Source organism: Spiroplasma poulsonii (assembly GCF_009866525.1).
Lineage (GTDB): Bacteria > Bacillota_I > Bacilli_A > Mycoplasmatales > Mycoplasmataceae > Spiroplasma > Spiroplasma poulsonii.
Genome location: NZ_CM020866.1, coordinates 1,083,504 through 1,141,174, shown reverse-complemented (window position 1 = coordinate 1,141,174; position 57,671 = coordinate 1,083,504). Strand labels below are relative to the sequence as shown.

Below are 57,671 nucleotides of genomic sequence, written 5' to 3'. Positions count from 1 at the left end.
AAGATATTCTAGAACATGCAGATACTCATTTGGAAACAACAATTAGAAATTATTTAAAACATACTAATATCAATAGTAATCTATTAAACGAAATGGCAGATCAAGGTTATACACCGTTAGAAAATGTAGATATTGCTACAACTTCTAATGAAAAAATCATAGATTTGGTCACTGCTAATTTAAAAGAATTAATTTATAATAACTTAAAACAAAATCATATTTACAATTCTGAAGAACTTACGCGCTAAGTTCTTTTTATTGTGTGCTTTTTTATGACTTTCGGATAGGATACTTATGCGAAAGGAGAGAAAAATATGATTATTTTAAATTTATTGTCAGGAACCGGGTTTAATGGTCAAGGAATTATAGATTCAGTTACTCCATGAGTAAACATTGGAGTTTGATTATTATTCGGCGGTGGTGGTTTGATAATGGCTGTTAAAACAGGAATAATTATAGTTAAAATGGGTATGGCTTCTGATAATCCAGAATTAAGATCAGAATTAAGATCTTCATTGCTTTGACCTTTAATTTCAACAATTATATTATTTGCAATTCCTACAATTGTAAATGCAGTATTTGCAGCTATGGGATTGAACTTGTCACTTTCTCCATCAGCGACTGGTTAGTTTTAGTAAATTATATAGAAAGGAGAGTATAAATGCAATTATTATCAATATGAGATGGAATCAGCAAAGCATTATTAGATTTAATGTGACGGATATTTTTACAAGGTCCACTTCAGATTATTAATATTTTTAATAAAATATTAAATTATTTATCAGGTGGTATTTTATCAGATATTTTATTTGGTTCATCACAAAATTTTGATTTTGCAAATCTACCAATTGCATTCTTTATTAGACTTCTTGCGATACCCTTTTTTATTAAAATATTATTATAAAATATAATTTATGAGGACATAAAAATATGAACAATAATAAATTTAATACTCTTAATGATAGAGAATGGTTAAGATTAACAGGAATAAAAAAATCCACTTTTAATAAAATGTTAGATATTTTAAAAGTTGCTGAAATAGAAAAATTTAAAAAAGGTGGTAAAACTAATAAATTATCATTAGAAAATAGATTATTGATGATTTTATTATATTGACGAGAATATCAGACTTATTTTCATCTTGGTAAAAGTTTTGATATTAGTGAGGCTAATTGTTATCGTAATATTAAGTGAATTGAAGATATTTTAATTAAAAACTCTGATTTTCAACAACTTGCTGGTAAAAAAGCACTAATAAATGATTATTTTAATGATAAAACTATTATTATTGATGCTACCGAAACTCCAATCCAACGCTCAAAAAAAGACAAAAACAATCTTATTCTGGTAAAAAGAAAAAACACACGATCAAAACACAAGTAATTATCGAACAAGAAACCAAAAAAATTATTGCAACAAGTTTTTCGCTCGGAAAAAAACATGATTATGCTTTATTTAAAGAATCAAAAATCCCAATTTTAAAAAATACCAAATTAATAGTTGATAGTGGTTATCAAGGAATACAAAAAAATCACAATAATGTTCTAATACCTACAAAGAAAACAAAGAAAAACCCTTTAAACAAAGAACAAAAGCAATATAATAGACTAGTTTCAAAAATGAGAATTATTATTGAAAATATTTTTGCTATTCTTAAAAAATTTAAAATTATTACAGAAAAATATCGTAATCGAAGAAAAAGATTTGGTTTAAGATTTAATTTAATTGCCTCAATTTATAATTTACAATTATTATATTTAACATAAAATATTTATTTAAAATTAAATAATTTAAATAATAAATTAATTTTTCGTTGTGGAAAAATATTAAATTTTTAAATAAAAAACATAATTAATTAAAATTATATTTTTCTATTAGTATCTTTTTTACAAATATTTGCAATTTTTTAACAAGTAATGCAAGAAGTCTATTATGTTGTTATTTATCATCGTCGGGGAAACCGCTTTTTTGTTGCTGATCCTAGTGCTGAGAAAGGACAATGAGTTTTAATTAATGATTTTATGATGAAATTTCAAGCAGTAATTATTTTCACTAAGAAAAGAAAAAAGTTTACTTATAAAACAAAAACCTTTTATTTAATTTTTCTTTTTTTAAAAGAACAAACGGGATTTTTATGCTGAACTGTGTTTCTTAGTGTTGTTGTAAATTTTTTAATATTATTTGGTAAAAGTTTTATTAAAGTTTATTTTGATCGGTTAACAACAACTTTTCATCAAGAAGTAGTGATTTTCTTTGTAATTTTTTTAATTATTTATTGTTTTCGAGTTCTTTTTAGCTATTTTTTTCAAAAAATTCTTGCACAGTTTCAACAAAAAATAACAAAACGAATGTTAACAATATTTGTTAATAACTTAAGAAAGCTTTCTGTTATTGAATTTGAACGGTTTAGCACTAGTGAATGGCTAAAACGATAAGCAGATGTTATTATTTTAGCAACTTTTTTAAGAACAACTTTTCCACAACTGCTTTTTAGTTTTCTAATGTTAATTATTGGGGTTATTTTTTTTACTTAATTTAAATGCTTTAATTTTAGCAATTGTTTTATTAGAAAATGTTATTATTTTTTTTCTATCATTTTTATTTTTACAAATTAATAAGTTTTGATACCACCGATGGTATCAACAGGGATTAAATTTTGAAAATGTTACTTTAGAGTTATATAAAAGTTTTAAATTTCAGAAGAGTCGTCATTTGGAAGGATATTTTAATTATCAATGAACAAAAAAACTTACAACTTTTTTAATAGAAACTTATGGTCTTGAAAAAAATAATATTATTCAAAGGTTGATTTTAGCCTTTATTTCACAGCTTGCTACCTTTTTAATTTTCTATTTAGCAGTTAGTTTTATTACAAAACAAAGTTTAACAATTGGTAATTTAATGTTTTATAGTGCCTTAACTAGTTTTATTAATGATTTTACAACGCAATTGTCTGGGTTAATTGTTGAAAAAGGAAAATTAGAAAAGGCTTTTCAACAAACAGTATGTTTATTATTTCCAGAACAAGAACAAAAACAAAAGCAGTTAGCTTTACCAGCAATCAAATCTTTTACCATTACAGACTTAAATTATCTTCTTAATGATACTTTTATTTTAAAAAAATAACATTAACTTTACAAAATCATTGTTTTATTAAAGGACGTAGTGGCTCTGGGAAGACAACTTTGTTAGAAATCTTAGCAAAATTACGACCAGTTTCAGGTGGGGAAGTAATGCTTAATGGTCAGTTTGATTTAACGATGCTTAGTGAAGAAGCAATCCGAACAAAAATATTATTGTTTCATCAAAATGATTTTTTATTTACTGGTAGTGTTTATGATAACATTATTAATTTTCAGCAGAATTGTAACTATCAAGTTTTAGCATTGTTACAATCGTGTGATGTTTATCTTATTGATGAAGTTTTGAGCAATGTTGATTATGAAAGTAAAATGATTTTATTAAAATTATTATTTACTTTAAAATCTGAACAAATGATTATTTACGCTGGTCATGATCATCTTGTTGAACAATTTTTTGTAAATGTGATTGATTTAACTAAACTTAATTTAATAGGGGCTGATAATGAATAAAAAAGTTATTATTTTAATAGACTTCTTGCATTACTTGTTAAAAAATTGCAAATATTTGTAAAAAAGATACTAATAGAAAAATATAATTTTAATTAATTATGTTTTTTATTTAAAAATTTAATATTTTTCCACAACGAAAAATTAATTTATTATTTAAATTATTTAATTTTAAATAAATATTTTATGTTAAATATAATAATTGTAAATTATAAATTGAGGCAATTAAATTAAATCTTAAACCAAATCTTTTTCTTCGATTACGATATTTTTCTGTAATAATTTTAAATTTTTTAAGAATAGCAAAAATATTTTCAATAATAATTCTCATTTTTGAAACTAGTCTATTATATTGCTTTTGTTCTTTGTTTAAAGGGTTTTTCTTTGTTTTCTTTGTAGGTATTAGAACATTATTGTGATTTTTTTGTATTCCTTGATAACCACTATCAACTATTAATTTGGTATTTTTTAAAATTGGGATTTTTGATTCTTTAAATAAAGCATAATCATGTTTTTTTCCGAGCGAAAAACTTGTTGCAATAATTTTTTTGGTTTCTTGTTCGATAATTACTTGTGTTTTGATCGTGTGTTTTTTCTTTTTACCAGAATAAGATTGTTTTTGTCTTTTTTTGGGCGTTGGATTGGAGTTTCGGTAGCATCAATAATAATAGTTTTATCATTAAAATAATCATTTATTAGTGCTTTTTTACCAGCAAGTTGTTGAAAATCAGAGTTTTTAATTAAAATATCTTCAATTCACTTAATATTACGATAACAATTAGCCTCACTAATATCAAAACTTTTACCAAGATGAAAATAAGTCTGATATTCTCGTCAATATAATAAAGTCATCAATAATCTATTTTCTAATGATAATTTATTAGTTTTACCACCTTTTTTAAATTTTTCTATTTCAGCAACTTTTAAAATATCTAACATTTTATTAAAAGTGGATTTTTTTATTCCTGTTAATCTTAACCATTCTCTATCATTAAGAGTATTAAATTTATTATTGTTCATATTTTTATGTCCTCATAAATTATATTTTATAATAATATTTTAATAAAAAATGGTATCGCAAGAAGTCTATTAGATTATTTACTGAAGATAATCATTTAATTTGTTATAATAAAACAAGAAAGTGTTAGGGGTCAAGATATGGTAATGAAAGATGATTTTGCAATTTATAATGAAACAAAATTTGATATTAAACCATATCAAACTGATTTTATGGCAATTTTTCAGAAAATTAAAACAATATCAAATATTACTGATCCATTGGAATTATCATTGATTATTGTTGATGCAAAAGAACAATTAGCGTTAAATCAAAAATATCGCCAAAAAGATTATGTTGCAGATGTTATTACATTTGCTTTAGAGGAAGAAAATAGTGTTGATTTGTTGCAATTAACAGGATTACGTAGTTTGGGAGATGTTTTTATTTGTTATGAAAAAGCGTTAGAACAAGCACAAACATATAATCATTCAGCGCGCCGTGAATTTGCCTTTTTATTTACTCACGGAATGCTCCATATTTTAGGCTATGATCATCAAACACCAGCTGAAGAAGAAACAATGTTTAATTTACAACGAAAAGTTCTAAATGATTTACAAATTCACCGAATTCCAATAGAATAAGAAGAGAAACAGAAAGGGATAGACACAATGGCAAAAGGATCACCAGCAAAGAAAAAGATATTTTTTAAACTACGTAACAAGTTTTCAAATGCTTTTCGTGGAATTTATACCGCAATTAAAGAAGAGTCAAGTTTAATCATTCATATTATTGTATCATTGGTTGTGATTGGTTTAGGAATTTGATTACAAAAAATGGTTCCGCATGAATTTGGTTATGTCAAATGAGCAATCTTATTATTAACAATTGGGATTGTAATTGGGTTTGAATTAATTAATACAATGGTTGAAAACTTTGTTGATTTATTATCATTTGAATATAATATTAAAGCTAAAAAAATTAAAGATATTTGTGCAGCAGCAACCTTAATTAATTCAATTTTAGCAATTGCAATTGGACTATTAATTATGTTACCACCACTGGTTGATGTTATTAAATTATATTTAAAAATTAGTTAAAAGGAGTTAGAAAAATGGCAAATTATTTTGAAAAATTAAAATCATTAAGTACAAAAGCGTATGCTCCATATTCCAACTTTCATGTTAGTACAATTTGTGTTTTAAAAGATGGAACAGAAGTAAATGGTGTGAATATTGAAAATGCTGCTTATTCGGTGGTACTGTGTGCAGAACGAACATGTTTAGCACAAGTTTATACTTTAGGTTATCGAAAAGCAGACATTAAGAAACTCTTTTTATATACTGATAGTAACCAAAAAGGTTCACCATGTGGAATGTGTCGACAATTTTTATTAGAATTAATTGACCATGATGTTCCGCTAGAAATTTATAATAAAAAGGGAGAATCATATGTTGTAACAATTGGTGATTTATTACCATATGGCTTTACAAAAGAGGATTTGAAATAAGATTATGGCGAAAAAACATGATGAAGAATTAGATTTATATGATTTAGCCCATGGTCGTGAATTAATTACGGACCATAGTTATCGCATCGTTGATGATGAACATTTAAAAGATTATATGAGTAATAATGCCCTTTATATTAAATTATTTTATGCTTTTCATGATAAACGAATTTTATTAACACATCAAACTTGATGAAAGAAAACTAATGATTTAGAAGCATATTGTAAAAAATATATTACTGATTTAACAAAACGATTACGAATTGAGGAAATGGCATTAACCCCAGCTGAATTAGAACAAAAATGAGATTTACAAGAATATGACATTCATGGTTATGAAGATGTTCTTTTAAAGGCGATTAGCATTCGGTCATGAGTAAAAAATGATAATAATAAAAAATGAGTAGTGGTCGTACATGGCCTTAATTCACATAAATTTCGGGCAATCTTTTTTGGTTTAATCTATTTACGCCTAGGTTATAATATTCTTGTTTTTGATCAACGAAATCATAGTGAATCAACAACAAAAATAACAACAATGGGATATTATGAAAAACATGATTTAGCAGCCGTTGTTAATTTCTTGCAAACAACGATTGACCCAAAATTAAAAGAACTTAACTTTCATGGCTGGTCAATGGGAACTTTTGTAATTATGGAATATTTAAAATTAGCATTTGTTAAAAACAAGTTAATTAAAAGTGCAATTTTAGATTCAACAATTAGTAATTTAAATGCTTTATATCGTTATTATACGTTAAAGATTAATGTTAATTACTATGATCATTATTATGCTATTCGGCGTTATGCGATTGATACGCGGGGTTATGATCCTGAACAAATTAATCCTGGCGAAAATTTAGAACAGTTAGCAAAATTACCAGTTTTATATCTATTAAATAAAAAAGACCATGCAACCCCTTATGTAATGGGGCTCGAAGCTTATCAAAACAAACGAAGCTATGAACGCAAAAAAATTAGTAGTCGGGTTGTTTTCAATTGTGATCATGTGCGGGGCATTTATTATAATCCGCCACACTATTTAGCAACCATAACAGCATTTATTACTAATGCAAAACGAAAATAGTGATAAATAACTAAAATGTTATTTATCACTATTTTGTTTCTTGTCTATGTTTTTTCTTTGGCATTTTTGTTTAATATTTTGATAAATTCTTTCATATCATAAGGTTTGGCTTTGATATTTATTAAATACGCGGTACATCCCATTGTTGAAACTTTGCAAGGCAACATGGAAAGCGGTAAATACCACTGTGAAAAGAAAAATAATAAAAAAGGTAGCTTGCACTTTGGTTAATCCAGTAATAATTTGATTATCAATATCTAAAAAAGGATAGGGATAAGCTCAAATCGTATCCCCATCACGATTTCAAGCAGCAGCACGAATTAAAACATACATTAGACTTCTTGCATTACTTGTTAAAAAATTGCAAATATTTGTAAAAAAGATACTAATAGAAAAATATAATTTTAATTAATTATGTTTTTTATTTAAAAATTTAATATTTTTCCACAACGAAAAATTAATTTATTATTTAAATTATTTAATTTTAAATAAATATTTTATGTTAAATATAATAATTGTAAATTATAAATTGAGGCAATTAAATTAAATCTTAAACCAAATCTTTTTCTTCGATTACGATATTTTTCTGTAATAATTTTAAATTTTTTAAGAATAGCAAAAATATTTTCAATAATAATTCTCATTTTTGAAACTAGTCTATTATATTGATTTTGTTCTTTGTTTAAAGGGTTTTTCTTTGTTTTCTTTGTAGGTATTAGAACATTATTGTGATTTTTTTGTATTCCTTGATAACCACTATCAACTATTAATTTGGTATTTTTTAAAATTGGGATTTTTGATTCTTTAAATAAAGCATAATCATGTTTTTTTCCGAGCGAAAAACTTGTTGCAATAATTTTTTTGGTTTCTTGTTCGATAATTACTTGTGTTTTGATCGTGTGTTTTTTCTTTTTACCAGAATAAGATTGTTTTTGTCTTTTTTTGGGCGTTGGATTGGAGTTTCGGTAGCATCAATAATAATAGTTTTATCATTAAAATAATCATTTATTAGTGCTTTTTTACCAGCAAGTTGTTGAAAATCAGAGTTTTTAATTAAAATATCTTCAATTCACTTAATATTACGATAACAATTAGCCTCACTAATATCAAAACTTTTACCAAGATGAAAATAAGTCTGATATTCTCGTCAATATAATAAAGTCATCAATAATCTATTTTCTAATGATAATTTATTAGTTTTACCACCTTTTTTAAATTTTTCTATTTCAGCAACTTTTAAAATATCTAACATTTTATTAAAAGTGGATTTTTTTATTCCTGTTAATCTTAACCATTCTCTATCATTAAGAGTATTAAATTTATTATTGTTCATATTTTTATGTCCTCATAAATTATATTTTATAATAATATTTTAATAAAAAAGGGTATCGCAAGAAGTCTATTAAATAAAAAATAGGGTAACTTAAACTAATTCATCAATCTTTTGTTAAAAATTCTTTTTTTCAACTAAGACGATGATCACCAAATGATAATAGGGTATAAACAAAAAATAAAATGGGCATAATAAAATGGGTTACAACGGTACAACTAATTTGTGCCTTAGTGTAGTCAGCAATAGTTACTTCACCATTCTTATAACCAATAACAATTCCAATTCAAAAAATAAAGAACATTAATAAGTTTCAATTTAAAATGCTTAACTTAAAGTTTGTTGAAAAGAACCAACTTTTTTGTTCACGATGATGGTTAAAAATAGCTAACAATAATCAAGCAATCGTAATAATATTAACCTGGACTGAATAAAAAATTAATAATATATCATAATTTTGTAAACTAGATCGATAAGCATTTTTATTGACATATCAAAATTCTTTGAAAATATCAGCATAAAAACCATAAGCTAAAAATGCAAAAGCTAAACTGGCAATTATTACTTTATAATATCAAAGATAATCCTTATATCAAATTCGATAAGATCAACGCTTCATAATTCCTCCTTGATAATCTTTTAAATATTATCATAAGAATATTTTGTTAAAAAGATAATTTTTATAATTTTATAACTTTTGTTAGAGCAAAATAAAAAAAATTTCCAAATTATCGTGATGTTATTTTATTTTTTTAGTGTTATAATAAAAAAGTTAGTTGCAATAACTCACTAATTTAAAAATATATATGTGAGAGCATACTCAAGATCGCGAAACCACAACTATGCTCTCATAAATAATTATAGCATTTTGCTATAAATTTATGAGAGTTTTAGTTTTAAAATTCTCATTTTTTTGTGAAAATTTTAAAATTATCCCTATTTTTATTGTTTTGAACTCCCTATACCTTGAGGACGCATCGCATATATATTTTATTTATAGCTGTAAAAAATGGAAAAAATAATTTTTAAAAAATGTAATTTTATTAAAAATTAAAGACTTAGAAATTATTAAAAAATAAAAAGAACACAATATTAAAATTTTAGTTTTTTACAAGTAGGTTTAAACATTATGTCTGGTCCGAAAAATGACTACGAGTTTCGTTAGATGCTGCTTTAAAAAAAACATTAGGCAAAATTTAAAAATATATTAATTAAATACAGAATAGCTTAAAAGTATTCGCTTTATTAAAATGCTTTGTTATAATGTTAATAAAGTTAGAAATAAGGTGATATATATGGCAAATAAAATTAAAATTGAAAAAATGCAATCGTTGATTACCCGTGATTTAACATTTATTATGCAACGAGAAATTCGTGATGAAATTTTAAATACTTTATCAGTTAATGCTGTTAAATTATCAAATGATTTAGGTCATGCTAAAGTTTATTATTCTTCATTATTATCAAAACCAGAATTAGAACTTACTAATGTTGTGCAAGAATATAAAAATGAGATTCGTAGTAAATTAGCACATAAATTAGAAATTTATCGTTGTCCAGATTTAGAATTTATTTATGATTATTCATTAGATAATGCAAATAATATTGAAACAATTTTGCAAAAACTAAAATAAAAATATCCTCGTAATTATTGAATTAGTTTTTTTTTAAAAGTAGAAAATTAAAATAAATAATTATGAGGATTTTTATATTATAAATTATTATTTTGATAATAAAGATATAAGATATTTTCTAATAGAGCAGCAATTGTCATTGGTCCAACACCGCCAGGAACAGGGGTTATCATTTTAACTTTTGGTAGAACATTTTCAAAATCAACATCACCACATAGTTTATTATCATGATCTCGATTAATTCCAACATCAATAATGATAGCGTTTTCTTTGATCATTTCAGAAGTTATTATTTTTGGTTGTCCAACCGCTGAAATTAAAATATCTGCTTGTTTTGTAAAAAAACTTAAATTTTTTGTTTTTGAATGACAAACCGTAACGGTGGCTGAAGCGTTAATTAATAAGTTAGCAAGAGGTTTACCAACAATATTACTACGACCAATTATAACAACATGTTGTCCTGCTAACTCAATTTGATAATGCCTTAATAGTAACATAATTCCTTTTGGTGTTCCGGGTAATAAATCATAATGGCCAAGAATTAGATTGCCCAATATTTCAGGGGTAAAACCATCAACATCTTTTTTTGTTATAATACGATGAATAATTTTTTCGCTATTAATATGAATGGGTAACGGTAGTTGAACAAGAATAGCATCAATGGTTGAATCATGGTTTAATTGATTAATAAGATTAAGAAGTTCTGCTTCAGTCATTGTTACAGGATATGTTAGGACATTACAAATAATTCCCACGTTTTCACAAGCAATCTTTTTATTTTTAATATAAGTACTGCTTGCTTTATTATCCCCAATTTGAATAATTGTTAAACTAGGAGCACGGTGATGCTTTTTTTGAATTTTAATAACTTCTGCTGCGACTTTTGTCTTAATTAATTCACTAACCATTTTTCCATCAATTATTTTGGTTTTATCCATTAATGTTTCACTCTTTTCTATGTTAAAATGTTTTTATATAAGTATTGTATCTGAAAGGACCATAAAATTAAATGCAAAATACCATCATTTTTAAAAGTGCAAAAGGAACTAATAATTCAATTTATACTGATGCTCTTATAATTAGAAAAGTTGTCTTTGTTGATGAACAACATGTCCCTTTAGCAGAAGAAGTTGATCAGTATGATCAAACTGCTAATCATCTTGTTGGATATTATGATAACAAACCAGTATGTTGTGCTCGTATTTTGCAACAAGATGAAAATTGGTTTTTAGGACGGATTGCTGTTCTTAAAAGTTATCGTCATCACCAAGTGGGAACGGTATTATTACAAACTTTATTAAATTATGTTCAAACTAACCATTAACCTACTGCTGTTCATTTATTTGCTCAAAGTCAAGTTGTTGGTTTTTATGAAAAATTAGGTTTTATTAAAAATGGAGAAAGTTTTATTGATGCAGATATTGTCCATTTTCCGATGATTTATTATTATAATAGTTAAAAGGAGTTGATAAGAATGGAAAAAATCACAACAATTGGTACCAAAATTGGTTTAACAACAGATGATTTAATTAAATATGGTGATTATATTGCAAAAGTAAAAGCATTTAATTTTAGTCATTTACCAAAAAAAGCAAAGTTTATTTTAGTAACAGCAATTAATCCAACTAAAGCAGGAGAAGGAAAGACAACCTGTTCAATTGGTATTGCTGATATGTTAAATCATTTAGGTTATCAAACAACCTTAGCATTACGAGAACCATCATTGGGGCCAGTTTTTGGCTTAAAAGGATCAGCGACAGGTGGGGGCGAATGTGTCATGCAACCAGAAAATGAAATCAATTTACATTATACTGGTGATTTTCATGCAATTACAACGGCAAATAATATGGTTAGTGCCATTATTGATAATATTCTTTATTGAGGTAATGCCTTACAAATCGATCCGGCAAAAGTCGTTTGACAACGTTGTTTAGATGTTAATGATCGTGCTTTACGAAATGTTGAAATTAAAATCAATGATAAAATTCATCGAAATGAGCATTTTCAAATTACAGCGGCCAGTGAAATTATGGCTATTTTAGGACTAAGTAAAGATTTTAATGATTTACGGCGCCGTTTAGATCAAGCAATTGTGGCCTATAATTTTAAAAACGAACCAGTTTATTTACAACAACTACAAATTACAGGTTCATTATTGGCTTTGTTAAAAGATGCTGTATTACCAAATTTAGTTCAAACAAAATATGGAACCCCATTGTTCGTACATTGTGGTCCTTTTGCAAATATTTCACACGGTGCCAATTCGTTAATTGCCACTGATTTAGCGTTAAAATTAAGTGATTATGTTGTTAGTGAAGTTGGTTTTGGTAGTGATTTAGGGTTCGAAAAGTTTAATGATATCATTAACTTAAAAAAAGAATACACTCCTGACTGTACAGTGTTAGTAGCAACCATTCGGACTTTGAAATTACATGGTGGTGCTGATGAAACAAAATTAGCAACAGTTGATCTTGTTAGTTTAAAAAAGGGGTTAGTTCATTTAGAACATCATATTAAAATTATCCAAAATTATCGGTTAAACTTTGTTGTTTGTTTAAATCAATTCGCAACGGATGGTAGTGAAGAAATTACGTTAGTAACAAATTGATTAACAGAACAAAAAATCCCATTTGGAATTAATAACACTTATCATCTTGGAATTAAAGATAATCCATTATTAGCTAAAACAATTATTGAACAAACAACACGGCCACAACAATATCAATTATTGTTTAATCCAGGTACAACTTCATTAACAGATAAAATTAAAATTATTTGTGAAAAAATCTATCAAACAACAAAAGTTACTTTTAGTGCTGTCGCTCAAGAAAAAATTGCATTTTATCAGCAAGATGATAAATATAAAACTTGACCTGTTTGTATGGCAAAAAATCATCAAACAATTTTTGGTAATAAAGATCCTAATGATGATCACATTACCATTCGTGATCTTAAAATTAATTCAGGAGCAGAATATTTTATTGCATATTTAGCGGATATTATTACAATGCCTGGTTTAAATAAAAAACCTAATGCACTTGAGATTGATGTTGTTAATGATCAGATTATAAATATTAAATAATTTTGTTATAATTATATTGGACTAAAAATAGGGGCGAATTTAATGCAGAAAAAAGCAAAATTTTTAGAATTAAATAGTATTGTTAGCAAACAACTTAATTTAGCAAGTAATGTTCGTAAAATAATGCATGAAATCTTCACTACTTATAAAAAAAGTTTTCAAAAAATTGGTTATCAAACAATTGCCATTGGTGAATATGGCTTTAAAACTTTAACCAAATACGATAAACTTGAATTGGAATTGGCAGTTGTTAAATATGCTCCTAAAAGTAGTAATGGGTTACGAGAACGAATGTTTCAAGCTGTTCTTGGTGAAATGCGTAAAAATGTTAAAAAAGGAACAGTTATTAAAGATACTCAGAATGAAGGATATCTAGAATATCAAATAAATGATGAAATAAATCTGATTGTTCGTATTATTCCCTTTTGTTATAAAAAGAACGCCGAAGGAAAATTAACATATATTTTTTGACGAAATGGAATTGAAAAAAATGATAATGTAATTCAAGTAGTACAAGGTTTTAACAAAGCTAATAAAATTTCAAATAATTTATTACGAACACTAATGAAAATGGTTAAATATGCCCTTAAAACCGATTTTACTTATTATTATATTTTGTATACATTAACATTGCGGTGATTTTATGAGTATTTTGTCAAAAAATATGATCATTACTTGCAAAAAATTGATGCAAGTAAACGGATTGAAAAAGAGGACTTAATAAAATATCGGAATATTAATTTTCAAAAAATTTGATTTTTAAATAATATTGATGGTGAGGAATTAATTTTTTATATTTTAGAACGTTATTGAAAAACAGAAACTTATTATTTCCGTGAATTTGAATTTATTGAAGAAGAAATTTTTGAGTCAATTTCGCGGTATAGTTGATATACTAATAATTGTTTTTTGACACCATATGATTATTATGTTGATTTTAAAATTTATAACATTAAAGAATTTAATGATTTAAATTATGTTCAAGCAGAATTAAAGCACGCTGATTTTTCCCGAATTCAATATGATTATTGTCGCAATCATGATTTGGGAATTTATGTAACACCAGTTAAAATTAGTGGTGTGGTTGGATTCGTTGCTTATGCAATTAATTTTAAGAAAAAAGCGACAACATTGTTCAAAAAATTAGATCCAGCCAAACGAAAAGATGCGATGAGCGTTAATCAACGCGAAATTATGGAAGAGTTAAATTTAATTGCTCATAAGTGATTAACAACATATCGTAAAAAACTAACCTATATTAAAGTTTATTTTGATAAAAAATATCCAATTATTTCTTCATCAAACTATTATATGCGGTTACAAGCAATTATGACTTCGGTTGATAGTTTAAAAAATGATGATTATATTGCTGGAAATGATAATTAACCCGTGGTCTTTCTTTCATAACTAATCAGTTTTATGGATATTTTTTTATCAAAAAGTATTAAATATAAGGTATAATATATAAGTATAATAATTATACAACAGCCACTTAGAGATTGTTTCTTATAAGGATTAAAAAGTTATTTATACGGGGTGAAAAAAGTGTCAGTGTCGGTGTCAGTGTCAGTGTCAGTGTCAGTGTCAGTGTTAGGAAGCAATAATTGCAGTCACTTCTATGATAATGTAATCCGGGAGTTATCATTGATTGTAAATAATGAAAAAATTATTTCACATGATAATCCTGTTTTGGCATTAGAAATTAAACTATATTATATTATGAAAAGTGCAAAGTATAATGCGGCGCAAAAAGATCAAATATTAAAACAAATGATTCTTGAGCGAACAAAAACATTAGAATTTAAAGTTACTGAGTTAATTAAAGAATATGCTCAAGTTTATCAAAAAATTTATCAAAAACCATTAGATTTACAATATGCATATATTTCAATTTTGAAAAAAGCAAAATATTTTGTGCAAGAACGTTATGGTGAACGTTTATCCATTATTCGTAATTTTTATTGTCGATATTTAGAACAAGGGCAATGACTTGAATTGGTTGATGGAATTATTGCAGAGTCACAACGAAGAATGCAAGCTGCTTTTTTTACGAAAAAAGAGCAGTAAGATAGTAATAAGGAACATCGATATATTAATATTTTAATATATCGTTTTTTATTTGTATAATTAATAAGAAGATAAAGAAATAAGGTGGATTTGATGGCAAAGATTATATTAGTTATTACAGGTAGTGTTGCGGCTTATAAAGGTCTTGTTTTGTATGAAACATTAAAGCAAGACCATTATGTTGAATTAATTTTAACCGAAAGTGCTTTAAAGTTTTTAAAAACAATTCCTGCAGTAGCTAAAACAGAAATTTTTAAACAGCAATATTATGATAAAACAGATCCATCTGAACACATTACGATTGCCGCGGAAACTGATTTATTTATTGTCTATCCAGCCACTCAAAATTTTATTGCTCAAATAACGCATGGTTTTACCGATAGTTTGGGAAGTTTAGTTTATAGTGTTGTGCAAAGTCATAAGATGGTTTTTCCGGCAATGAATAGTGGAATGTATCTTTCACCAGCTAATTTACGCAACTTAGCGCAATTAGAAAGGGATGGGGTCCAGGTTTATGAACCCACGGTCAGGAATGTTAGCATGTAATACGACCGGAATTGGGCGGGCTTGAGAATGAGAAGATGTTTTAACTGAAATTAACCAATTTTTAGATTGAAAAAAACTATGGCAAAATAAAAAGGTAATGCTTAATTTTGGCCGCACAAAAACATTTCTTGATGATATTCGTTATCTTACCAATAATTCCAGTGGTAAAATGGGTGATACTTTACATACTGTCTTAACTTGGACAAAATGTGACTTAACAACAATTGTTGGTGAATGTGATGTGCCAATTTATTATAATCATCAAAAGGTAAATACCAATCAAGAGATGTTAACAGCAATGTTAGCGCAGTATTCGCAACAAGATGTTGTTATTGCCTGTGCCGCTTTAAATGATTATCAAGTTTCTGAACCTGTTCTTGGAAAAATTAGTAAGCAAAAACATCCCAACCTTGATGTAACATTAACTTCAAACATTGATGTTTTATCTGAGTTAGGAAAACGCAAACAAAATCAAATTTTAGTTGGGTTTAGTGTCCAAAATGATTTTAATTTAGCTTATGGTCAACAGAAACTAATTGAAAAAAATTTAGATTTAATTGTTATTAATCAAATTAGTGCAATGGGATCTAATCAAAATGAAGTTATTTTGTTGACCAAGAAGATGCAACGTCAAATCCCTAATCAAAGTAAAATAATTGTTGCTCAAGCAATTGTAACAGCAATTAGTGAAATTATAGAAGAGAGAGATAAATAACAATGAAATTATTAGTAGATATTGGTAATACAGCAATGAAATTTGCAATTCTTAATTCATCCCAAGAAATTACATCTTTTTTAACGATTTCTAGTCGCGAATTAATCGCAGAAAAGAATTTTCGTCAAAAAATTATAACAGCCTTAGATAAAATAAAATTAACTTTAACAGATTTAACGTTACTATGCTTATCATCAGTTCGTCCAATGTGAGATGATTTATTTTACCAATTAGCCCTTGATTTACAAATTCCGTTTTATCAAGTTAAAAAAAATTTAGCAATTGAACGATTAGCAATTGATATTCCTAATCCACGAAATCTTGGGGCTGATTTGATTGTTGGTTCATATGCAACATTGGATTTATATCCAAACGAAGATGTTATTTTAGTTAATATGGGAACAGCCACTACAATTTCATTACTAAAACAAGGGACCTTATTAGGAACAATTATTATGCCGGGGTTAGAAGCTGCTGCTGAAGCACTGTTTAATCGAGCACAGTTACTACAGACATTTGATTATTCTTATGAAGATGCAATTTTAGGAAAAAATACTAAACAAGCAATCAACATCGGATTAGTAAACGGCCATTTATTAACAATAACAGCTTTTGTTGAAAAACTTACAACTCAAGCAACCACACCAAAAGTAATGCTAACAGGTGGGAATGCAAGTTATATTACAACATTAGTGCCATATCAATATGATAAGAATCTTCTTTTTAAAGGACTTGTGGCCATTTTACAAGATAATAAATTAATATAAAAAAATAGGACATTTGTCCTATTTTTTTAATTTTTGAGATATTTTAATACTTTAAAGTCCATTTAGGTATTTATACATTTTTTGTTCGTTCCTTTATTTTAAATAAAATAAAGACTACCTAACATGTCCAATTTTTTATTTGATTTACTTATTTGTCTACTTAAGACAAATTAATAATAGCATAGATTTCAAAAATTACAACAATTTTAAATAAAATTTCTTGCTTTTTTTGCGTACTTTTCTGCTATTTTTTCAAAAAAAAATTAATTGAAGAAAAATGAACAGCCTATAAGAAACTTCAATTAATTTTTATAAATGTATGAAAAACAAACTTTTAAGATTATTTTATATTTAAATATTGCCACAAAATACAAATTTTAGCACAAAAGGAAAGGCTAGAATAATTTAAGAAAGATATAAATGTAACAATATTTATTTTTCATACATAAATGTCTTAAACTATATTTCTTTAATAATCAATTACTTTTGTCAAAAAATGTTCTAAAAAGGGTTAAAACTGATCTTAATCAACTGTTGGGAATAATCTAAAAAATGATATAATAGACTTCTTGCGATACCCTTTTTTATTAAAATATTATTATAAAATATAATTTATGAGGACATAAAAATATGAACAATAATAAATTTAATACTCTTAATGATAGAGAATGGTTAAGATTAACAGGAATAAAAAAATCCACTTTTAATAAAATGTTAGATATTTTAAAAGTTGCTGAAATAGAAAAATTTAAAAAAGGTGGTAAAACTAATAAATTATCATTAGAAAATAGATTATTGATGACTTTATTATATTGACGAGAATATCAGACTTATTTTCGTCTTGGTAAAAGTTTTGATATTAGTGAGGCTAATTGTTATCGTAATATTAAGTGAATTGAAGATATTTTAATTAAAAACTCTGATTTTCAACAACTTGCTGGTAAAAAAGCACTAATAAATGATTATTTTAATGATAAAACTATTATTATTGATGCTACCGAAACTCCAATCCAACGCCCAAAAAAAGACAAAAACAATCTTATTCTGGTAAAAAGAAAAAACACACGATCAAAACACAAGTAATTATCGAACAAGAAACCAAAAAAATTATTGCAACAAGTTTTTCGCTCGGAAAAAAACATGATTATGCTTTATTTAAAGAATCAAAAATCCCAATTTTAAAAAATACCAAATTAATAGTTGATAGTGGTTATCAAGGAATACAAAAAAATCACAATAATGTTCTAATACCTACAAAGAAAACAAAGAAAAACCCTTTAAACAAAGAACAAAAGCAATATAATAGACTAGTTTCAAAAATGAGAATTATTATTGAAAATATTTTTGCTATTCTTAAAAAATTTAAAATTATTACAGAAAAATATCGTAATCGAAGAAAAAGATTTGGTTTAAGATTTAATTTAATTGCCTCAATTTATAATTTACAATTATTATATTTAACATAAAATATTTATTTAAAATTAAATAATTTAAATAATAAATTAATTTTTCGTTGTGGAAAAATATTAAATTTTTAAATAAAAAACATAATTAATTAAAATTATATTTTTCTATTAGTATCTTTTTTACAAATATTTGCAATTTTTTAACAAGTAATGCAAGAAGTCTATTATTAAAGTTTTATGCACAAACGTAGCAAATAAAATTACAAGTCCAATTAAAATTACAAAAGATAATTTTGTAACTGAATTAAAACGTTTACAAGCATTTGTTTTAGAAAATGATATTCATTTAGAAGATTGTATTATTTTTATTGATCCTGAAGTCGTAAGTGCAATGATTAATGCTAAAATTCAATATTCAAAAGCAACAATTGAAGGAACTTCGGCAACAATTACTTCCGCATTAGGATTTAATTTTGTTGAGGCTCCAATTAAACAGTATGGTCATTTAATGGTACCAATTGCACCACAAGCAATGGCATGAGTTCTTGCTGTTGATGTGCCACTACAAGCGGGACAGTATACTCAAGGAAGATATTTGGGTCAGTTATTTATTGCCAATAATGAATTTTATCATGGTGAAGTTGTTCAAAATAAATTTTGATTTTCATATCCAGACCCTGATTATGTGCCACCATCATCAACAAGAGTAACAAGAAGTATTGAAAATGTTGAACAATTAGAAAATGTAAAAAGATTAGCCTTAGATTTAGTTCTTGAAGCTTATGATGGTGTCCCTTACACTAAAGAACGTAGTGAATATGTTAAAAAAATTAATGATGCAAATAAATTAGATGATGTATATAAAACTAAAGAAGAAGCATTTAAGTTTTTAGACACTAAAAATGCCTCGTAAGATTTTAGATCAAAACTTAATAACGTATAAAAAACGGATTGTTTATCAAACGCCTCAAAAAGCAAAATCATTTTGAGAACTATTATTAGCGATGATTGGTCTACAAGTATTAGCAACAGTTTTAGGGTTTTTAACTGCTGGAATTGGGGCAGGAATAATTGAGGGTTTAGGTGCATCTCAGTTGTTTATTACAACAGGAAAAGTTTTTATTAGTGGAGTTACGAATTTTTTAGTAATGGAAACAAATGATGTTATCAATAACAATGTGAGTTTAAAAAATACGTTATTAAATTTGGCTTTTTCATTTAATGATTTTGGTAAATTAGGACGAGGTTTAAAAGCTCAAAAAATTATTAAAATTGCTAATGAACAAGGAATTTTCAAGCAATTGGGGATTAGTGCTAAAGTTAAAAACTTTATGCAAATTAGAAATAAAGTTGCTTTATCCGAAATTATTACTAAAAATAAAGTTGTAATTCGTTTTAATAAAACTGTAACAGATGAACAATTACTGCAAACAATCGCTAGCATTGCTGATGCTGAATTACGAAAACAGTTAAAAAATCTTTCTGCTGATTCAATTCGCGATTTATTGGCACTTCAAAAAACGATTTATAAATTAAATCCTAGCTTAATTCCAAAATATACTAATTTAGATCTTAAAAAATATGATAGTTATTTACAAAAGTCGGCAGGTATTTCATTAAAAGATTTTGTTAGAATGAATGATTATGATTCGATTGCAATCATTACCGACTTAGCTACTAAAACAAAAATTGGAAATACTACCTTGATGAAAATTAATCAATATCGATTAGAAAATCAATTTTGAAATCAGCTTTATAAAAGATTTATTAAAGTTAAGGGAAAAGTTAATTAATCAATTAAAAAAACAAATCCATTTTATTGAATTGAAAAAGCTTTAAATACTGTTTTTGAACCAATTAAGAAAAAAATAACCCAATTATCTGAAAAAGTTTCACAGACCATTACAAAAAGTTTTAAAGTTGATCCAAAAAAATTATTGTATCAATCATTAATTCCATGTCAGTCTGATTCATTTTTATTAGGTTTTAAGTTTGAACCTTTAGGAATTAGTGGAGAAGGAATTATTGAAATTCATAAAAAAGATTATATTTCTAAAAAAATAGGCATTGTTTCAAAATATCATCCAATTAGAGCTTACACAACTTTACTTGAAGTTGAACAATTCGCTGTTTCACAAAATCAAAACACTTTTTATCGTGAAAATTGACAATTAGGATTTGGTTATTCACAAAATGAGTTTCAATTATTATCTTTTTTAAGTCCAAAAATTGCTTCAATTTTTCAACAAAATATTAATTTTTTCAATTCAATTAAATCGTTGTATCATGTTGCAAAAAATTTTAATGTTAACAACTGAGGTGAAAATCAAGTTAATAAAATGTATAAAAAAATTTTTAATACTAATTTTAATTTTTTATTAGGAGCAATCCCCGGTTTAAAATTTTTTACACAAGTAATTAAGAATTTAATTATTAATCATCAATATAAAAATGGTCAAGTTGTTAAAATCTTATCATCAAAAGTGGGTTCACATCTAAATCGACAATATATTAGGAGGATATAATTATGGAACTTAATCAATTGTGAGAAATAACTTCATATAATGATTATTTTAATAATTGGAGAAGTACGGTAGGTCAATTTTCTAAATTAACGTCATATCAAAAATCTTTAGGATATGCGACTCCAGAGGAATTTTTTAACGCGCAAATGATTACCGCACAACAAATGGCCAATGAGAAAATTGGTAACATGATTGATAATCCTAATTGATTTAATTCACGTGATTTACCAGCAATTACACAGGAAAATTTAAAACGTTTTACTTACCGGGCAATGGATTATTTACGCGTTAACGATTATGTTGTTGTCGAAGATGAACGTGTTAATATATCAATTAGCAATGGTAGTCGAACTGATTCAACAGTTAAAACTCCTAAATTAACAATTGATGGTTTATTGGGTGATTTTGCATGAAGAGCTTGACGAGCAACCGGTCTAGAGAATCTATATTCAACTTATTTAGCAAAAAAGAATGAGACACCATTATTAGACCCGAAACAGTTTTATGACAAACAAGAAATTGATGCTTTCTTATTGGAAATAGATAATACAATTCAAGAAGAACATAGTTTTGCTGAAATTGAAACAACAAAAAACCGTGATTTAATTGTTAAAATAGAAACTGAATTAACATCCGAAATTAACCAAAAGCAAAATATTGCTGATCAAATTTTATATCAGCAAGCAACTGATGATGAAGGTCAACCAGTTGGACCTATTGAAAAACTAGGTCAATTTGATGAAATTTTAGAAATTAGTCGTTATCCAGCAAATGCCGTTGTCACAACTCCCGAAGGTAAAAAACGTGCAATTTTAAATCACAACATTTTGGGTGAAATTAAAGATGCTATGGTTGTTCAGTCAACTTCTGATAGTGATTTAGTAAATGCAATTGGACGTGTTTGAGGATATGGTGTTGAAAATGATGTAATGCAAGCAAAAACTGATATTGCCAAAAATACAACTGATATTACAAATAACAAAAGTAATATTGGTGATATTACTCAATTAACGACAGATCAAAAAGATAATTTAACAAATGCTATTAATTCGACAAATGATAAATTTGATTTACTAAAGAATAATCTTTATAAAGATGTTACTGATTTTTTTAAGACAAAAGGTAGTTTATTAGATATAAATAAAAAGTATTTAATTGTTGCTTTTGGAATAATAGACTTCTTGCGATACCCTTTTTTATTAAAATATTATTATAAAATATAATTTATGAGGACATAAAAATATGAACAATAATAAATTTAATACTCTTAATGATAGAGAATGGTTAAGATTAACAGGAATAAAAAAATTCACTTTTAATAAAATGTTAGATATTTTAAAAGTTGCTGAAATAGAAAAATTTAAAAAAGGTGGTAAAACTAATAAATTATCATTAGAAAATAGATTATTGATGACTTTATTATATTGACAAGAATATCAGACTTATTTTCATCTTGGTAAAAGTTTTGATATTAGTGAGGCTAATTGTTATCGTAATATTAAGTGAATTGAAGATATTTTAATTAAAAACTCTGATTTTCAACAACTTGCTGGTAAAAAAGCACTAATAAATGATTATTTTAATGATAAAACTATTATTATTGATGCTACCGAAACTCCAATCCAACGCCCAAAAAAAGACAAAAACAATCTTATTCTGGTAAAAAGAAAAAACACACGATCAAAACACAAGTAATTATCGAACAAGAAACCAAAAAAATTATTGCAACAAGTTTTTCGCTCGGAAAAAAATATGATTATGCTTTATTTAAAGAATCAAAAATCCCAATTTTAAAAAATACCAAATTAATAGTTGATAGTGGTTATCAAGGAATACAAAAAAATCACAATAATGTTCTAATACCTACAAAGAAAACAAAGAAAAACCCTTTAAACAAAGAACAAAAGCAATATAATAGACTAGTTTCAAAAATGAGAATTATTATTGAAAATATTTTTGCTATTCTTAAAAAATTTAAAATTATTACAGAAAAATATCGTAATCGAAGAAAAAGATTTGGTTTAAGATTTAATTTAATTGCATCAATTTATAATTTACAATTATTATATTTAACATAAAATATTTATTTAAAATTAAATAATTTAAATAATAAATTAATTTTTCGTTGTGGAAAAATATTAAATTTTTAAATAAAAAACATAATTAATTAAAATTATATTTTTCTATTAGTATCTTTTTTACAAATATTTGCAATTTTTTAACAAGTAATGCAAGAAGTCTATTTTATAAAAATCTTAAAAAAGTTTTTAACTTAACGATGTTATAATTAAGTTGAGAGTTTTAACCACTCCCTAATGGTTCCAAAAAAAATAGTTAGGCGGTGGTTTAATGGAATTATTACAAATTATTTGTAATGTTCTCAAAATAATCACGCTACTATTGCAAATTATTTACATAATTAAAAAATTATCCAAATAGGATAATTTAACACAATAGGAGAGTGGTTAACTCTCAATTTTTTATTGTTCCAAATTAATATTAACATATTTTATAAAAAAAGCAAACAAACTTATTTTAATAGGTATTCATTTATAATTTCTTTTTCATTATTCTTTGTTGTTTCAAATTTCGTAGGTATGCTGTGATGGATAAGCACCAATATTGTTAATTTGGTTTTCAATTCAAATAGCTAATGTTTGAATAGGAGTAATTCAGTGAATTTTACCGCCCACAACAAGTCACTCGCATAAGTTAATTAGTTTAGTTCTAAAACGCTCTGGGGACTTGCGGGTGCGTTCAAATTCAACATAAATTTCACTATCATCATTTTTGGTGATGATAAGGTCGGAGTAAGTATTTAAATTGCCGTTTTTCATTTTTAACTCCCGCTCCGTTTGATAGTTCTCAATATCAGTTTGACTACAAAGTCATTTGATCAACATATCTTGACAGGGCAGGGTTTTTTCTTTTTTGGGTTCACTTTTTTCTTTTAAGGGCACGGGCAAAAAGAAAAAAGGAACTAGGTGGGTTTTTATTGGTTATGTTAATTGCAATTAACATAACCAATAAAAACCCACCACTGCGGAACACAAACATTAAGCCGAAACCCCGCACTATCAACAACGTTGGGAGTGCGGGGTTTCGGGTGCTTGGCGTGCCAAAATTCTTGTCGTTCTGCATCATATTTAACTTTAATATTACAATGTTTTTTATATAAATTATATATATTAATTATATATTAAATTAATATATTTAGTGATTTTATTCAAAAATTACTACTAAATTTGTTTAGAAAATAGATAAAATTTAATAAATTTTTGTTTTGGTATAGTAATGGTATTGGATGGGTTAAGATAAATTGGACAACAATAATGTGGAGTAAGGATTATAATTAAATTAATAAATGGAGGTGTAATTATGGCAAAGAATCATTATACCGATGAATTTAAACAACAAATTGTTAGTCTTTATAAAACAGGTAAAACAGCAAAACAATTGTCCAGTGACTATCAGGTCGGTAAATCAACAGTTTGAAAATGAATTCATGAATTCAATAATTCTGGTTCATTTAAAGCAAAAGATAATCGAAGCCCAGAAGAAAATGAACTAATTCATCTAAGAAAAGAAATTAAACAATTACGAATGGAAAATGATATTTTAAAGCAAGCCACACTGATAATGGGCAAAAAATAGTAATTATTAAAAACAACAAAGAAAAATATGCAATTACTAATTTATGCAAAACACTAAAAGTTCCTAGATCAACGTTTTATTATCAATTGAAATAAAATAATCCTAAATCAAACCATACTATTGATAATGCTGTTATCAGTATTTTCTTAAAAAGTCGTAAAAATTATGGCACAAGAAAAATTAAAGTTATGTTAGCACAACAAAATATTTTATTATCACGAATAAAAATTAGTAAAATAATGCAAAGATATAACTTAATTTCCAATTATACAAAACTTAAATATAAACATCAAAGTAACAAAAACGCTACATACAAATATCATAATTTGTTAAATCAAGAATTTAATAATTATAAACTACATGAAGTTGTTGTCAGTGATTTAACACAAGTTGCTATCAATAGCAAATGATATTATGTGTGCTTTCTAATTGATTTATTTAATCGTGAAGTTATTGGTTATGATGTTAGTTCCGATAAAGATGCCAAATTAGTTGAAAATACTTTTAAAAAGCTTAGTTTTTCTTTAGATAATATTAAAATATTTCATACTGATCAAGGCAGCGAATTTAATAACAATATCATTTACAATCTTTTAGCCAAAAACAATGTTGCAAAATCTTATAGTAAACCAGGCTGTCCTTATGATAATGCTGTTTCTGAATCAACCTATAAAATTTTAAAAACAGAATTAATTAAAAACAGAAAATTTAAAAATATTGAACAATTTAAATTAGAATTATTTGACTATGTTAATTGATACAATAATGTACGAATTCACAGCAAATTAAATTATTTAACACCAATTGAATATAAAAATCTTTACTCTACATAAAATTTGTCCAAAAAACCCTTGCCATTCCAGTTAGATATTTTAAAAGTTGCTGAAATAGAAAAATTTAAAAAAGGTGGTAAAACTAATAAATTATCATTAGAAAATAGATTATTGATGACTTTATTATATTGACGAGAATATCAGACTTATTTTCATCTTGGTAAAAGTTTTGATATTAGTGAGGCTAATTGTTATCGTAATATTAAGTGAATTGAAGATATTTTAATTAAAAACTCTGATTTTCAACAACTTGCTGGTAAAAAAGCACTAATAAATGATTATTTTAATGATAAAACTATTATTATTGATGCTACCGAAACTCCAATCCAACGCCCAAAAAAAGACAAAAACAATCTTATTCTGGTAAAAAGAAAAAACACACGATCAAAACACAAGTAATTATCGAACAAGAAACCAAAAAAATTATTGCAACAAGTTTTTCGCTCGGAAAAAAACATGATTATGCTTTATTTAAAGAATCAAAAATCCCAATTTTAAAAAATACCAAATTAATAGTTGATAGTGGTTATCAAGGAATACAAAAAAATCACAATAATGTTCTAATACCTACAAAGAAAACAAAGAAAAATCCTTTAAACAAAGAACAAAAGCAATATAATAGACTAGTTTCAAAAATGAGAATTATTATTGAAAATATTTTTGCTATTCTTAAAAAATTTAAAATTATTACAGAAAAATATCGTAATCGAAGAAAAAGATTTGGTTTAAGATTTAATTTAATTGCCTCAATTTATAATTTACAATTATTATATTTAACATAAAATATTTATTTAAAATTAAATAATTTAAATAATAAATTAATTTTTCGTTGTGGAAAAATATTAAATTTTTAAATAAAAAACATAATTAATTAAAATTATATTTTTCTATTAGTATCTTTTTTACAAATATTTGCAATTTTTTAACAAGTAATGCAATAAGTCTACTGATTCAATAATATGTGCTATTTCGATTGTGTTTGAACTCATCTTAATTGTAGTGTATGCCGTTGATAAGGTCAAAGTTAAAACACCAGATAGTGCTGTTATTTTTGGCTTTTTAGGAATTGTTTCAGTTATTGTAACATTATATTTTTTTAGACAACTGTGAACAAAATATTTAAAAATGATTTTAATTAATAAGATTTTAACTTACATTAATGCAATAGACTTCTTGCATTACTTGTTAAAAAATTGCAAATATTTGTAAAAAAGATACTAATAGAAAAATATAATTTTAATTAATTATGTTTTTTATTTAAAAATTTAATATTTTTCCACAACGAAAAATTAATTTATTATTTAAATTATTTAATTTTAAATAAATATTTTATGTTAAATATAATAATTGTAAATTATAAATTGAGGCAATTAAATTAAATCTTAAACCAAATCTTTTTCTTCGATTACGATATTTTTCTGTAATAATTTTAAATTTTTTAAGAATAGCAAAAATATTTTCAATAATAATTCTCATTTTTGAAACTAGTCTATTATATTGCTTTTGTTCTTTGTTTAAAGGGTTTTTCTTTGTTTTCTTTGTAGGTATTAGAACATTATTGTGATTTTTTTGTATTCCTTGATAACCACTATCAACTATTAATTTGGTATTTTTTAAAATTGGGATTTTTGATTCTTTAAATAAAGCATAATCATGTTTTTTTCCGAGCGAAAAACTTGTTGCAATAATTTTTTTGGTTTCTTGTTCGATAATTACTTGTGTTTTGATCGTGTGTTTTTTCTTTTTACCAGAATAAGATTGTTTTTGTCTTTTTTTGGGCGTTGGATTGGAGTTTCGGTAGCATCAATAATAATAGTTTTATCATTAAAATAATCATTTATTAGTGCTTTTTTACCAGCAAGTTGTTGAAAATCAGAGTTTTTAATTAAAATATCTTCAATTCACTTAATATTACGATAACAATTAGCCTCACTAATATCAAAACTTTTACCAAGATGAAAATAAGTCTGATATTCTCGTCAATATAATAAAGTCATCAATAATCTATTTTCTAATGATAATTTATTAGTTTTACCACCTTTTTTAAATTTTTCTATTTCAGCAACTTTTAAAATATCTAACATTTTATTAAAAGTGGATTTTTTTATTCCTGTTAATCTTAACCATTCTCTATCATTAAGAGTATTAAATTTATTATTGTTCATATTTTTATGTCCTCATAAATTATATTTTATAATAATATTTTAATAAAAAAGGGTATCGCAAGAAGTCTAATGTTAAAATATATAAAAAATAAGTAAGACACACTGAAAAATACTATTTAATTTTTAATAATAGTTATTAAAATATAAAATTAATCATTTATAATTAAATTGATATTTTTACACTATACACTGTTTACAAATAAATCCTACTAAAAAATATTTTTCATAATAGACTCAATATTATGAATAATAAACAATATAAATTTATCCACCATAGAAAATATAGTTAAAATTATATGTATAATAAGAATTTTTATAATTCCAACATTAACAATAATAATAAAATTTATTAAAAAATAAATTTGTAAACAGTGTATAGTGTAAAAATAAACAATAAAATTATTTAATAAAATCACATATAAAAACTAGTGTGCCACAGCCAAGATATATGATCAATTATAATAAATATTAAAATCCTTTAACCATAACACGGAAAAAGTTTAAAATCTTAATAATTACAAAAATACCAAATGGAATTAAAATAATTCATGCATCACCTAAAAAGGTCATTAATTGTGGTAATACAGCATAAATTGCTTCTTTAACTTTCATCATTGCTTGCCCTAAACCACTTCAAATAGAACCCATTCCATCTGAAATAGTAGGTTTATCACCAACTGCTAAAAAATTAATTGCTGTTGTTAAATACATACCTAACATTATTTCTTATCCTCCTTATTTTCAATTTCTTTTTTATCTTTTTTCTTTCCTCGAATTTGGCGAATTTTTTGATAAATTGATAAACCAATTCAAGCAAAAATAACTAATATAATAACAACACTAAAAATTGTCGTTAATCAAACTGGCATAACTTATTCCTCCTAAAAATCTAATTTTCGCGGCACGCTTCGCGTGTTCGCTATGCTCAAAATAAACTATATTGAATAAATTACCGCTAATAAATTACGCGGATAATTTATTCATCTTCTTTTACATTATTAGTTACTATTTTATTAACAGTATTAATAACATTATCTTTTCCATACTTAGTTACTAAGGCCCGCAAAATAAAATAATGTTTTCTTTCCATTAAAAAATCAACTCCTTTCTGAGTTGATTTTTTGCACTTCACTTACACGATGCCTTCAATTGCATCAACAATAACTTCAACATTTCCCACCGTAGTACTTAACCCGGCAATAAATAATGCTAAAAAGAATAAAATTCCTAAAAAATTCCCAACACCAACAATGGTATTTTGATTAATAATATGAAAGGTTTCTGGTAAGACATTAAAGACAAAGACCATTGAATCATTTTCAAATTTATTTGTAATTTGTTCTTGAAATAATAAAATATTATTTTTATCTGAAACTAAATTATTAACGATTGCACCAGAAGCACCAAAAATAAAGATTAAGTTAGTAATTGATAAAAATAAAATTCCAATTACTAATAAATAAGCTTTTGAAGTATTATCTTGGTTTTGTGGACCAACACCCCAGCAAACCGCATCATAATTCCCATTCCTAATGATGTTGTAAAAAATGCTAACGAGAAAACACTACTTCAAGTTTGGCTTTGCTTTAATTTCTCTAGGTTTTCAACTAAAAACAATGTCGCTAACCCTTGACTACTACCAGGCACCGTTAAAATATAGATTGCTAAAATTAAAATAATTAAAAATAATAAGGGCATAAAAAACTTATTAAGTTTTTCAATTCCTTTAATACCAAATAATAGTACTAATCCAACTAATAACACAACAAAAAGAAACGCTAAAAAAACAATCCACTGAAAACCACCGTTATTAGTGATCCCAAAGCCACCATGTTGTAAAATCTGACTATTAAAAATATTACAATTAACATTACTAATTAACGCAGGACTAAATTCAATCCCAATGGAAATAACGGTGTAACCAACTAATACAGCATAATAAATTGGAATAATGATCATTAAAGTTGCTTGAAATCAACCAACAAATTTACTAAAGCAAACACTTTCTTTTTCAAAAATATTAATAACACTTTTACGACGAAGATTCCCTAAATTAAATTCAAAAATTAATAATGGGACTCCGACAATTAACATTGCAAAAATATAAATTAAGAAAAAATAAAATCCTCCATTTTTATTAATATATCCCGGTAACCCTCAAATTGCCCCTAAACCAATTGCTGCACCTAACGATGAAACAATAAACCCAAATTTTGTCATCTGTTTCTTATTACTCATTTTAATCTCCATTCTTCTTTAAATTAAAAAATGCAATCATTGCATTTTTTAATCATCTGTTTTTTTACGAGTTGCTTTTCTTCGAGCAGTACTTCAAATAATAGCAATAATAATGCTGACACAAAAGACCCCAAAGATAACAATCAAAGCAATTTTCATAGCACTAGCTTTTGTATTATTAATAATATTATCATAACCAAAAACATTGCCACTATATTCCCCTTTAATTCCTAATTCATTTAAAATATTACTAAATTTCTTTGCGGCATTTGTTGGATCCGAAGTTACCATTCCATAATAAACATCAACCGCATGCCCCATTTCATGGTCTAATGCAGTAAAGATGTTTGGTGAACTTCATCACCCCATTTGGTATTCTTGACTAATACCACTTTTTAAATAATTGTTAAACCCTTTTGCCGAAAAAACAATAAAAGCAATAGAACTTGATCAAATTTGATCCGTACCTGGAATTCTATAAAAATCATATCGTGTAAAAGCCTCGGTTTGACCTGCTTGGTTAACTAATGGGGTATCTGGTGAAAATAAAAAACCAGCTAAGAAATATTTAAAATTATCACCAGTCATAGTATAAGTAATATTAAATAAATTTAAAATTTGTTTCTCAAAACTATTAACAGTACTATCTTCTCAACCATAATAATTTCGCATTGCATCAACACTATCTTTTAAGAAAATGGTACTACCGGTTTGATAATTAATGGTTTCATATTTTGTCAATTTTTTTAAATCACTATCTAATTTATCAAATGATGAATAGTGACTCTGCGTGGCTTGCTGAACAAAATCTTGATATTTCTTTAATGATACTGCAGAAGCTTTCGTATATGAATCATTCATCATATTTGCTAAGCCAGCAGATAAATTATTACCATTAAAATTAATGATATTATCTTGTAAGACATCACCATTAAATCTCATAACATCATTAGTGACATCTTTCGTAGCATTTGTTTGTCACATTATTAAGCTTGTTTTAAGAGCATTATAAGTATAACTATTATTTCAAAGATTAACATATTTATTTGGAATTTCTTGTTGTAACCCAAATCTTGTCCCAAAAAGTGATTGATATTGTAAATCAACTACATCACTTGGTTTCATTGTTAACGTTGTGTCATAAACTGCTGGTTTTGTTACTGTAATTGAAGTGGTTGAATTAGAAAAATACTTATCAATGTACTGTAAACTATTTTGTAACGTATCAGGTCTTGCTCCAAAATTATTACTTTGTAAGTATGGATAAATATCTATGAAAAAATTATTTAAAATTTCCCAGCTTTTATTTTTCATTTCATCAGGGGTTGTAATCCATTTTGAATAAGTTTCCGCAAAAAATTCTTTTCAACTACCCATTCCATAAATGCTAATATTAACAATTGATGCCATTAATGCTGTTTCAAACACATTCGCATTTTGCATTGTAACATTACTTGTACTTCGGGCTGTTGAATAAATTATGGCTTTATTGTTAACAATATTTTGTTCTAATGTTTTAACAGTTCTATTAGTACTAATATTTGAAGATTTAGAAATAAAATAACGTAATAAATAACCAGAATAAACAAAATCATCAATATTGTTTGAACTAGATCCTGATGATGATCCCTTATAGGGTACTGGTTGAATAATAAAATTAGTAGCGGGAATCAATGTTGTTGTAGCAGAACTAAACACTAATAAACTATTTAGTATTGTCTGAAATTTTCGCATAATTTTTTCTCCTTTTGATATTAATTGGCCTCAAATGTTATGTCAGTTTAAATAAGATACTTATTTATTTTATCAAAAAAAATAAAAAATAACTAATTTTCAATAAAATAAAAAAATATCATCCCTCAAACAAATTATTAAACATTTTATAATTAATGAAGAAAAGACTAACCCTTTTGAATACCAATTAATATATTTCACATGGCTAGTCTTTATTTTAATTTATTAAAACAACAAAAATCACTTAAAAACTTAATTTCATTGTTCATATTCATAAATCTTGGTAATAACACTATCAACATCATTATCATAAAAGACAAAAGGAACAACTGATTTTGATTGAGTTGTATAACTATATAAATAAACTGATTTTTCAAGTTTATTAACCGCTGAACTAAGTTTTGCCGCCGTTTTAATGGCTGCTAATGCGACATCTTGTGAAGAAAAATAAATAAATTTCCCCGCTTGATTTGGATCAGTAATTCGATATACAACATAACGTCCATCAGAAATTATTAAATCTCATGATCTTTTCATTTTTAAGTTTCATGTTTTAATTTCATTTTTATGAACAAACTTTGATGTTAACTGAATTTTATTAGTTAACTGTTGGATTACCTCCCTGGCACTACTTGTTGTTACTTCTTTATTACCAAAAACATCATACGCTAAATATTGTTTCCGTAATGTTCGGTCCTTATTAATTAATTCTTTTTCCTTTGCTTCTTGTAATGTTGCTGCTAACATTCGCCCATCACGATCAGAAACATCAGGATCAGGAGAATACGAATACATTAACTTTGTCTGAAAGCTTCCTTCTAAATATAAGAATTTATCTAATTGTTCTGCTGTTGCTAAAAAATCTGGTCGTAATTGATAATAATACTGACCATCATGAACAACCGGCTTTGCTAATAACTTTTCTTTAACAGGAATTCAATTTAAATAACTTTGAATTAAGGATTGGCTATATCCTTTGTTATAATTAACATCATAAGCTTTATCCTTATAAATAAATCCTTTCCCATTAGTACTCTCAAAAGTAGGATTTGTAAGATAATTACCTTTTTTAATATCTTGATATGTTACTTGACGGTTATTATTTGAACAAAAATTAGTTAAAACACTATTAAAATAACGGTCATATCAAGTATCATAAAAGTGGGTTTTTTCTTCAGTCGTAATATTCCCATTCGAAAAAACTCCTTTTTTCTCTGCGGTAGCATCTAAAAACTGATCATCATTCTGCTTCGGATTAGCATATAACTTAATTTTCCCCACCGATTGGTCAACGACACTATAACTATTAATATCAGGTGCTTTTGTCTTTCCAAAACCATAACTTCATTTTGGAACTAAATTAATTTGCATCTTAACACGTTGATTTTTATAAATTCCAGTAAACTGACGGGTTCAATATTTATGTCCTAAGCCAACACTTCCTTGTTTTCTTGGTACTCAATATCCTGTATTCTTAAATCAATTAATAAGATCTTGACCACTTTTTTTCACGCCAACATCTGTGAATTCCAAAATTGGACTAGTTCCAGCGTAATAATCTTCTCCTGTTAAATATCTACCATTTAAATCAGAATATTGTACTGTTATTCGATTAGTGCCTGTTGCAGCAATTGCTAACCGATATCTCGTTTCGGTTTTAGCAACATCATTATAATAATCACCATTAAAATCTTTGCGTAGATCTTTTTTTAATAAATCATAAATTAATTTAATATTTCCTTGTTCAACAATTGGTTTTACTAATGGTTTTCCTAGCAATGATTGGTTAATATTAGCATAATAACCCTCTTCCATTAAGGAAACCAAGGCATTAATATCTTGATTATTAAAAGCATTATAATATTGATTATTATAAATATAATATAATTATTTATTAATTTTCATTTTATATTTTTCATTAATCTTTGCTTCTTCTGGTGTATCAAACCAATAAAAACCATCATAACTGTATTGTGGTTTTACTAACCCTTAGTTTGCATAAGTATTTAACGCATCTTGTCGACTATATGCCACATTCCCAAAAGCATCACGATACAATTGTTGAAAATTATTTAAATCAGCATCATAAATTTTCTTATCATCTAATGTCATATGTTCATAATTTTTAATAATTTTATTTGGATTAGAAGCAGTTAACATGGTAGTTACCTTATTATTTTTTAATAAATATTCATTTAATGCTTCATCAGATTGAAAGGTTTGACCATCATATTCACTATAATTAACTTGACCACCATAAACACGATTAGCTAAAATATTTTCTCGAAGAACTTCGCGACTAATCGCATAATGATTTGTTGGTGCAACTGCCGTATAATAAATACTAGAAGTTACTGTTGGAGTAATAGTAAAAATTGATGTTACTAGCACTAATAACTTTAACATTTTTAATTCACAACCTTTCTATCATCTTTTTTCCCTTGCACTCGAATAATATTGACATTAATTCAAGCAATAAAATCATTTTCATTAAAAAAGGCATGTTCACCAAACTGAAAACTATTCATTGTTGCATCAAAGTTTAAGATTTGATAATTAATATGATTTCATAGATAATTTCACGTTTGTTGGTGCGACATAAAGTATTTGTGATCACCATAATATTCTAAGATATAAAGTTCAAACTTAATTCCTAAATAATCTGATAATGTATCATAATGTGATGTTGTAATTAAATCACTATTAATAACTTGTTTATTATCAATAATTTCATTGTTATTAATAAAATTAATAATTTCAGTTTTACTATTAGCAAAAAACTCTTTTCCCGTTCTTGTTTGATAACGATATAAAACATCAAAGTTAGCTAACGCAACATTCTCAGCTAAACTAGCTAATGCTTCATCCTTACTTGAAAAATAGTTTCCAAAACCATCTAAATAAAAACTTTGTTGTCTTGGTTTAAAATAAGTTGTAAAAATTTGATTAATAAACTGATCTTTTTCCTCGTTTAAGGTTGAATCATAATCAACCTGATTAATACAATTAGTATCATCAGCTGTTGTCCCACAAATATTTGCATTACTAATTGTTTCGGGTAATCAGTATGGTACATCTTTTGCCATAATACTAATCATTAATTTTCTATTTGGAACATAACGCTCTGGATGTAAATAAATTTGTCGAATTAAATCTGCTTTTACAGCATCTTTTGATAAATAATATTGATCATTAAATTCATATAACTTTTGGCCTTTAGCATCTTTGCCATCTGGTAACATATAATTTAATGCTGAAGTTGCTAATGGTGTTACCCTTGTTTTGGACTGAGAAGATGTTAATTCAATATCAAAAATTGGTAATTTAAATGTTGGTGTCACATAATATATTGAATTATTATGATCAATTTTATATTCCATTGTCTTTAAAGAAATAAAACTAAAAGTTTTGCTTAACTCTCATATTCCACTAAAAATATTAGCAATTGGGAGAACTTTACCAACAAGTTTTAACTTACTTAAAATTTTACCAGCTGAACTACCAATTGCGCTCTTTAAGTTCCGACTTAAATTATTTCGCCCAGTTTGAATTTGTTTATCACTAGTATTATTATTTTTATAGAGACTTTGATAACCATTAGCAATCTTGTTTACCCCTTCAACAACGCTCATTACATTATAAATTGAAGATTGAATCTTTTGTGCAATATTTCACATTTTACGATTATTACCACCATCTTCAAAGAAAGCACCTCGGTTTAAAAACATATTATAAATATCATTAGACTTCTTGCGATACCCTTTTTATTAAAATATTATTATAAAATATAATTTATGAGGACATAAAAATATGAACAATAATAAATTTAATACTCTTAATGATAGAGAATGGTTAAGATTAACAGGAATAAAAAAATCCACTTTTAATAAAATGTTAGATATTTTAAAAGTTGCTGAAATAGAAAAATTTAAAAAAGGTGGTAAAACTAATAAATTATCATTAGAAAATAGATTATTGATGACTTTATTATATTGACGAGAATATCAGACTTATTTTCATCTTGGTAAAAGTTTTGATATTAGTGAGGCTAATTGTTATCGTAATATTAAGTGAATTGAAGATATTTTAATTAAAAACTCTGATTTTCAACAACTTGCTGGTAAAAAAGCACTAATAAATGATTATTTTAATGATAAAACTATTATTATTGATGCTACCGAAACTCCAATCCAACGCCCAAAAAAAGACAAAAACAATCTTATTCTGGTAAAAAGAAAAAACACACGATCAAAACACAAGTAATTATCGAACAAGAAACCAAAAAAATTATTGCAACAAGTTTTTCGCTCGGAAAAAAACATGATTATGCTTTATTTAAAGAATCAAAAATCCCAATTTTAAAAAATACCAAATTAATAGTTGATAGTGGTTATCAAGGAATACAAAAAAATCACAATAATGTTCTAATACCTACAAAGAAAACAAAGAAAAACCCTTTAAACAAAGAACAAAAGCAATATAATAGACTAGTTTCAAAAATGAGAATTATTATTGAAAATATTTTTGCTATTCTTAAAAAATTTAAAATTATTACAGAAAAATATCGTAATCGAAGAAAAAGATTTGGTTTAAGATTTAATTTAATTGCCTCAATTTATAATTTACAATTATTATATTTAACATAAAATATTTATTTAAAATTAAATAATTTAAATAATAAATTAATTTTTCGTTGTGGAAAAATATTAAATTTTTAAATAAAAAACATAATTAATTAAAATTATATTTTTCTATTAGTATCTTTTTTACAAATATTTGCAATTTTTTAACAAGTAATGCAAGAAGTCTAATAAATTACAGTTTTCACAGTTAAAACTTGCTGACCAAAATAATTTTCCAGATGAATGAAATCGTAATTTTGCAATTGCTGGGGCAACTGCAAGTGAATATAATAGTATTACGGCAAGTATGATATATAATAATTTCAGCATTCGCAAACAAACGGGACAATTAATTAGTCAAAACATCATTAATTCAAATGACTTAATTTTGATTTCAATTGGAGGGAATGATTTACGTAATATCATTAGTTTAGTTAATAACCATAATGAGCGTGTAAAAGCTTTAAATAAAATTATTAAAGATATGAAATAGCTTTGTATATGTTGGCGAATAATGGGGCTAAAAGGGTTCTACTAATGAGTCCACCTAATATGGGTTTAGTTCCAGAATTTAATAATAAATCTGTAAATCAAAAATCTAAGGAAATTATTACAAATTTTTCAAAAATGTTTAACCAAAAGACAGCAGAAATTGTTAAAAATATAAATGGTCATTATAAAAATGTTGTTAAACAATGAAGTTTATACAATAATATGTCAAATTTATTTGAGGAATTTAAAAAATTACGTGAAAATGCTGATGTTACTGTTAACTTTTCTAGAAGTACACCACTCGTGGTAGGGAGAATGCTTGGTGAAATCCTAGCTAATCCTAATCCTGATGTTCCAAAAGATGCCAATCCAGATGATTATTTTTTCTTTGATCAACTTCATCCATCGTGACAAATACATCAAATAGTAGCGAACAAGTTATATGATTTTGTTCAAGAATGATAAATTGATAGTTATAGATGTTTGTTCAACAAAGTCGTAATTTTAGAATATTTAATGTCTAAACTTACCAGTATATCTTAGTAAAGTCGCAAGTGTTGTTATTTTGACACTTGCTTTTTTTTATTATAATCATCACGAATATTTAACACAAAATATTTTAAAAGGAGAAAACATTATGAAAAAATTATTAGTAATACTAGGAATTTTTAATTTTGGTGTTGTCAGCCCGAGTTTGATTATTAGTTGTGTTGAAAGACCAAAGAGTAATTCAGATGAAAATAGGGGTATTGATTATCAAGGTGATTTAAAAATCTTGAATGAAATTAGTAAAAAAGTTAGTACCGTTTTTCAAACATATGCAATGGAAAAAACATTAGTTGATATTCATGACTATTCAACTCAAGAGTTTGAAAAGTTATTTACAATGGTTACTAGCGGTAGTCCTCAACAGGAGTTAAAATTAGATGATCACAATGTTGGTGTAGCATTGCAAGCGTTAGTAAATGGTTTTATGGCTGTTTTTAATAATGTTAACCGTGAAATTGCTGATCAATATTCAAATTATTATATTGATACAATGCCTTTAAGCACTGATTCAAAAGATGATAAATTTATGTTAAATTATATTGATATTGCTAAATTAGGCTCTTTAGTAAATATTGATGTTAACAATTTAAAAGGAGTTCGGTTAGACTTTAAGTTAGCAGTTAAAATTCAATTTAAAACATTAGAAACACGTGTACCTTTTTTGATTCAGTATACTATTACCAATGATAAAGTAAAAATGCAAGAAATTTTAGCAGCTGTGACAGGAGCTGTTTCAAAATCAATTGTTAAGTTTTTCAATTCAATGGCTAAGGACATTATTGTGGATCAAAATCCAGCTTTTCGAAATATTTATGAAAATTTTGATTTAAATTATGCGTTTGATCATAGTATGTTAGATGGAATTGTTCAAAAGGAATTAAATACAGCCTTACAGGCTGATGATGAATTTGGTGAAATTCGAAATAGTATTACTTATACTAAAGATGAACAAATTTTAGTTTTATTAAATTCAATTATTAATCCAGATACAAATGGTGTTACCCATGTTATTCCTGATGATGAAAAATATACGTGGGTTAATACTGGTTATGCTCCCGATAAATTAACATCAGAAAACTTTTTAGAATATTATGGAGAAAAATTAAATATTCTAACAAGCACGTTAGGTCCAAAATTACAATTAGGGCAGTTTAAAATTAACTTAGCAAAAATTTTGGTAGCGGGAGTACCATTATCTGGTGTAGTGTTAAATGATGGTAAACCATTTTATTTAAGTGTTGGGATTACGCGTGATGGAATGATTGAAAAAATTAAAAATTTTGGTCGAATTATTAGTGCCTTTTATAAATATTAGACTTCTTGCATTACTTGTTAAAAAATTGCAAATATTTGTAAAAAAGATACTAATAGAAAAATATAATTTTAATTAATTATGTTTTTTATTTAAAAATTTAATATTTTTCCACAACGAAAAATTAATTTATTATTTAAATTATTTAATTTTAAATAAATATTTTATGTTAAATATAATAATTGTAAATTATAAATTGAGGCAATTAAATTAAATCTTAAACCAAATCTTTTTCTTCGATTACGATATTTTTCTGTAATAATTTTAAATTTTTTAAGAATAGCAAAAATATTTTCAATAATAATTCTCATTTTTGAAACTAGTCTATTATATTGCTTTTGTTCTTTGTTTAAAGGGTTTTTCTTTGTTTTCTTTGTAGGTATTAGAACATTATTGTGATTTTTTTGTATTCCTTGATAACCACTATCAACTATTAATTTGGTATTTTTTAAAATTGGGATTTTTGATTCTTTAAATAAAGCATAATCATGTTTTTTTCCGAGCGAAAAACTTGTTGCAATAATTTTTTTGGTTTCTTGTTCGATAATTACTTGTGTTTTTGATCGTGTGTTTTTTCTTTTTACCAGAATAAGATTGTTTTTGTCTTTTTTTGGGCGTTGGATTGGAGTTTCGGTAGCATCAATAATAATAGTTTTATCATTAAAATAATCATTTATTAGTGCTTTTTTACCAGCAAGTTGTTGAAAATCAGAGTTTTTAATTAAAATATCTTCAATTCACTTAATATTACGATAACAATTAGCCTCACTAATATCAAAACTTTTACCAAGATGAAAATAAGTCTGATATTCTCGTCAATATAATAAAGTCATCAATAATCTATTTTCTAATGATAATTTATTAGTTTTACCACCTTTTTTAAATTTTTCTATTTCAGCAACTTTTAAAATATCTAACATTTTATTAAAAGTGAATTTTTTTATTCCTGTTAATCTTAACCATTCTCTATCATTAAGAGTATTAAATTTATTATTGTTCATATTTTTATGTCCTCATAAATTATATTTTATAATAATATTTTAATAAAAAAGGGTATCGCAAGAAGTCTATTATAAAATTACTTGAGATATTAAGGTTTGAAAAGAAGGTGCTTTGTTTTTAGATGTTGATTATTGAAATGGTCTAGAAAAACAAGTTAAAACTGATGGTTTGTCACACCGTAAAATTTGAAAAATGCTGTTAAATAAATTTAAAACTGATCCACAAAATCAAATTTTACCAGATATTGATAAATTTTGAGTAACAACAGAAGTTGTTGATTTGGTACCTGTAATCGGAAGCGATCGGTCATTAAGTATTTATGCAAATAGAAATTATAGTTTGCGTTTTAATTTTGGAGTTAATGCAACAACTAATAATATTTATTATACGCCATGACCTGTAAATATCTACGGAATTGTTTTTAAACCATCAGATTATGTTTATCCAAAAACAAGATAACATGATATTAAAATGAAAGAACTTTATTGGTTCTTTCATTTTTTAATTAATGGTTAAAAAGTAAATTAAAATAAAGTTGCTTTTTCTTAACTTATTGTTATAATTAATTAGGCATTTATTCTACTTAGTAGAATATGCTTAAATGTGGTAGTAATGTTAACATTACGTTTGGACCACAGCGAGAATTCAAAAGGAGGAAATTGCTCGTGGCAAGGATTACTACAATTGCAAAATTATAGTTTCAGTCTGGGCAAGCAAAACCGGGGCCAGAGTTAGCTTCATTAGGAATTAACATGCCGCAGTTTTGTACTCAGTTCAACGATGCAACAAAAGACCGTATAGGTGATGTTGTACCAGTCGTGATTACAGCATTTGATGATAAATCATTTAAATTTGAATTAAAAACTACTCCGGCAGCGATCTTATTAAAAGAAAGCTGCTAAAATCCAAAAAGGATCGGCAAAAGCAAAGGATGAAAAAGTTGCAACTATTTCAGCAGACGAAGTTCGTAAAATCGCTGAATATAAGTTGGTTGACTTAAATGCAAACGATGTTGAAGCAGCAATGCATATTATTGAAGGAACTGCTCGTAATATGGGAATTGTTGTTGACGGTATGCCAAGTAAGAAGGAGAAAAACTAACAATGGCAAAATTTGGAAAAAAATATAATCAAGCTGTTGAATTAGTAGAAAAAAACAAAGTTTATCCAATTACTGAAGCAATTGAATTGGCAAAGAAAACAGCAACAACAAAATTTGATTCAACAGTTGAAGTTGCTTTTAATTTAAATGTTGATCCTCGTCATGCTGACTAACAAATTAGGGGAGCAGTTGTTTTACCAAAAGGAACTGGAAAAACACAACGAATTTTAGTCTTAACAAATAATAAGGAAGCTGATGCAAAAGCAGCTGGGGCAAATTTTGTTGGGGGAAAAGATTTAATTGAAAAAATTCAAAAAGAAAATTGATTTGATTATGATGTAATTATTGTGACACCAGATATTATGGCTGAATTAGGGAAAATTGGGAAATTATTAGGACCAAAAGGTCTAATGCCAAACCCTAAAACAGGAACTGTTACACCAGATGTTACAAAAGCGATTGATGATGTTAAAAAAGGAAAAGTTGAATATCGTGTTGATAAAAATGTAAACATTCATTCAATTATTGGAAAAGCATCATTCAAAGCAGAAGATTTAAAAGCTAATTATGATGTAATTTATGAGACAATTCGGAAAGCAAAACCAGCTGCTGTTAAAGGAGCATATATTAAGAATATTGCTGTTACAACAACAATGGGGCCAGGAATTAAAGTCTTAATTGAATTATAAGATTTAAGAAACTAACGAGAGTTAGTTTTTTAATTTGTCAAAATTTACCACTATTATTGTATAATATTAGTAGTACAAAAGTACATTATTAGAAAAAATGAGAGGAGACGCAAGTTAATGCATTTATATTTACAAGCGGATGTTGGGCAAGCGGTTGTTGATACTTTAAAAGCATGGGGCTTTTGAAGTGCAATTATTGCGACGATGTTTGTGATTTTTTTGGGTTGATTTTTAACAAAACGGGGAACCTTTAAAAAAGACTGAGAAGCAGTTTTAATTAAAATTGTAATGGTAGTTGGTTTACCATGTTTAGCATTTGATGGGTTTATGGCTGATACAACTGTTGAACAAGTTAAAACACAAGCAGCCATTTTATTAGTGGGATTTTTATTTTATATTATTTTAGGAATTGTTGCAAAATATTTTTACATTAAATATGATCAAGATGTTCGAGATACTTTAGCAATGTGTACTGTTTTTGCCTCAACTACTTTCTTCGGAATTCCAGTTGTGACTGCTTTATTCGGAGCAGGGAAAGCAGCTTTACCAGCTAATATCTTTAATATTCCTTATCGAGTATTCTTATATTCATTAGGGTTTATTGTAATGAGTAAACCAGTGGCAGGTCAGTTAGCACCAGTTGGGCAAACAACAGTTGAAACAGTTGTTGATGTCAAAATGGATCCAGCCGGTTATGCCCAAGTAAAAGCTGAAATGCGAGCTAAAAAAATGGCAACAGTTAAAGCAAACTTAAAACAAATTTTTGTTAATCCAATTTTAATTGCAACAATTATTGGATTTATCTTTTGAGTAACACAGTTAATTCCAGGAATTGCAGTTGTTCCTGATCAAAATGCGATTGGTAGTGGTAAATTCTTTTCACCATTACGATTAGATAATTCTTTTCCACCATTATTTAAAATAACAAAAACATTAGAAGGAGTCTGTACACCATTAGCTTGATTAGCAATTGGGATGACATTGGCGAAAGGAAAAATTCGCGAAGCAATGCAAGATAAAAAAGTATGGTATGGAATGATGATGAAAGTTATTTTAGCACCAGTGGTTGGGTTAGTGTTGGCAGTTATTTTTGCCGTAATTGGAAAACAAACTGGCGCATGAAAATTAGATTCAATCGGATTAGCGGTAATTGTTATTATGTTAGCAGCACCACCAGCTTCGGTAATTGTTGCATATTCAATTGGCTATAATAAACAACCAATGTTAACAAGTAACTTAACATTAGTTTCAACGTTATTTTCAATTATTTCGTTACCATTCTGAGTAATTATTACAACAGCAATTGGAGCAACTTCATTATTTACATATTAGGAAAAATAACAATTAATACAAATTAGGAGAAAATATTAATGAGTACAAAAATTAAAATGGTTTGTTATGGGGTTCGTAAAACTGAACGTCCATTTTTTGAACAGTTAAATGAAAAATATGGTTATGAGTTAACTTTAATCGAAGAATATTTAACAAAAGATAATATTGCAACAACGAAAGGCCATGATGCTGTCATGGTGCGAGCTAATTGTGATTGTTATGAGGAAAACTTATTAAAGATGAAAGAATATGGTGTTAAATATTTATTGACAAGAACAGTTGGGTATAATCACATTGATTTAGCAAAAGCGCATGAATTAGGATTTAAGATGGCTTATGTTCCAGGTTATTCACCAAATGCTGTGAGTGAACTAGCGGTTGCAATGGGAAATGCTTTGTTACGAAATTTATTTTATATGGCGAATAATGAAAAAAATACTAATTTTAAGGTTGATGATTTTATGTTTGCAAAAGAAATTCGTAATTCAACAATTGGAATTATTGGAACAGGACGCATTGGATTTGAGACAGCAAAAGCATGACATGGGATGGGAGCAAAAGTTCTAGGACAAGATATCTATGAAAGTGATGCAGCAAAATAAATTTTAACTTATACTGATTTAGACACATTAATTAAAGAATCAGATTTAATTTCATTGCATTGTCCATATATTAAAGAGGAAAATCATCATTTAGTTAATAAAGAATTTTTAACAAAAATGAAACCAGGGTCCGTTTTAATTAATGCCGCACGAGGACAATTAATGGATAGTGAAGCTGTTTATGAAGCAGTAAAGTCAAACCATTTAAAAGGGGTTGGCTTAGATGTTTTAGAAAATGAAGGTGATGTTTTCTTTAAAGATTTTAAGGGTGAAAAAAATGCCAGATGACATTACTAATAAACTATTAACATTATATCCACGGGTAATTATTACTCCACACGTCGGTTCATATACCGATGAAGCGGTTAAAAATATGATTGAAACAACATATGAAAATTTAAAAGAAATTTTAACAACTGGTGAAACAAAAAATAAAATCTAATTTAAGATAAATTTACAAACAGTAGGAAAACAAAATATTGATTCAAATAATTTGCTTAATCTCAGCAAATTATTTGTTTGTTTTACAAGAGTTAACTACAAATTATTTGATAAAAGACATGAGTGTCTTTTTTTAATATAATAATAAATATATTTAAAAATATAAAAAATCCATTATAATTTAATTAGCAAAAAACTATAAACTCTATTTATATTTTATTTACAAATTTTTTTATTTAAACTAACGCTATTACTTAATTTAAAAGAAAGAGGGGAACATTTTTTAAATGCGTGCTGATGTTTTACATCCAATTTGTGATAATTGTTGTTTTAATTTTAAATCATTTCATAAAAGATGAAAATTAAACAATCAAAATAATAAATTATTTATTTTTTGTGTACAAAGAAAATTGAGAACTTCAGGAGGAACACTTGATTTAACCGAGTTAATTCCAGATTATGCTTTTTTGTGTAATGAAAGATGGTTTGTTATTTATAGAGCCAGAAAACTTCGTCAAATGTCAGAAAAGACTTACCAAAATTTTAATTTTAATAATCATACGTTATTTATTGGCAGTTATTGATATCGAATCTTTACCAACGGAATTATTAAGAGTCGTTGATATAATCTTCCGCGCTATCTTTAAAATGAAAAAGCATTTTTTATTTTGTTAAATAAATGATAAGAGCAAATATGCTAAAACTATTATTTTAGTTACTTGTTAATAAAACCGATCTAATCATTATTTATTCTATGTATTGCAGAAGCAGTTGATTTAACCACAATATTGTAGACAATTATATTGATTTTGTTTAGAATAAACTAAATAAAAAAATACCCTTAATATTTTCAATTAAGGGTATTTTTTTAGTCGATTAATGTGTAGAATTCTTCTGATGATAATCGAAGTTGTGGATAAATTTTATTTTTCAGTTCTTTATTAGATAAACCAATTGCCATTGATAAATGGACAGATTCTTTTTCTTTATTTATATATCCTTTTTTATTTAAACAATCATTTAACTTAGTTAAATTAAAACCTTGCATGATTATTGAATAAACTTCTATTGATGCAGCTTGTAAGCTCATATATGCTGCAGATATAAATTCTTGGTTGATTGAATAACTATCACAATCAAATTGTTTTAGATATTCTAAATAAGAATCAACGCGGTCTTCTAATTGGTCTTCTGGTAAACCTCATCTATCTAATCTATTTTTAATAAATGTTTTACTGTTTAAAATATCTCCTTTTACTGATACAAAAAGAATTAAAACATCTGCTGTTTTCACCTTTTTTCAGTTTGGTTCATCATAAGAAATTTCAGCTAGTTTTTCTTTAACATGATTATTTCTTATTGCTAAAATTCTTGTTGGTTCTGATCCAAGTGCACTTGGAGCTAACCGACCAGCATTTAAAATTAAGTTCAAATCTTTTTTTTATTTTTTTATTTGTATTAAAACCAGACATTGAACGGCAAAATTTAATTGCTTGTTCTACTGTTTTCATATTGCTTTGTTCTCCCTGTTGATAATTAATATTTGTTGATTATTTTAAATGACCATAATCAAAGTCATGTACCGCATTTATCATTATCAAACGAAGAATTGAACTATAAATGTATAATATTGATAAAATATTTTGTTTTAATGATTTTGATACTTGATGATATGATAAATGTTTTACTATTTTTTAATTTTAATTAATGTTTTTTATTAGTAAATAAATTTGCTTTATTTTATAATCAAATAATTAATAACATAACTAAAATTAAAATTTTTTATTATTTAATAATAATTTAATTTAAAAATGTACTTTGATTAATACAAAAATAAAAAAACTATATTAGACTTCTTGCGATACCCTTTTTTATTAAAATATTATTATAAAATATAATTTATGAGGACATAAAAATATGAACAATAATAAATTTAATACTCTTAATGATAGAGAATGGTTAAGATTAACAGGAATAAAAAAATCCACTTTTAATAAAATGTTAGATATTTTAAAAGTTGCTGAAATAGAAAAATTTAAAAAAGGTGGTAAAACTAATAAATTATCATTAGAAAATAGATTATTGATGACTTTATTATATTGACGAGAATATCAGACTTATTTTCATCTTGGTAAAAGTTTTGATATTAGTGAGGCTAATTGTTATCGTAATATTAAGTGAATTGAAGATATTTTAATTAAAAACTCTGATTTTCAACAACTTGCTGGTAAAAAAGCACTAATAAATGATTATTTTAATGATAAAACTATTATTATTGATGCTACCGAAACTCCAATCCAACGCCCAAAAAAAGACAAAAACAATCTTATTCTGGTAAAAAGAAAAAACACACGATCAAAACACAAGTAATTATCGAACAAGAAACCAAAAAAATTATTGCAACAAGTTTTTCGCTCGGAAAAAAACATGATTATGCTTTATTTAAAGAATCAAAAATCCCAATTTTAAAAAATACCAAATTAATAGTTGATAGTGGTTATCAAGGAATACAAAAAAATCACAATAATGTTCTAATACCTACAAAGAAAACAAAGAAAAACCCTTTAAACAAAGAACAAAAGCAATATAATAGACTAGTTTCAAAAATGAGAATTATTATTGAAAATATTTTTGCTATTCTTAAAAAATTTAAAATTATTACAGAAAAATATCGTAATCGAAGAAAAAGATTTGGTTTAAGATTTAATTTAATTGCCTCAATTTATAATTTACAATTATTATATTTAACATAAAATATTTATTTAAAATTAAATAATTTAAATAATAAATTAATTTTTCGTTGTGGAAAAATATTAAATTTTTAAATAAAAAACATAATTAATTAAAATTATATTTTTCTATTAGTATCTTTTTTACAAATATTTGCAATTTTTTAACAAGTAATGCAAGAAGTCTATTAAATAATCCATATCATTATAACTCTTGCTGAATATATTTACAAAAGAATAGAAAACAGGAAATGTGGGAGTGCCACACATCTAATAATTTAGTTTATAAGATTCGTGAGTTGGGGTATCATTTTAATTTTTAAATAATTTTTGATGAACTTTGCAAATTGTAATAAAAATAATAATTTGAGGATGAAAACTATGCTTAAATTACAGTAATTTTCCAATTTTCAGTATATAATAAAAATAGTTTTAGTAGAAAGAGAAGTGAGGAATTTTTATTATGTCAAAAAAACTGCACGGAATAGGTGCGAGTAATGGAATTGCAATTGCAAAAGTTTTTAAATTAGAAGAACCAAAATATGAGATTTCAAATAATACGGTTTCTGATTCAGCTAGTGAAATTAAGAGTTTAGAAACAGCAATGAAGAAGGCAAATGCTGATATTGAAAAATTACAAGAAATTGCCTTAGAAAAATTGGGAGCTGAGAAAGCGGCGATCTTCGAAGCCCATAGTCAGATTTTACAGGATCCAGCGATGATTGATGAAGCAAAAAAAATGATTAATAATGATAAAAACAATGCGGCGTATGCAATTCATACTGTTGCACAGAAATTTATTACAATATTTGCTGGAATGGAGGATCCATACTTTAAGGAAAGAGCAGCGGATATCAAAGATGTAACTGATCGGTTAATTAAATATATTTTAAATGTGCCGGTGTTAGATTTAGCAACAATTAATGAAGAAGTTATTATTGTCGCAGAAGATTTAACACCATCACAAACAGCGCAATTGGACCCTAAATTTGCAAAAGGATTTAGTTGTGATATGGGGGGAAGAACTAGCCATGCCGCTATTATGGCTCGTAGTTTAGAAATTCCGGCAGTGTTAGGCCTAAAAGATGTTACAAAACAGGCAAAACATAATGAAGTGATGATGATTAATGGAACAACTGGGGAGGTTATTTTAGCCCCATCAGCTGACGAGATTAAAACTTGAACCGCAGAACGAACAAAGTTTTTCCAATTGCAACAAGAATTATTAGCATTTAAAGATAAACCCACCGTATCAAAAGATGGATACCAAAAATTTGTTTTAGAAGGTAACATTGGGGCCCCAAAAGATGTTCAAGGGGTGTTAGATAATGGTGGCCAAGGAATTGGACTCTTTAGAAGTGAGTTCTTATATATGGATAATGATCATTTTCCAACGGAAGATGAACAATATAAAGCATATAAAGGCGTGTTAGAAGGAATGCAAAACCGACCAGTAATTATTCGTACGTTGGATATTGGGGGAGATAAAAAACTATCATATTTTAAATTCCCAGAAGAAATGAATCCATTTTTAGGTTATCGTGCGATTCGATTATGTTTAGATAAAACGGATGTGTTTCGAACACAATTACGAGCTTTATTACGCGCGAGTGTCCACGGGAAACTTGGTATTATGTTCCCAATGATTTCTACAATTGATGAATTTAAAGCAGCAAAAGAAATTACATTAGAAGAAAAAGCAAATCTAATTAAAGACGGACATCAAGTTGCGGATAATATTGAAATTGGAATGATGATGGAAATTCCATCAGCAGCTATGTTGGCGGACCAGTTTGCAAAATATGCTGATTTCTTTTCAATCGGAACAAACGATTTAATTCAATACACAATGGCAGCTGATCGGATGAGTCAATTTGTTGCTTATTTATATCAACCATATAATCCATCAATTTTACGTTTAATCAAAACAATTATTGATGGAGCTCATAAAGAAGGCAAATGAGTTGGAATGTGTGGTGAGATGGCGGGAGAAGAACAAGCAATTCCCCTTTTAATGGGAATGAAGTTAGATTACTTTTCAATGTCAGCAACAAGTATTTTAAATGCCCGTCAAGTTATTAGCAAATTAGAAGTTCCAGCGATGGAACAATTAGTGGCAAAAGCTCTAACTTGTCAAACCGCTGAAGAAGTATTAGCTTTAGTACAAAAAACAACAAAAAGTGCTTTAAATGTTTAAATTTTTGATAAAATAACACTATTAGTGTTATTTTTTTATTAAATAGGTGATTTTAATGTTTTATTTAAATGCGCAAGCAAGTAATATTCCAGTATCAGTCTTAATTGTTTTGGTTGTATTGTTTACATTGTTATCAATTGCAAGTGGTGGTTGATGGTGACGACAGTCACGGAAAGCTCGTCAAAATTCACATAATGATGACTTTACAACCAAACAAAAATTAACAATTCGGACTGCTTTTCGAAAAAATAAATATTTAATTCTTTTTTTATGTTGTGTTTTTTTGTTTAATTGGTTTAATCTTAGTTTTAGTTAATCAACTAGCTGATTTGGAATGGCAAGGGTTTTTTGGACAAATTTTATGTAGAGTAAAGATTTTTATATTCAATTGGTGTTAAATAATTTAATTTGCTGTGAATTCGTACATTATTGTATCAATTAACATAGTCAAATAATTCTAATTTAAATTGTTCAATATTTTTAAATTTTCTGTTTTTAATTAATTCTGTTTTTAAAATTTTATAGGTTGATTCAGAAACAGCATTATCATAAGGACAGCCTAGTTTACTATAAGATTTTGCAACATTGTTTTTAGCTAAAAGATTGTAAATGATATTGTTATTAAATTCGCTGCCTTGATCAGTATGAAATATTTTAATATTATCTAAAGAAAAACTAAGCTTTTTAAAAGTATTTTCAACTAATTTGGCATCTTTATGAGAACTAACATCATAACCAATAACTTCACGATTAAATAAATCAATTAGAAAGCACACATAATATCATTTGCTATTGATAGCAACTTGTGTTAAATCACTGACAACAACTTCATATAGTTTATAATTATTAAATTCTTGATTTAACAAATTATGATATTTGTATGTAGCGTTTTTGTTACTTTGATGTTTATATTTAAGTTTTGTATAATTGGAAATTAAGTTATATCTTTGCATTATTTTACTAATTTTTATTCGTGATAATAAAATATTTTGTTGTGCTAACATAACTTTAATTTTTCTTGTGCCATAATTTTTACGACTTTTTAAGAAAATACTGATAACAGCATTATCAATAGTATGGTTTGATTTAGGATTATTTTATTTCAATTGATAATAAAACGTTGATCTAGGAACTTTTAGTGTTTTGCATAAATTAGTAATTGCATATTTTTCTTTGTTGTTTTTAATAATTACTATTTTTTGCCTATTATCAGTGTGGCTTGCTTTAAAATATCATTTTCCATTCGTAATTGTTTAATTTCTTTTCTTAGATGAATTAGTTCATTTTCTTCTGGGCTTCGATTATCTTTTGCTTTAAATGAACCAGAATTATTGAATTCATGAATTCATTTTCAAACTGTTGATTTACCGACCTGATAGTCACTGGACAATTGTTTTGCTGTTTTACCTGTTTTATAAAGACTAACAATTTGTTGTTTAAATTCATCGGTATAATGATTCTTTGCCATAATTACACCTCCATTTATTAATTTAATTATAATCCTTACTCCACATTATTGTTGTCCAATTTATCTTAACCCATCCAACAATGTATTTCGAATTGATTTAAATTATCAAGAAGATTGAATAAATAATAGTTTTAACAAAGTAAAATATCTTCTACCCCACTGAGGTTTTTACTTTACAATTAAAGGTGATAATAATGCCCAATATATTTCACCACAACTAATTCCTGCAATTAATAATAACTTTCGTGCTTCCGATGTTTTGATATTCTTAAAATCAAAAAATTTTAATTCTTTTAATACTGAAGGTTATAAAAATGCCAAAATAATTTCATAATTTTCCGGTATAATTACTATAATTATCGAAAGGAGAAAAAATATGAAAAATTTGACATAACCAAAAATTTTAATGTTTATTGGCGCTGCTTGAATTTATTATAATTGTAATTTTGTTTGCGGCAGGTGTTCCAGCAAAAACTTTGATTTATGGCTGAGATACAAGTTGACCAGTCTTACTGATTTTAGGGGTTTTATACATTAGACTTCTTGCGATACCATTTTTTATTAAAATATTATTATAAAATATAATTTATGAGGACATAAAAATATGAACAATAATAAATTTAATACTCTTAATGATAGAGAATGGTTAAGATTAACAGGAATAAAAAAATTCACTTTTAATAAAATGTTAGATATTTTAAAAGTTGCTGAAATAGAAAAATTTAAAAAGGGTGGTAGAACTAATAAATTATCATTAGAAAATAGATTATTGATGACTTTATTATATTGACGAGAATATCAGACTTATTTTCATCTTGGTAAAAGTTTTGATATTAGTGAGGCTAATTGTTATCGTAATATTAAGTGAATTGAAGATATTTTAATTAAAAACTCTGATTTTCAACAACTTGCTGGTAAAAAAGCACTAATAAATGATTATTTTAATGATAAAACTATTATTATTGATGCTACCGAAACTCCAATCCAACGCCCAAAAAAAGACAAAAACAATCTTATTCTGGTAAAAAGAAAAAACACACGATCAAAACACAAGTAATTATCGAACAAGAAACCAAAAAAATTATTGCAACAAGTTTTTCGCTCGAAAAAAAACATGATTATGCTTTATTTAAAGAATCAAAAATCCCAATTTTAAAAAATACCAAATTAATAGTTGATAGTGGTTATCAAGGAATACAAAAAAATCACAATAATGTTCTAATACCTACAAAGAAAACAAAGAAAAACCCTTTAAACAAAGAACAAAAGCAATATAATAGACTAGTTTCAAAAATGAGAATTATTATTGAAAATATTTTTGCTATTCTTAAAAAATTTAAAATTATTACAGAAAAATATCGTAATCGAAGAAAAAGATTTGGTTTAAGATTTAATTTAATTGCCTCAATTTATAATTTACAATTATTATATTTAACATAAAATATTTATTTAAAATTAAATAGTTTAAATAATAAATTAATTTTTCGTTGTGGAAAAATATTAAATTTTTAAATAAAAAACATAATTAATTAAAATTATATTTTTCTATTAGTATCTTTTTTACAAATATTTGCAATTTTTTAACAAGTAATGCAAGAAGTCTAATGAATCAAGAAGTGGGTGATTTTAACATATGCATGATGGTATTTTTTTAATTAATAAACCAGTTGGGAAAACAAGTCATCAAATTATTCAAGATATTAAAAAAACCTTGATGATTAAAAAAGTTGGCCATGCTGGAACTTTAGACCCTTTAGCAACAGGTCTTTTAGTGGTATTAGTGAATAATGCTACGAAAATGAGTGAATATTTGTTAACAGCAGATAAAGCTTATGATGTCGAAATGAAATTATTTGTTGAAACAGATACTGGTGATATTACTGGTAATGTTATTAAGGAAGAAACTCCCTTTAAACTGCGCAAAAAACAATTGAAAAAAATTTTTAGTGAATTTAATGGGTTTATGTATGAGCAATATCCGCCTAAATATTCTGCTATTAAAGTTAATGGGAAGAAACTCTATGAATATGCTCGGCGCGATGAAGAAGTTGAAATTAAACCACGAACAGTTACGATTAAGGAAATTAAGTTGAAAAAATATAATCATCATGACCATACCATTACCTTTAGTGTATTATGTACCAAAGGAACATATATTCGTAGTTTAGTTATTGATCTTGCTGCAAAATTAAATACAATTGCAACGGTTAAGAGTTTATGTCGAACACAATCAGGAAACTTTTTGTTATCGAAAGCAATTGCTCCAGAAGAAGTAAATTTTAATCGTTTAATTTCAATGTATGATGCCTTGTTTACAAATAAACAACAGTTGTTACTTTATCATTATGATGAAGAAATTAGACAAGGAAAACCAATTGTTATTATTAATCATACTGATCCAATTATTTTTATCATTGATAAAAACAAAAATGTTTTAGCAATTTATAAACATATTGGTAAACATGTTTATGCTTGTCAACGGGGATTATGAGCAAATATTGATACAAATCAACAACAAAAAATAGATAAGGATGATCATTATTAATGAAAATTTTAACATGAAATAAATTAGCTAATAATGAAGCAAAAATTGTTTCCTTAGGGCTATTTGATGGTTTTCATTTAGGGCATTTAAAACTAATTAATCGTTTAATGGAAATTAAAGCAGAACAAAATTTAGCGGCATTATTTTTTACAATGTCACAAAGTGTTACTGATTTTTTACATCAAACTGATACAAAATTATTAGATAATAGGTCAAAACAGGAAACAGCAGCAAAATTAAATTTTGATTATTATTTAGACGTTCCAGTGACAAGTGAATTTATGAATTTATCAGCGCAACAATTTTTAACAATATTAAAAGAACGGTTTAATGTTATTAAAATTGTAATTGGATCTGATTTTCGGTTTGGGAAAAATCGCGAAGGGGATTTTAAACAAATTATTACTTTTTTTGGTCAAGAAAATGTTTATTTAATTAATCGGCAAGATGATGTTTTTTCTTCAACAACAATTCGTAATTTATTATTAAATTATGATTTACCAGCTGCAAATAAATTATTATATGAAGATTATCATTTGTGTGGGAAAGTAAAACCAGGGAAACAAATTGGGCGAACAATTAATTTTCCAACTGCCAACATGTATTTACCACAAAAAGTAATTTTGCCTTATGGGGTTTATGTTACAGAAACGTGAGCACAAGGACATCTTTACCCATCAATGACTTCATATCGGTTATTTGAAGGAAAAGAAGTTGTTGAAACATATTTATTAGATGCTAATTTAAATTTATATGAACAAGAAATTATTGTTTATTTTAAAAAATATTTGCGTGAAAATATTAAAATAAATAACTTAACCGAATTAGTTAATCTTTTAGAACAAGATTTAGCTGATACTCTTGCATTTTTTGCAAATAAAGCATAATATTAATAAGGTTGTTATTTCGTTGATTTAAGATAACCCTTTCTTAAATGCTTTGATTTAACGTTATGAGCCACAACAATGAAGGGAGAAATTTATAATGGTTTCAAAAGAAAGAAAAGCAGAATTAGTATCAAAATTTGGTCAAAATGCTAAAGATACTGGTTCAACAAAAGTACAAATTTCTATTTTAACAGAAGATATTAACAATTTAACTGCTCACTTGAAAATTCATCGTAAAGATATTGTTTCAAGAAGAAGTTTATTACAAAAAGTAGCACAAAGAAAGCATTTGCTTGCTTACTTAATTAAAACTGATTTTAATGAATATAAAGCAATCATTGAAGAATTAGGAATTAGAAAATAAGGTATAATAGACTTCTTGCATTACTTGTTAAAAAATTGCAAATATTTGTAAAAAAGATACTAATAGAAAAATATAATTTTAATTAATTATGTTTTTTATTTAAAAATTTAATATTTTTCCACAACGAAAAATTAATTTATTATTTAAATTATTTAATTTTAAATAAATATTTTATGTTAAATATAATAATTGTAAATTATAAATTGAGGCAATTAAATTAAATCTTAAACCAAATCTTTTTCTTCGATTACGATATTTTTCTGTAATAATTTTAAATTTTTTAAGAATAGCAAAAATATTTTCAATAATAATTCTCATTTTTGAAACTAGTCTATTATATTGCTTTTGTTCTTTGTTTAAAGGGTTTTTCTTTGTTTTCTTTGTAGGTATTAGAACATTATTGTGATTTTTTTGTATTCCTTGATAACCACTATCAACTATTAATTTGGTATTTTTAAAATTGGGATTTTTGATTCTTTAAATAAAGCATAATCATGTTTTTTTCCGAGCGAAAAACTTGTTGCAATAATTTTTTTGGTTTCTTGTTCGATAATTACTTGTGTTTTGATCGTGTGTTTTTTCTTTTTACCAGAATAAGATTGTTTTTGTCTTTTTTTGGGCGTTGGATTGGAGTTTCGGTAGCATCAATAATAATAGTTTTATCATTAAAATAATCATTTATTAGTGCTTTTTTACCAGCAAGTTGTTGAAAATCAGAGTTTTTAATTAAAATATCTTCAATTCACTTAATATTACGATAACAATTAGCCTCACTAATATCAAAACTTTTACCAAGATGAAAATAAGTCTGATATTCTCGTCAATATAATAAAGTCATCAATAATCTATTTTCTAATGATAATTTATTAGTTTTACCACCTTTTTTAAATTTTTCTATTTCAGCAACTTTTAAAATATCTAACATTTTATTAAAAGTGGATTTTTTTATTTCTGTTAATCTTAACCATTCTCTATCATTAAGAGTATTAAATTTATTATTTTTCATATTTTTATGTCCTCATAAATTATATTTTATAATAATATTTTAATAAAAAGGGGTATCGCAAGAAGTCTATTAAATAAAATTTTAAAGCCTATTGCTTCACTAACACTACTACCCTTATCCGGTTTTCAATAAAATTGATTATATGGGTTAGGATTATTACCATTTTGACTTTGATTTCATCAAGTTAAATAAAAATCATCTTTCAAAGTAGTTAAAATAATTTTTAATTGTAAATTGTAAATGCCAAACCATAAAAAGTTAACTATCAATTTAGTTAACTTTTTTAAGTTAGTTTTAAGGAGTTGAAATTATGCAAACAAAGCAATATTTGATTTTGCGGTCGTTAGTGAAAAAGTACGGTAAAGATAATGTTATTAATACTGTCAATAAGATTGCAAAAGATATTGAAATTAAAAAGTAAAAGAATAAATTATTCCGCGTAATTTATTAGCGGATAATTTATTCAATAATGTTTTTTAATGGAGCAAAGCGACAACGAGCGGAGCGAGTTTGCAAATTTCAATTTTTTAATTTATTGAAAGGAGATATATTATGCCAGGTTGATTAACGACAATATTTAGTGTTGTTATTATATTAGGTATTTTTGCTTGAATTGGTTTATCGATTTATCAAAAAATTCGTCAAATTCGAGGAAAGAAAAAAGATAAAAAAGAAATTGAAAGTAAGGAGGATAAAAAATAATGTTAGGTATGTATTTAACAACAGCGGTTAATTTTTTAGCAGCAGATACGCCTACTATTTCAGATGGAATGGGTTCTATTTGAAGTGGATTAGGACAAGCAATGATGAAAGTTAAAGAAGCAATTTATGCTGTATTACCACAATTAATGACCTTTTTAGGTGATGCGTGAATTATTTTAATTCCATTTGGTATTTTTGTTATCATTAAGATTTTAAACTTTTTCCGTGTTATGGTTAAAGGATTTTAATATTTATTATAACTAATTATTTGTATTAGTTAAGGCACACTAGTTTATTTATATTTTATTAATTTATTATTTTATATAACTATTATTTTAAACTTAATAGTATTTTTCAGTGTGCCAATTTTTATCATTTTTATATTTAACAATGTTTATTAACAGTGTTTATTTAACAATAGATAAGCAATATTTAACAATATTTATAACATTGTTAATTAGAAACAATGTTTATTAAGGAGTTGATAAAATTGAGTAATTTTGTTAAGAAAAATCAAAATGTAGAAAATTATTTTATTCGTAAAGAATTGATAGTTTTTGAAACAGAAAAAGCAAGTTTTATAAATTTACCTAATCATAATCGCCATATTGGTTTTTGATTGAGTAATAAGTTTATTTATCCGAGTGAAAAACACTCAGAACAAGTAGCAATCGGTTTGATTTATGATAATTCTTATCCTATTGTAAAATATGATGAAAATTTAAAACGTCATGTATGAAAGTATTTAACTGGAACAGAATTAATAAATTTATACAATCAATATAAACAAAATTATTTTACACAAATGAAAAAAGCTTTATTTCAAAATGAACCTAAAAAAGTAAAAACGACTAACAATAATTTAACAAATTGAAGTGATGAAAAAGAACAACAATTAATTAAAGACCTAGAAAGTTTAAATTAAATGAGTTTATATGACTATTGAGTTCAATTTGTTAGTTATATTATTGGTTCAAATGCCCCTGAATTTTTATATGTTATATCTTTTGTATTATTTATTGTTTTATTTTTTGGAATATTTTTTAAACTTATTCAAAAAATGTGGAGTTTTTAAAAATGCAAAATGATTGAGAAAAATTAAAAGAGTTTTTTATTCATATATTTTTGTTTATTGACAAATTTAACGTTGAAAGTATTACAACTTGAAATTTAACACAAAATGAATATTTAACTCTTATGATTGGTATTTGAATTGTAATTTTATTTTTAACGTGGTTTTTATTGTGAATGGTTTTTAAAATAGTTAGTTGTTTTAAATAATTAAATTTTGTTATTATTATGGTTTTCTCTCCCCACAAAATTTTAAAATCTTTTTTTGAATATAATATATATTTTTATTATGAATGCAATAATTATTAATATAAATAATGTTGTAAAAAATATTTCTTTTGCATTTATTTGACTAATATTTTTAAATATTCATTTTACAAAATTAATTGTAGTAATTAATTTCTCGATAGGATTGATTAAAAAGTTTATAATTCCAATAATAGGCAATAATATTGAAATTATTTTTAAAATTTTCTTAATTTTTATCACTTTCTTTTTTGATTTGTGGGGAGAGAAAACCATAATAATACTAGTTTAATTATAAATAACTATTGGAGGTAAAATGAAAAAGTTCATATTTTTCTTAAAAAATTATTGTTATATTAGTTTGTTCAATGATTTTGTTTAGTTTAATTGATTTATTACTTTGGATAATTTCATTAAATTATACTGGTTTAATA

The 57,671-nt window shown here is 25.8% G+C and carries 77 protein-coding genes and 4 pseudogenes (1 of these 81 only partly in view); 55 read left to right on the top strand and 26 right to left on the bottom strand.

Features of this window, described 5'->3' with window-relative positions; translation table 4 throughout:
- From MSROBK_RS06415 to MSROBK_RS11695, 8 genes are all read left to right on the top strand, one after another.
- A protein-coding gene (locus MSROBK_RS06415) for a hypothetical protein (protein WP_040093677.1) crosses the window boundary here: on the top strand, window positions 1-248 show its 3' portion. The gene continues 73 nt to the left of window position 1, outside the view; only the last 248 of its 321 coding nucleotides appear in the window; its start codon lies beyond the left edge, outside the window; it ends in the stop codon at window positions 246-248.
- Window positions 249-314: 66 nt separating this feature from the next.
- Window positions 315-629: a hypothetical protein gene (locus tag MSROBK_RS06410; protein ID WP_040093676.1), complete on the top strand. Its 315-nt coding sequence runs from the start codon at window positions 315-317 to the stop codon at window positions 627-629.
- A 32-nt stretch (window positions 630-661) separates the two neighbouring features.
- Window positions 662-904: a hypothetical protein gene (locus tag MSROBK_RS06405; protein ID WP_040093675.1), complete on the top strand. Its 243-nt coding sequence runs from the start codon at window positions 662-664 to the stop codon at window positions 902-904.
- Between the two features lie 26 nt (window positions 905-930).
- Window positions 931-1,383, top strand: coding sequence for an IS5 family transposase (locus tag MSROBK_RS13720; protein ID WP_040093674.1), 453 nt, complete (start codon window positions 931-933; stop codon window positions 1,381-1,383).
- Window positions 1,368-1,766, top strand: coding sequence for a transposase family protein (locus MSROBK_RS13715; protein ID WP_242441474.1), 399 nt, complete (start codon window positions 1,368-1,370; stop codon window positions 1,764-1,766). Before MSROBK_RS13720 ends, MSROBK_RS13715 begins: the two co-directional genes overlap by 16 nt.
- A 150-nt stretch (window positions 1,767-1,916) precedes the next feature.
- Window positions 1,917-2,435 carry a cysteine peptidase family C39 domain-containing protein gene (locus MSROBK_RS11225; RefSeq protein WP_040093673.1) on the top strand — a complete coding sequence of 173 codons (519 nt, stop codon included), beginning with the start codon at window positions 1,917-1,919 and terminating at the stop codon, window positions 2,433-2,435.
- A 277-nt stretch (window positions 2,436-2,712) separates the two neighbouring features.
- Window positions 2,713-3,126, top strand: a complete 414-nt coding sequence (locus tag MSROBK_RS11700) for a 6TM ABC transporter family protein (RefSeq protein ID WP_227991148.1) — start codon at window positions 2,713-2,715, stop codon at window positions 3,124-3,126.
- Window positions 3,127-3,185: 59 nt separating this feature from the next.
- A complete protein-coding gene (locus tag MSROBK_RS11695) occupies window positions 3,186-3,593 on the top strand; it encodes a P-loop NTPase family protein (protein ID WP_242441448.1) in 408 nt (135 codons plus the stop codon).
- Between the two features lie 181 nt (window positions 3,594-3,774).
- Here MSROBK_RS11695 and MSROBK_RS13710 read toward each other — a convergent pair whose 3' ends face one another.
- Window positions 3,775-4,173 (bottom strand): transposase family protein, encoded by a 399-nt coding sequence (locus MSROBK_RS13710; protein ID WP_242441474.1) that lies wholly within the window; start codon window positions 4,171-4,173, stop codon window positions 3,775-3,777.
- Window positions 4,158-4,610, bottom strand: coding sequence for an IS5 family transposase (locus MSROBK_RS13705; protein WP_040092446.1), 453 nt, complete (start codon window positions 4,608-4,610; stop codon window positions 4,158-4,160). Before MSROBK_RS13705 ends, MSROBK_RS13710 begins: the two co-directional genes overlap by 16 nt.
- Window positions 4,611-4,754: 144 nt before the next feature.
- Here MSROBK_RS13705 and ybeY point away from each other — a divergent pair, with 144 nt between their 5' ends.
- From ybeY to MSROBK_RS06365, 4 genes are read left to right on the top strand one after another with little or no spacing between them, the layout of a single operon-like run.
- Complete coding sequence (gene ybeY, locus MSROBK_RS06380) at window positions 4,755-5,231, top strand: rRNA maturation RNase YbeY (RefSeq protein ID WP_040093790.1); 477 nt, start codon at window positions 4,755-4,757, stop codon at window positions 5,229-5,231.
- A 27-nt stretch (window positions 5,232-5,258) separates the two neighbouring features.
- Window positions 5,259-5,687, top strand: a complete 429-nt coding sequence (locus tag MSROBK_RS06375) for a diacylglycerol kinase family protein (protein WP_040093672.1) — start codon at window positions 5,259-5,261, stop codon at window positions 5,685-5,687.
- 14 nt (window positions 5,688-5,701) lie between these two features.
- On the top strand, window positions 5,702-6,097 hold the full coding sequence (gene cdd / locus MSROBK_RS06370; protein WP_040093671.1) for a cytidine deaminase: 396 nt from the start codon (window positions 5,702-5,704) through the stop codon (window positions 6,095-6,097).
- A 4-nt stretch (window positions 6,098-6,101) separates the two neighbouring features.
- Window positions 6,102-7,184 carry an alpha/beta hydrolase gene (locus MSROBK_RS06365; RefSeq protein ID WP_040093670.1) on the top strand — a complete coding sequence of 361 codons (1,083 nt, stop codon included), beginning with the start codon at window positions 6,102-6,104 and terminating at the stop codon, window positions 7,182-7,184.
- 18 nt (window positions 7,185-7,202) lie between these two features.
- Here MSROBK_RS06365 and MSROBK_RS06360 read toward each other — a convergent pair whose 3' ends face one another.
- From MSROBK_RS06360 to MSROBK_RS06350, 4 genes are all read right to left on the bottom strand, one after another.
- The gene (locus MSROBK_RS06360; RefSeq protein ID WP_040093669.1) at window positions 7,203-7,517 is read right to left on the bottom strand and encodes a hypothetical protein; all 315 of its coding nucleotides are present in this window, start codon (window positions 7,515-7,517) and stop codon (window positions 7,203-7,205) included.
- A 164-nt stretch (window positions 7,518-7,681) separates the two neighbouring features.
- Complete coding sequence (locus MSROBK_RS13700) at window positions 7,682-8,080, bottom strand: transposase family protein (RefSeq protein ID WP_416375045.1); 399 nt, start codon at window positions 8,078-8,080, stop codon at window positions 7,682-7,684.
- A complete protein-coding gene (locus MSROBK_RS13695; RefSeq protein ID WP_040092446.1) occupies window positions 8,065-8,517 on the bottom strand; it encodes an IS5 family transposase in 453 nt (150 codons plus the stop codon). Before MSROBK_RS13695 ends, MSROBK_RS13700 begins: the two co-directional genes overlap by 16 nt.
- 19 nt (window positions 8,518-8,536) lie before the next feature.
- Window positions 8,537-9,133: a hypothetical protein gene (locus tag MSROBK_RS06350; protein ID WP_227991147.1), complete on the bottom strand. Its 597-nt coding sequence runs from the start codon at window positions 9,131-9,133 to the stop codon at window positions 8,537-8,539.
- 676 nt (window positions 9,134-9,809) lie between these two features.
- Between MSROBK_RS06350 and rbfA the strand changes: the two genes are divergently transcribed.
- A complete protein-coding gene (gene rbfA / locus MSROBK_RS06345; RefSeq protein ID WP_040093668.1) occupies window positions 9,810-10,148 on the top strand; it encodes a 30S ribosome-binding factor RbfA in 339 nt (112 codons plus the stop codon).
- Window positions 10,149-10,225: 77 nt separating this feature from the next.
- On the opposite strand, the gene MSROBK_RS06340 is transcribed toward rbfA, so the two are convergent.
- A complete protein-coding gene (locus MSROBK_RS06340) occupies window positions 10,226-11,086 on the bottom strand; it encodes a bifunctional 5,10-methylenetetrahydrofolate dehydrogenase/5,10-methenyltetrahydrofolate cyclohydrolase (RefSeq protein ID WP_040093667.1) in 861 nt (286 codons plus the stop codon).
- Window positions 11,087-11,157: 71 nt separating this feature from the next.
- Here MSROBK_RS06340 and MSROBK_RS06335 point away from each other — a divergent pair, with 71 nt between their 5' ends.
- The 16 genes from MSROBK_RS06335 to MSROBK_RS13670 all read left to right on the top strand — a co-directional run bounded on the left by MSROBK_RS06335 (window position 11,158) and on the right by MSROBK_RS13670 (window position 23,334).
- Complete coding sequence (locus tag MSROBK_RS06335; protein ID WP_052443505.1) at window positions 11,158-11,472, top strand: GNAT family N-acetyltransferase; 315 nt, start codon at window positions 11,158-11,160, stop codon at window positions 11,470-11,472.
- A 15-nt stretch (window positions 11,473-11,487) separates the two neighbouring features.
- Entirely contained in the window at window positions 11,488-11,607 is a 120-nt protein-coding gene (locus MSROBK_RS13690; RefSeq protein ID WP_084218035.1) for a GNAT family N-acetyltransferase, read from the top strand.
- Window positions 11,608-11,622: 15 nt separating this feature from the next.
- Window positions 11,623-13,230: a formate--tetrahydrofolate ligase gene (locus MSROBK_RS06325; RefSeq protein WP_040093666.1), complete on the top strand. Its 1,608-nt coding sequence runs from the start codon at window positions 11,623-11,625 to the stop codon at window positions 13,228-13,230.
- Window positions 13,231-13,272: 42 nt separating this feature from the next.
- Window positions 13,273-14,616, top strand: a complete 1,344-nt coding sequence (locus MSROBK_RS06320; protein ID WP_040093665.1) for a hypothetical protein — start codon at window positions 13,273-13,275, stop codon at window positions 14,614-14,616.
- Window positions 14,617-14,775: 159 nt separating this feature from the next.
- A complete protein-coding gene (locus MSROBK_RS06315) occupies window positions 14,776-15,297 on the top strand; it encodes a hypothetical protein (RefSeq protein WP_227991145.1) in 522 nt (173 codons plus the stop codon).
- 93 nt (window positions 15,298-15,390) lie between these two features.
- Complete coding sequence (locus MSROBK_RS11690; RefSeq protein ID WP_227991143.1) at window positions 15,391-15,843, top strand: flavoprotein; 453 nt, start codon at window positions 15,391-15,393, stop codon at window positions 15,841-15,843.
- Window positions 15,812-16,558 carry a phosphopantothenoylcysteine decarboxylase domain-containing protein gene (locus tag MSROBK_RS11685; protein WP_227991141.1) on the top strand — a complete coding sequence of 249 codons (747 nt, stop codon included), beginning with the start codon at window positions 15,812-15,814 and terminating at the stop codon, window positions 16,556-16,558. The genes MSROBK_RS11690 and MSROBK_RS11685 overlap by 32 nt, the downstream gene beginning before the upstream one ends.
- Window positions 16,559-16,560: 2 nt before the next feature.
- The gene (locus MSROBK_RS06305; RefSeq protein WP_040093664.1) at window positions 16,561-17,325 is read left to right on the top strand and encodes a type III pantothenate kinase; all 765 of its coding nucleotides are present in this window, start codon (window positions 16,561-16,563) and stop codon (window positions 17,323-17,325) included.
- Window positions 17,326-17,955: 630 nt separating this feature from the next.
- The gene (locus MSROBK_RS13685) at window positions 17,956-18,408 is read left to right on the top strand and encodes an IS5 family transposase (protein ID WP_040093331.1); all 453 of its coding nucleotides are present in this window, start codon (window positions 17,956-17,958) and stop codon (window positions 18,406-18,408) included.
- The gene (locus tag MSROBK_RS13680; protein WP_242441474.1) at window positions 18,393-18,791 is read left to right on the top strand and encodes a transposase family protein; all 399 of its coding nucleotides are present in this window, start codon (window positions 18,393-18,395) and stop codon (window positions 18,789-18,791) included. Before MSROBK_RS13685 ends, MSROBK_RS13680 begins: the two co-directional genes overlap by 16 nt.
- A gap of 331 nt (window positions 18,792-19,122) precedes the next feature.
- Window positions 19,123-19,644 carry a hypothetical protein gene (locus tag MSROBK_RS06295; protein ID WP_040093663.1) on the top strand — a complete coding sequence of 174 codons (522 nt, stop codon included), beginning with the start codon at window positions 19,123-19,125 and terminating at the stop codon, window positions 19,642-19,644.
- Window positions 19,634-20,524: a hypothetical protein gene (locus tag MSROBK_RS06290; protein ID WP_040093662.1), complete on the top strand. Its 891-nt coding sequence runs from the start codon at window positions 19,634-19,636 to the stop codon at window positions 20,522-20,524. The genes MSROBK_RS06295 and MSROBK_RS06290 overlap by 11 nt, the downstream gene beginning before the upstream one ends.
- Window positions 20,525-20,668: 144 nt before the next feature.
- Window positions 20,669-21,256: a hypothetical protein gene (locus tag MSROBK_RS06285; protein ID WP_040093661.1), complete on the top strand. Its 588-nt coding sequence runs from the start codon at window positions 20,669-20,671 to the stop codon at window positions 21,254-21,256.
- Between the two features lie 2 nt (window positions 21,257-21,258).
- Window positions 21,259-22,479, top strand: coding sequence for a hypothetical protein (locus MSROBK_RS06280; RefSeq protein ID WP_040093660.1), 1,221 nt, complete (start codon window positions 21,259-21,261; stop codon window positions 22,477-22,479).
- 19 nt (window positions 22,480-22,498) lie between these two features.
- Window positions 22,499-22,951 (top strand): IS5 family transposase, encoded by a 453-nt coding sequence (locus MSROBK_RS13675; RefSeq protein WP_040093659.1) that lies wholly within the window; start codon window positions 22,499-22,501, stop codon window positions 22,949-22,951.
- Window positions 22,936-23,334 carry a transposase gene (locus MSROBK_RS13670; protein WP_416375046.1) on the top strand — a complete coding sequence of 133 codons (399 nt, stop codon included), beginning with the start codon at window positions 22,936-22,938 and terminating at the stop codon, window positions 23,332-23,334. Before MSROBK_RS13675 ends, MSROBK_RS13670 begins: the two co-directional genes overlap by 16 nt.
- A gap of 489 nt (window positions 23,335-23,823) precedes the next feature.
- On the opposite strand, the gene MSROBK_RS06270 is transcribed toward MSROBK_RS13670, so the two are convergent.
- Window positions 23,824-24,222: a hypothetical protein gene (locus MSROBK_RS06270; protein WP_133165061.1), complete on the bottom strand. Its 399-nt coding sequence runs from the start codon at window positions 24,220-24,222 to the stop codon at window positions 23,824-23,826.
- Between the two features lie 412 nt (window positions 24,223-24,634).
- Here MSROBK_RS06270 and MSROBK_RS06265 point away from each other — a divergent pair, with 412 nt between their 5' ends.
- From MSROBK_RS06265 to MSROBK_RS13660, 4 genes are all read left to right on the top strand, one after another.
- Entirely contained in the window at window positions 24,635-24,910 is a 276-nt protein-coding gene (locus MSROBK_RS06265) for an IS3 family transposase (RefSeq protein WP_040093657.1), read from the top strand.
- A 119-nt stretch (window positions 24,911-25,029) separates the two neighbouring features.
- A complete protein-coding gene (locus MSROBK_RS12150; RefSeq protein WP_206780850.1) occupies window positions 25,030-25,743 on the top strand; it encodes an IS3 family transposase in 714 nt (237 codons plus the stop codon).
- Between the two features lie 3 nt (window positions 25,744-25,746).
- Complete coding sequence (locus tag MSROBK_RS13665; protein ID WP_438944473.1) at window positions 25,747-26,142, top strand: transposase family protein; 396 nt, start codon at window positions 25,747-25,749, stop codon at window positions 26,140-26,142.
- Window positions 26,127-26,525 (top strand): transposase family protein, encoded by a 399-nt coding sequence (locus tag MSROBK_RS13660; RefSeq protein ID WP_242441474.1) that lies wholly within the window; start codon window positions 26,127-26,129, stop codon window positions 26,523-26,525. The genes MSROBK_RS13665 and MSROBK_RS13660 overlap by 16 nt, the downstream gene beginning before the upstream one ends.
- Window positions 26,526-27,072: 547 nt before the next feature.
- Here the strand turns inward: MSROBK_RS13660 and MSROBK_RS13655 are convergent.
- From MSROBK_RS13655 to MSROBK_RS06220, 10 genes are all read right to left on the bottom strand, one after another.
- Complete coding sequence (locus MSROBK_RS13655) at window positions 27,073-27,471, bottom strand: transposase family protein (protein WP_242441474.1); 399 nt, start codon at window positions 27,469-27,471, stop codon at window positions 27,073-27,075.
- Window positions 27,456-27,908 (bottom strand): IS5 family transposase, encoded by a 453-nt coding sequence (locus tag MSROBK_RS13650; RefSeq protein WP_040092446.1) that lies wholly within the window; start codon window positions 27,906-27,908, stop codon window positions 27,456-27,458. The genes MSROBK_RS13655 and MSROBK_RS13650 overlap by 16 nt, the downstream gene beginning before the upstream one ends.
- A 468-nt stretch (window positions 27,909-28,376) precedes the next feature.
- Entirely contained in the window at window positions 28,377-28,628 is a 252-nt protein-coding gene (locus MSROBK_RS06245) for a hypothetical protein (protein ID WP_040092696.1), read from the bottom strand.
- Entirely contained in the window at window positions 28,628-28,777 is a 150-nt protein-coding gene (locus tag MSROBK_RS06240; RefSeq protein ID WP_084218019.1) for a hypothetical protein, read from the bottom strand. The genes MSROBK_RS06245 and MSROBK_RS06240 overlap by 1 nt, the downstream gene beginning before the upstream one ends.
- 263 nt (window positions 28,778-29,040) lie before the next feature.
- Complete coding sequence (locus MSROBK_RS11675; protein ID WP_227991139.1) at window positions 29,041-29,217, bottom strand: hypothetical protein; 177 nt, start codon at window positions 29,215-29,217, stop codon at window positions 29,041-29,043.
- Window positions 29,218-29,360: 143 nt separating this feature from the next.
- Complete coding sequence (locus MSROBK_RS06235) at window positions 29,361-30,146, bottom strand: SLC5/6 family protein (protein ID WP_227991136.1); 786 nt, start codon at window positions 30,144-30,146, stop codon at window positions 29,361-29,363.
- Between the two features lie 48 nt (window positions 30,147-30,194).
- Entirely contained in the window at window positions 30,195-31,880 is a 1,686-nt protein-coding gene (locus MSROBK_RS06230) for a hypothetical protein (RefSeq protein ID WP_040093656.1), read from the bottom strand.
- A 252-nt stretch (window positions 31,881-32,132) separates the two neighbouring features.
- On the bottom strand, window positions 32,133-33,695 hold the full coding sequence (locus MSROBK_RS06225; RefSeq protein ID WP_227991134.1) for a hypothetical protein: 1,563 nt from the start codon (window positions 33,693-33,695) through the stop codon (window positions 32,133-32,135).
- Between the two features lie 174 nt (window positions 33,696-33,869).
- Window positions 33,870-34,286 (bottom strand): hypothetical protein, encoded by a 417-nt coding sequence (locus tag MSROBK_RS11670; protein ID WP_227991132.1) that lies wholly within the window; start codon window positions 34,284-34,286, stop codon window positions 33,870-33,872.
- 2 nt (window positions 34,287-34,288) lie between these two features.
- Window positions 34,289-35,608 carry a hypothetical protein gene (locus tag MSROBK_RS06220; protein WP_174842684.1) on the bottom strand — a complete coding sequence of 440 codons (1,320 nt, stop codon included), beginning with the start codon at window positions 35,606-35,608 and terminating at the stop codon, window positions 34,289-34,291.
- A gap of 82 nt (window positions 35,609-35,690) precedes the next feature.
- Between MSROBK_RS06220 and MSROBK_RS06215 the strand changes: the two are divergent.
- The 3 genes and pseudogenes from MSROBK_RS06215 (at window position 35,691) to MSROBK_RS06205 (ending at window position 38,858) form a co-directional block, all read left to right on the top strand.
- A pseudogene (locus MSROBK_RS06215) lies at window positions 35,691-36,526 on the top strand (IS5 family transposase).
- Window positions 36,527-37,039: 513 nt separating this feature from the next.
- Entirely contained in the window at window positions 37,040-37,459 is a 420-nt protein-coding gene (locus tag MSROBK_RS06210; protein WP_105628947.1) for an SGNH/GDSL hydrolase family protein, read from the top strand.
- Window positions 37,460-37,631: 172 nt separating this feature from the next.
- On the top strand, window positions 37,632-38,858 hold the full coding sequence (locus MSROBK_RS06205) for a hypothetical protein (protein WP_040093785.1): 1,227 nt from the start codon (window positions 37,632-37,634) through the stop codon (window positions 38,856-38,858).
- Window positions 38,859-39,019: 161 nt separating this feature from the next.
- On the opposite strand, the gene MSROBK_RS06200 is transcribed toward MSROBK_RS06205, so the two are convergent.
- Window positions 39,020-39,856, bottom strand: a complete 837-nt coding sequence (locus MSROBK_RS06200; RefSeq protein ID WP_040093653.1) for an IS5 family transposase — start codon at window positions 39,854-39,856, stop codon at window positions 39,020-39,022.
- 112 nt (window positions 39,857-39,968) lie between these two features.
- Here MSROBK_RS06200 and MSROBK_RS06195 point away from each other — a divergent pair, with 112 nt between their 5' ends.
- From MSROBK_RS06195 to MSROBK_RS06170, 6 genes and pseudogenes are all read left to right on the top strand, one after another.
- Window positions 39,969-40,316, top strand: a complete 348-nt coding sequence (locus MSROBK_RS06195; protein WP_040093652.1) for a hypothetical protein — start codon at window positions 39,969-39,971, stop codon at window positions 40,314-40,316.
- Between the two features lie 206 nt (window positions 40,317-40,522).
- A pseudogene (gene rplK, locus MSROBK_RS12370) lies at window positions 40,523-40,958 on the top strand (50S ribosomal protein L11).
- Window positions 40,959-40,960: 2 nt separating this feature from the next.
- Window positions 40,961-41,647: pseudogene (gene rplA / locus MSROBK_RS06185) on the top strand (50S ribosomal protein L1).
- 117 nt (window positions 41,648-41,764) lie between these two features.
- Window positions 41,765-42,979 carry an AEC family transporter gene (locus MSROBK_RS06180; protein ID WP_040093649.1) on the top strand — a complete coding sequence of 405 codons (1,215 nt, stop codon included), beginning with the start codon at window positions 41,765-41,767 and terminating at the stop codon, window positions 42,977-42,979.
- Between the two features lie 38 nt (window positions 42,980-43,017).
- A pseudogene (locus MSROBK_RS06175) lies at window positions 43,018-44,023 on the top strand (NAD(P)-dependent oxidoreductase).
- Between the two features lie 286 nt (window positions 44,024-44,309).
- Window positions 44,310-44,669, top strand: a complete 360-nt coding sequence (locus tag MSROBK_RS06170) for a hypothetical protein (protein WP_040093648.1) — start codon at window positions 44,310-44,312, stop codon at window positions 44,667-44,669.
- 221 nt (window positions 44,670-44,890) lie between these two features.
- On the opposite strand, the gene MSROBK_RS06165 is transcribed toward MSROBK_RS06170, so the two are convergent.
- Window positions 44,891-45,454 carry a nitroreductase family protein gene (locus MSROBK_RS06165; RefSeq protein WP_040093647.1) on the bottom strand — a complete coding sequence of 188 codons (564 nt, stop codon included), beginning with the start codon at window positions 45,452-45,454 and terminating at the stop codon, window positions 44,891-44,893.
- 485 nt (window positions 45,455-45,939) lie between these two features.
- Here MSROBK_RS06165 and MSROBK_RS13645 point away from each other — a divergent pair, with 485 nt between their 5' ends.
- From MSROBK_RS13645 to ptsP, 3 genes are all read left to right on the top strand, one after another.
- Entirely contained in the window at window positions 45,940-46,392 is a 453-nt protein-coding gene (locus MSROBK_RS13645) for an IS5 family transposase (RefSeq protein ID WP_040092446.1), read from the top strand.
- Entirely contained in the window at window positions 46,377-46,775 is a 399-nt protein-coding gene (locus MSROBK_RS13640) for a transposase family protein (protein ID WP_242441474.1), read from the top strand. Before MSROBK_RS13645 ends, MSROBK_RS13640 begins: the two co-directional genes overlap by 16 nt.
- 439 nt (window positions 46,776-47,214) lie before the next feature.
- Complete coding sequence (ptsP, locus tag MSROBK_RS06155; RefSeq protein ID WP_040093646.1) at window positions 47,215-48,948, top strand: phosphoenolpyruvate--protein phosphotransferase; 1,734 nt, start codon at window positions 47,215-47,217, stop codon at window positions 48,946-48,948.
- A 359-nt stretch (window positions 48,949-49,307) separates the two neighbouring features.
- Here ptsP and MSROBK_RS06150 read toward each other — a convergent pair whose 3' ends face one another.
- The gene (locus MSROBK_RS06150; protein WP_206780849.1) at window positions 49,308-50,021 is read right to left on the bottom strand and encodes an IS3 family transposase; all 714 of its coding nucleotides are present in this window, start codon (window positions 50,019-50,021) and stop codon (window positions 49,308-49,310) included.
- 119 nt (window positions 50,022-50,140) lie between these two features.
- Entirely contained in the window at window positions 50,141-50,416 is a 276-nt protein-coding gene (locus tag MSROBK_RS06145) for an IS3 family transposase (protein WP_040093310.1), read from the bottom strand.
- A gap of 413 nt (window positions 50,417-50,829) precedes the next feature.
- Here MSROBK_RS06145 and MSROBK_RS06135 point away from each other — a divergent pair, with 413 nt between their 5' ends.
- The 6 genes from MSROBK_RS06135 (at window position 50,830) to rpsO (ending at window position 54,212) form a co-directional block, all read left to right on the top strand.
- On the top strand, window positions 50,830-50,994 hold the full coding sequence (locus MSROBK_RS06135) for a hypothetical protein (RefSeq protein WP_157944239.1): 165 nt from the start codon (window positions 50,830-50,832) through the stop codon (window positions 50,992-50,994).
- Window positions 50,995-51,020: 26 nt separating this feature from the next.
- Complete coding sequence (locus MSROBK_RS13635; protein ID WP_040093645.1) at window positions 51,021-51,473, top strand: IS5 family transposase; 453 nt, start codon at window positions 51,021-51,023, stop codon at window positions 51,471-51,473.
- Entirely contained in the window at window positions 51,458-51,856 is a 399-nt protein-coding gene (locus tag MSROBK_RS13630; protein WP_416375044.1) for a transposase, read from the top strand. The genes MSROBK_RS13635 and MSROBK_RS13630 overlap by 16 nt, the downstream gene beginning before the upstream one ends.
- Before the next feature lie 193 nt (window positions 51,857-52,049).
- On the top strand, window positions 52,050-52,961 hold the full coding sequence (gene truB / locus MSROBK_RS06125; protein ID WP_040093644.1) for a tRNA pseudouridine(55) synthase TruB: 912 nt from the start codon (window positions 52,050-52,052) through the stop codon (window positions 52,959-52,961).
- Window positions 52,961-53,848, top strand: a complete 888-nt coding sequence (locus MSROBK_RS06120) for a riboflavin kinase (protein WP_040093643.1) — start codon at window positions 52,961-52,963, stop codon at window positions 53,846-53,848. The genes truB and MSROBK_RS06120 overlap by 1 nt, the downstream gene beginning before the upstream one ends.
- Before the next feature lie 97 nt (window positions 53,849-53,945).
- Window positions 53,946-54,212: a 30S ribosomal protein S15 gene (rpsO, locus tag MSROBK_RS06115; protein ID WP_040093642.1), complete on the top strand. Its 267-nt coding sequence runs from the start codon at window positions 53,946-53,948 to the stop codon at window positions 54,210-54,212.
- A 171-nt stretch (window positions 54,213-54,383) separates the two neighbouring features.
- On the opposite strand, the gene MSROBK_RS13625 is transcribed toward rpsO, so the two are convergent.
- Genes MSROBK_RS13625 through MSROBK_RS06105 form a run of 4 tightly spaced genes read right to left on the bottom strand, consistent with a single transcriptional unit; the run spans window position 54,384 to window position 55,487 of the window.
- Complete coding sequence (locus tag MSROBK_RS13625) at window positions 54,384-54,686, bottom strand: transposase family protein (protein ID WP_416375439.1); 303 nt, start codon at window positions 54,684-54,686, stop codon at window positions 54,384-54,386.
- A complete protein-coding gene (locus MSROBK_RS13620; protein ID WP_416375025.1) occupies window positions 54,653-54,781 on the bottom strand; it encodes a hypothetical protein in 129 nt (42 codons plus the stop codon). Before MSROBK_RS13620 ends, MSROBK_RS13625 begins: the two co-directional genes overlap by 34 nt.
- Window positions 54,766-55,218, bottom strand: coding sequence for an IS5 family transposase (locus MSROBK_RS13615; protein WP_052443503.1), 453 nt, complete (start codon window positions 55,216-55,218; stop codon window positions 54,766-54,768). Before MSROBK_RS13615 ends, MSROBK_RS13620 begins: the two co-directional genes overlap by 16 nt.
- 26 nt (window positions 55,219-55,244) lie before the next feature.
- On the bottom strand, window positions 55,245-55,487 hold the full coding sequence (locus MSROBK_RS06105; RefSeq protein ID WP_040092612.1) for a hypothetical protein: 243 nt from the start codon (window positions 55,485-55,487) through the stop codon (window positions 55,245-55,247).
- 283 nt (window positions 55,488-55,770) lie between these two features.
- Between MSROBK_RS06105 and MSROBK_RS06100 the strand changes: the two genes are divergently transcribed.
- The 4 genes from MSROBK_RS06100 to MSROBK_RS06085 all read left to right on the top strand — a co-directional run bounded on the left by MSROBK_RS06100 (window position 55,771) and on the right by MSROBK_RS06085 (window position 57,201).
- Complete coding sequence (locus MSROBK_RS06100) at window positions 55,771-55,920, top strand: hypothetical protein (RefSeq protein WP_084217950.1); 150 nt, start codon at window positions 55,771-55,773, stop codon at window positions 55,918-55,920.
- On the top strand, window positions 55,920-56,168 hold the full coding sequence (locus MSROBK_RS06095) for a hypothetical protein (protein WP_040092611.1): 249 nt from the start codon (window positions 55,920-55,922) through the stop codon (window positions 56,166-56,168). Before MSROBK_RS06100 ends, MSROBK_RS06095 begins: the two co-directional genes overlap by 1 nt.
- A 242-nt stretch (window positions 56,169-56,410) precedes the next feature.
- Complete coding sequence (locus MSROBK_RS06090; RefSeq protein WP_040092610.1) at window positions 56,411-56,845, top strand: DUF3627 domain-containing protein; 435 nt, start codon at window positions 56,411-56,413, stop codon at window positions 56,843-56,845.
- 152 nt (window positions 56,846-56,997) lie between these two features.
- Window positions 56,998-57,201: a DUF2649 family protein gene (locus MSROBK_RS06085; protein WP_040092609.1), complete on the top strand. Its 204-nt coding sequence runs from the start codon at window positions 56,998-57,000 to the stop codon at window positions 57,199-57,201.
- Window positions 57,202-57,671: the final 470 nt, after the last annotated feature.